Genomic DNA, 56,464 nt, shown 5'->3' on the forward strand with positions numbered 1-56,464 from the left:
ACCGCCGGGAAACCAGGCGGCAAACAGAGAACACCAACTTCGGCCTAAACGGCGGCAAGGACCCGGCTTACTCTCCGACTTCACGCTAGCCTGTCGTGTATGTCTACCGCCACCGACATGCGCGACCTCTACCTCGCCGCCGAGCAGGACCTGCTGCAGCACGGCAAATCCTCTGCCTTCGAGGGGCGCACCCTCACCATGGCCGATCTCACCGAGATCCGCGCCGGGCGCCAGGAGTGGGAGCGTCGCGTCATGGCCGAGCTTGCAAGCACCGCCCACACCCGTGGCGGGCTGAGCGTCAGTGTTGCGAGCTTCGGCAATGGCTAATCTGGTCGATCGCGCCATCGCCACCGTCGCGCCGTCCTGGGCGCTGCGGCGCATTCAAGCCAGGGCTGCTTTGGCTTACTACGAGGCCGCGCGCCCGGATACCTCGCGCAAGCAACGGCGCGACCCCTGTCTGGCTCTGCGGCCGTGCGCCAGGCCGGAACCAGCATCCGCGAGCAAGCCCGTCACCTCGAGCAAAATCACGACCTCACGCGGGGCGTGCTGCGCACCCTGGTCAACAACACCGTCGGCGCCGCGGGCATCACCGTGGAGCCGACGCCGCTCACCCGCGGTGGCGAGGTGCACGAAGACTTTGCCGCAAACATTCTGGCGGTGTGGGAGGAGTGGGGCGAGCGCCCCGAGGTGACGCGCCAATACACATGGCCAGCCGTCCAACGCGTCTTCGCGCGCACCCTGTATCGTGACGGCGAATGTTTGCAGCCGACATTCCGCACGCCAAAGCGTGTAGGAAAGACTTTCTTCTTGCGGATGATCGCTGATTTTCAATGGAATCGCAGTCGCTTTGAACACGATTCATTAACGATTTGCCAGTGATCGTGACTGAAGACCGTTCTTCCACAGTCTTCACCCTAGCGGAAGCTGTTCCCTGACGTCCCCTATCATGGCGTTGTTCGCCAATACTGGGGGGAAGCACACATGGCCATCCACATCGGCACCGGCTCCATGGCCAGTCCACGCCATTACAGCAGCCAGGTTTTCAATCACCTGGGGCTCGTGGCCGGAATGTACGACGAGCTAGGTCTGGGGGAGTTGATCGACCAAGCGCTGGTGCAGGATGAAGACAGCCGCAACGTCTCCCTCGGGCAGGCGGTTAAGGCGATGGTGCTCAACGGCTTGGGCTTTACGCAGCGCGCCCTGTACCTCACCCCGTTGTTCTTCAAGGACAAGCCCGTGGAGCGCCTGCTTGGTCCGGGGATCACCGCGGAGCATCTCAACGACGATGTGCTCGGGCGCGCGCTGGACCGGATTTACGCCTATGGCCCGAGCCGACTGTATGCGCAGCTGGCCGCGCGGGCGGTGCAGCGTTTGGGCTTGGTGTGTCGTTTCGGGCATCTGGACGCGAGCAGCTTCCATGTCGATGGGCAGTACAATAGCGACCTTGAGGAGCCGGCGGGCGCGATTCATATCACCCGGGGCTACAGCCGCGATCACCGTCCGGAGTTGAACCAGGTAGTGCTGCAATTGCTCTGCGAGCGCCAAGCCGGGATTCCCCTGCTGATAGAGGCCTTGAGCGGCAACAGCAGTGACAAAACGGCCTTCCGCGAGACCGTCAGGACCTACATGGAGCAGTTGCAAGGCGCTGTCGGGCTGGAGATCCTCATCGCCGACAGCGCGCTCTACACCCGCGAGACGCTCCAGGAGCTAAGCACCCAGGCGTGGATCTCGCGCGTGCCCGAAACGCTCACGCTCGCCCGCGAGCTCATCCATGCGGTGGCCCCAGCGTTGATGGATGATCCCACGCAAGCGGCGTGGCGTACCCTGGGCACGAGCTATGGCGAAGTACGCCAACGCTGGGTCGTGGTGTATTCCCCGCAGGCGCGTCAACGCGCCCTCAAGCGCGTCGACAAGCACTGTCTCAAGCAGGGTCACGCCGAGCTCAAGGGCTTCGAGCGCCTGTGCAGCACCGACTTCGCCTGCGAGGCCGATGCGCTCAAGGCCCTGGCGCGCTTCGAGCGCACCCTCAAGAGCGCGATGCTCGGGGAGACCCACATCGAGGCGCTGCCCCGCTTCAAGGGCAAGGGGCGCCCGGCCAAGGGACGCGAGCCAGACTTCTTTGTCTATCGCATCGTCGGCGCGCTCGCCTCGCGGGTGCAGGAGCGCCAGCGTCGCCTCGAGCGCAAGAGCTGCTTCATCCTCGCCACCAACCAGCTCGATGCGCAGACCCTCAGCGATGAAGATCTCATCGCCGCCTACAAGGACCAGCAGAAGGTCGAGCGCGGCTTTCGCTTCCTCAAGGATCCGATGTTCATGGCCGCGACGCTCTACCTCAAGAAGCCCGAGCGCATCATGGCCCTGATGATGGTCATGACCCTGTGCCTGTTGGTCTACGCCGCCTTGGAGCAGCGTATCCGCGAGACCCTCAAGGCCGAGCAGGCCACCGTTCCCGACCAGAAGGGCAAGCCCACCACGCATCCCACGGCGCGTTGGGTGTTCCAATATTTCAAAGGCATCCATGTGCTGGTCGTTGAGCACGTCGAGCAGATCGTGCTCAACGTCCAGCAACAGCACAGCGTCATATTGGAACTGCTCGGGCCGCGCTATGTGGCGATATAGTCTGCAAACGGCTGACGGGGTGCGGAATGACGGCTCGACGCACGCGAGCAGGCGGTCGGTGAAGGCGCGCGCGCGGGGTGTGAGGAGTGCGCGGGCGGCCTGCTCGGCCTGCAAGGTGGTGAGGGCCTGAGCGCCGAGCCCCTGGGTCTTGAGCACGGACTGAATGCGTAGGGACTGGCGCATCATCTCGGCATAGACGTGCAGCGCTTCACGGTACTCCAGCAGCCAGGCGAAGCCCTCGAGAAAGCGCTTATATCCGCCGTCGACCTGGCTCCAGAAGCGCGCGTCGAGCGCCGCGAGGGGGAGGTCGCTGTGGGCTTGCAGTGCTTCGCAGAAGTCCTTCTTCTCGGCATAGCGGTGCCCGATCAGGGGGCGCAGCGGCGCGACGCGCGCGGCGCCGAAGCACGCGCGCAGCTGCTCCCAGGCTGGGTAGTTGAGTCCCGTAGGTCGGGTTAGGCGCGCATGCTGAGAGGCTGGCTCTTTGCTGAGTCGCGCGGTGCGCGCCGTAACCCGACGGCAGACCACGGAGCGTCGGTTTCGGCTGCGCTAACGCGCATACAGCCGCTGAGGCCCCCGGACGATGAACGTCGGCGTGTGGAGGGTACGCGGTGCGTACCCTACCCTGCATGCTCAGGGCAATCCGACGTACACGGAAGTGCTTCTCGCAGGCTCTGTGCGCAGGCGCAGCCCCTACGCCATGAGCAACGCGTAGTCCGAATGGTGACAGTCGTGCTTGCCGCCTGCTGAACAGGCAGCCGGGCCGCCCGCGCCCGTGAAGACCAAGCCCTCGCACTTCATGCAGCGCCGCCAGTTCCGCTGCCCGCCAACTCCGGGCGCATAGTGCGTTAGGGTGAAGCGCTGGCTGGTGCCGCCGTCATGGGCGCCGCCGCTCGGACAGGTACCGGGCAGCAGCGCGAGGAAGAGACCTTGGCACTTGCGGCACCAACGCCAATCTCGGTCTCCGCTCGCCACCCCGATGTCGAGCAAGTACTCGGTCCCATAGGTCCAGAGGTGCGTCGCCCCGGCCGGGCAGACGCCGTTTCGCGGCCCTTGACTCCAGAACAGGGTGCGGCAATAGATGCAGCAGCGCCAGTTGCCGAGCATGTCGATGCCTGACAGATGCGGCGGGTGCCGGAAGTGATAGAGATCATCGACGAAGAAGGCCGGCCATCTTCCCTTGTCGACCGAGTTCTGCAGCTCGCCGCCGCTCTGCTCGATGGTGACGATCTTGTCCGGATGATTCGGGTCGTAGGCCTGGATCGAGATCCGGTACGGCTCGCAGCCGATGGCAAGCAAGTGATGCCCCTTGTCCTTGCCGACCAGACAGATCGGCACGGGAAGACCGCGCTGGAGATAGGGCTTGAGCTTCTGGTACTCGGTCGAGGAGTTGACGGCGACGAACGGCCCAACGAGCGGCATCCACTGCGACCCGAACTTGGGCACCGTATTGAGGTGCGCGTCATTCTGTCGACTGAAGATATAGGCGTGCAGGACCGAGCCCTCGGCAGGCGGCTGGGTCGCCTCGGGCACGGCAGCAGTCGCGTGGAAGTAGTCCAGGGCGGCATACACCATGCCGCCGCATAGGGCCTTGCCCGTGATGAAGCCCAGGAAGGGCAGCGGGATGCGCCAACGGATATCGCTGTTGCTGAAATGGAATCCGTGGACCTTCGGGTCGAAGCGAGTCGTGATCATCGAATCCCTCCCGGGGCTACCCTTCGAAACGCGATGACTCACCTACAACACGCAAGGTTTTGCGCTCAATTGGACTATAGTCCCGATTCGAGCCCGCGGTCGGCATCGGGGACGGAAGCGAATCGCGCCGAAGAAGGACGGACGACGCTCAGCCGCCGCTCGCGAGAAAGTCGATCACTAGGGTGGTGACATTGTCCCGCCCGCCGGCGTCGCAGGCGGCGTCGGCCAGGGCCTGCGCGGCGTCTCCGGGATCCGACGCAGCCAGGATGGCGTTGATCCGCTCCGGGCCGAGCTCTTTGGTGAGGCCGTCACTGCACAACAGGTAGCGGTCCCCGTCCGCCAGTGCCGTTCAAAGGACGGCGTCTCTCGAGGCAGGTTTCGTCGGGGGCGGGATTGTAGACCAGGTGTCAGACGGGGAGTGCGGAGGCTCGGCGTGCGTGTCCATCATTCCGAGGTTGGTGCAGACGCGATGGCATGGGATCTTCAAGCCGGAGGAGGTGGCCGTCGATGCCTCTGAATCCGTGTGCTTTCGCCCCACGGATGAACTGACATCGGCGGGGCCTCGCCGTCATTACCGAACAGGTGTGCGCGCGGATCCTGCACTGGCTTGCCCGCCGTGGGCTGAGCGAGGCCGGGCGATGGATGAGCTGCTGGGGCGCAGGCCCAGCACTGAGGCGCGTCTCGTCCTCCCCTTGAGACAGCTGGAAGACACTTGCGCCGTGCTGGTCTGGCGCCGGACCTGCGTTCGGCCGGCGAGGTTCTTGGTGGACCGCCGTGCAATCCGATTGCGGCGCGTGAAGATTGGCAGCAGGCGTGGGGACGGGTCTGCGACAGCCAGGACGCGGAGGTGGAACGACCGGGGGTGACGGCATGGCCCAAGGTATTGGCGCGCGGGTCTGTTGAAGCGGCTCGCCGGCCAGGATCCGGCGCGGGCCGAGTCCCTCCTGTCCGAGGCCCCGAGCGTCTTGCGATGCTTTCCGCAACGGGGCACGACACTGAGCACCCTGGCGGCCGAGTGTCTCGGCGACGCCCAGGGTCTGAATGACGGACAGCCAGAGGCCACCCTGTTGCCAACGCCCATGACCAAGGGAGAGGTCGTTGTTTGGCCTGGATGCCTGTCTAATTCTATCCTGATGGGAGGTCGTGGGCGAACCAGTAGCCGCTGCGGCCTCGGTGCTTTGCCTCATACATGGCGCGATCAGCGTTCTCGATCAGCACCTTGCCGGCTAGACCCTGATCCGGGTAGAGGGCGATACCAATGCTGGCTGTGACGTGGGCCGAGGTCCCCGAGAGTGCGAAGGGTGCCGCGAAGGCATCGACCAGCTTGGCCGCAACCCGTATGGCGCCCTCTTCGGCATGCAGATCGGGCAGGATGAGCATGAATTCGTCACCGCCGGTGCGGGCAAGGATGTCCTGGCCGCGGATCTGAGCACGCATCCGTTGACTCGCCTCGCGCAATAGCTGGTCGCCGGCGTGGTGCCCTAGGGTGTCGTTCACGGCCTTGAACTTGTCGAGATCGAGCATGAACAGCGCCAGCTTGGTGCCGTTCCGTTCGGCTCGGGAGAGTTCGATCCTGAGCTGTTCCTGGAACATTAGACGGTTGGGGAGACCGGTAAGGTCATCATGGTAGGCCATCTGACGCACCTGTTCCTCGGAGCGCTTGCGCTCGGTGATGTCGCGCAAGATGACGAGGGTGGAGCTGAATTCGCCGTCGGTGATATCTTGCAGCTCCGTCATGGTGCGATCGTAGATGCGGCCGTTGGTCGCGCACTGCCACTCGACGCGCTGCGATCTGGCGCGAGGGGTCTCCGTTAGCCTACAGTCGGAGCAGGGCTGCTCCTGGCCGCTCAACAGCTCATGGCAAAGCTGTTGTCCGCCATCGCCCAAGGCCGTCTTGATTGCCGGGTTGCGGTATTGCACATGATGATCGGGGCCGACGATCAGCACGAAGTCGTCCATGGCCTCGAGGATCCGCAGTAGATTGTCCTTCTCGGCCCGCAAGGCGACCTCGACCTGCTGACGCTGGGCGACCTCTTGGTGCAAGCGACGATTGCTCTCGAGCAGTTCGCCGCTGCGCTGCGCGACCAGCTCCTCGAGATGTGCCCGGTGCTGCTGCAACTCGCGCTCACCGATCAGGCGCTCGGCCGTGACGGCCGCCAGACCGGCGATGGCGAGATGGAAATCCAGCTCCTGTCTCGTGAAGGCGGTGGTGCGCTTGGCGCCGATCAGCAGGACGGCAGTGACCTGATTGCCGCGCATCATTGGCAGGAATAGCAGTTCCCACGGGTGGGCCGTGCGTCCATCCTCGGGCATCAGTCGGCGCGATGTGAAGAAGCCACTGTCGCGCACCTCGTCCATGGCAGCCAGGAGCATGGATTGGTGATCATCTCGCAGCCTCTGGTCGGTATCGGCCGCGCACGACCAATGGGCAAGACGTGTCTTGCCACCTGGGTCGCGCTCTCCAACCGCGGCGACCTCGATTCCAAGCAACTGCACTAGTGCATTGGCGATCTCGGGCCAGATGGCCTGATGGGCGCTGATGCCGGCCAGGTACTGAGCGAGCTTCACCAGGCCCTTGTCGGAGGCTGTGCTCATGGTGCGAAGGCTGCTGCGGATTCCGTCTGCGGGCGTAGGTAGAGGTGGGCCATGAAGGCAGTCTCGAAGGCGGGATACTGGGCCAGGTTGATGAGCCTGATGCGGTCGCGCAGTCGCTTGCCCTGTGCGGCGGCGGCCCTGTCGAGCAGGATCTGCTCGCAGCCCAACAGGGCGGCGCCTTCGGCGAAATGACAGCGCGCATCATCGAGCGCGGGCAAGAGTCCTATCGAACGCGCATTCTCCAGGTCCAGCGCGGCCCCGAAGGCACCCGCAATCCAGAGCTGGCGTAGCGACCCGGCCGGCAGCTGCGCCGAGTCGAGCAGCGCCTGGATGCCGGCACCAATGGCGGCCTTGGCGCGTTGGAAGCTATCGACGTCGGCCTTGGTCAGTGTCAGCGGTGATCGGATCGGAGGCGCTGTCATGGCCGCATCGCGTAACTGGAATCCTCGCGCAGGGATGGCGCTCGCGAAGCCTCCGATCGCCGAGAGCTGCCGTCTGCGCAGCAAGAGCGCAATCAGATCCACCAGTCCCGAGCCACAGAGCCCTCGCGGCTCGCCGCCGCCGATCACCTCGAAGGCGAGCCGATCCTCATCACCCGGCCTGACACGGGTGATGGCCCCGCGCTCGGCCGGCCAGCCGCAACTGATGCCGCTGCCCTCGAAGGCCGGACCACCGGCCGCGGCGGTGACATGGAGGTGCTCGCCATCCCAGAGTGCCAGCTCCGAGTTGGTGCCAAAATCGATCAGCAGTGCCGGCGCCGCGTTCGCATCGAGCCGGGCGGCGAGCGCGGCGGCCAGCAGGTCGGAGCCGACGAAGCCGCCAAGGGGCGGCACGAGCTCGATCTCCGTGTCTGGAGCCAATCCCCAAGCGAGTGACCAGGTGTCGGCATCATAGGTCAACGCCGCGCCTGGCTGATCCCAATGCTGCGGTCGAAGCTGCTGCTCGATCCGATTCGACGTCAAGAGGGCCAGCATGGCCGTGTTGCCAACGATTGAAAGGCGTTGGATCCGTGCGAGCGGTACCCTGGTGTGCATCATCATGTCCCAGATACCCGTGCCGATTGCGGCCACGACGCTCTGCGACAGCCGCGCGCGCGCATCGGGGGATTCGACCGCGGATTGCAGTCGGCTCAGGACATCGAGGCCCGAGCTGAGCTGCGGGTTGACGCCAGCACAATCGGCCAGCCGTTCGCCGCTGCCGAGATCGCACAGCGATAGGCGCAGCATGGTGGTTCCCAGGTCGACCGCGATACCAAGCCGGTCGTCCGCCCCTGGGCTGGGTCGGCACGGCCGCTGCATCGACGGGGACGGGTTGTCGTCACGCGTGAGGCTGTGCATTGGCCGCGGCTCGAACGCCCGTGCCGGCGCCAGGATCTCGACCTCGAGATCGGCGTTCGGAAAGATCTGACAGGCGAGCCGCTCGCCGGCGGCCAGGTTGCCAGAGTCCAGGTGCAGCGTCTCGGCCAGGCTGGCTTGTCCGGCATCGCCGCGAATGACCCGAACGCGGCAGAGTCCACAGGCACCGCTGTTGTGGCAGCCGCTGCGAACTGGTAGCCAGGCCGTCTGCAGCAGGGCCATCAAGGATGGTCCGGGCTCGAACGCCAGGCACTGCGGTGCGGATTCCTCGGTGATGACGCTGAGCTTGGGCATGTCAATGAACGTTACTTGAGTCACGTGCCGCCGCGATCATCGCGGCGATCGTCTCGGGTCGTGCCTCGAGCGGGATCTCGCAGCCAGGCGAGAGGATGAATCCGCGCCGCGGGCCAAGGTCCCGCAGCAGCCGTTCGGATGCTGCCCGAATGGTCGCCGGCGTCTCGTTCACGAAGGCCAGTGGTTTGAGATTGCCGTTCAGACAGGTGCGGGGCAGCGTCTGACTGGCCTGATGCAGGTCGGTGCTGAAATCGATGTTGGCCAGGTCCGCCCCCGCTTGCGCGTAGTAGCGCAAGATCGGCAGCGTGTTGCCGGTGACATGGATCCAGGTGAAGGCCGCTCCATGCTGGCGCTGACTGGCCAGGACCTCGCGCACTCGAGGAAGCACGAGCTCGCGATAGAACTGCGGTGGCACCACCTCTGGCGATGCAACGGGGTCGAACAGCATGACCGCATGGGCGCCGGCCTCCAACTGCTTGCGACTGCAGTTCTGGGCAAATCGGGCGGTCACATCCAATAGCTCGGCGAAGCGGGACGCCTGGTCGATGGCCAGGTAGAGTGCGGCCTCGAGGCCCATCAGCTGGGCGGCGAGCGTCATCGGACCGGTCACGCAGCCAATCACCAAGACCGCATCGCCGAGGTCGTGGCGCAGCCGGCGGGTTGCCTTGAGCAGCTCGGGTATGCGGCCGGCGGTGCAGGCCCGATCGAGTGGCAGTTGATCGATCCCTTCGCCATGGGGGTCGAGCGCATACTGCTCCACGGTCGGATAGGTCGAGTCACGATAGCGTAGCCTCGATCCCAGCGCCTCGGTCTCGACCCCGGCATCCATGAGCGCAAAGACGGCCTCCAGCCCATAGTGCCGACAGGCCGCGACCTGGCAGCGGGCCAGCAGCTCGCCATCGCGCAGATAGTCTTTGAGCGCGACGCCAGCGAGCGAGGACGCATGACCGAATACCTGGGCGATCACCGGCACCCGGTCGACGGACTCGAAGGCGATGGCCGCGCGCAGTCGCTCGGCGCCGGTCATGTCCGTGCCCCCGTGATTTGCTCCAGGTAGCCCAGGCCATCGAAGGCGGTCTGAGCCAGGAAGTCGACCTTCAATTGCTCGGCGCTCGCCTGACGCAAGGCCGCGCCACCGGCCAGTACCGGGACCGAGCCGAGTCCGTCGCGCGCGAGTCGGTCCCGGACCTGCAGCACCTGCGGGATCACCGTGGTGATGAGTCCGCTAACGCCGACCGCGATGGGTGTGTGTTGCTTGGCGGAGTCGATCAACCGATCGAGCGAGCAGTCCTTGCCGCCATCGATCACGAAATAGCCGGTCGCCGTGAGCACCACCTTGACGATGTTCTTGCCCAGGTCATGGATGTCGCCCTCCAGGCTGGCCAGGAGAATGGTGCCGCGGCTATGGGGTGGCGGCTGATCGAGCGGGTAGAGCCTTTTGATCAGGGCCGTGATGGCGCGCCCGCAGAGCATGATCTCCAGGAGATTGAACTGCTCCAGGGTACATTTGGCATCGAGTCTGGACATGGCCTCCTCAATGCCTTCAGAGACGATGCGCCTGGGCGTGACCTTGGCCTGCTGCAGGCGTTCGAGCTCGTCGAGCGCCTGCGTCTCGTCGCCGTCGAGTAGTGCCTGAACGAGTGATTCGAGTCGCTGGGTCGACATGCTGCTTGGTGTCTGTTGAGGGCTGATCGCAACAGCCTTGCAGGGTGTTGAATGCCTATCGAGGCCAGGAGCGGGATTGATGAAACATCCTAGCAAAGATATCGATTGTCTCGCCTGCGACTCTTCTCGCATCAGCCCGGGCTTCTATCCTGACAGCGGGGGCAGTCCATCAGCGCACCCTCATCGTCCGAGTGCGCCAGCCGGTTACCCCTGACGTTTGTGTGGTGCGGTGGCCGCTGGCGGGGTGTGGAGGGTCCGTCTGGTCGAGGAGCCGATCAGCGTCACCGCCGTTTCGACATCGAAGGGCTTGGACAGAAAGGCATCCACGCCCGCGTCCCGGGGCGGAATCGGGGTCGTACGAAGATATTTCAGCTGATGGAGGCGCTGATCGTGGCGTTGTGTCGGGCGATGACGGTGCGCCAGGTCGCGCAGCTGCTGGGGGTGAGCGACATGCGCCTGTGGCGGGTGCTGGACTTCTATGTCGAGCGCGCCCGGGCCCAAGAGGACTTCTCTGAGGTCACCTCCGTGGGTCTGGATGAGACCGCCGCGCGGCGCGGACACCATGACATCAGTCTCTTTCATGACCTGGAGGCGCCGCGCCTGCTGTTCGCCACCGAGGGGCGCAAGGCCGAGGTGGTAGCGCAGCTCGCCGATGACCTCGAGGCCCACGGCGCTTGTGCGGAGAACATCCGCGACGTCTGCATCGACATGTCGGCGAGCGACCGCTCAGGCATCGAGGAGCACCTGCCCTGGACCAACATCACCTTCGATGAATTTCACGTCATCCAGCTCGCCAACAAGGCCGTCGATGCGGTCCGCCGCGCGGAGGTAAAGTCCAATCCCGTGCTCAAGCGCAGCCGCTACCTTTGGCTGAAGGACCAACAGGACTGGAGCCAGGGCCAACTCCTGCAGTACACCGACCTGCGCCGCCTCAACCTCAAGACCCATCGCGCCTACCGCATCAAGGAGAGCCTGCGCGAGATCTTCCGTCTCGCCTCCACCCGCGAGGAGGCCGAGGCCCTGCTCGAGCGCTGGTACAGCTGGGCACGTCGCTGTCGCCTCGCGCCCATGAAAGACTTCGCCAAGACCGTCAAAGCTCACTGGGAGGGCATCCTCAACGCCTTCGACTCCAAGCTCACCAACGGGCGTGTCGAGGCGGCGAACGCCCAGATCCAAGCCGCCAAGGCAAAGGCCCGGGGCTTTGGCTCCGTGCGCCATCTCATCACCATCGCCGACCTCGTCGCCGGCAAGCTCAGGCATCTGCCCGCCTGTCCATTCAAGAACCAAAGGCGTGCGCAGGCGGCGCTATGATCCAGCAGGCTCCAAGCCGGTTACCCACACTAGACGTAAGAGAGCCAATCTTCCTACCAGCCTTTCACACTCAGGAGATGAGTGACGGGATGAGGGCAAGACGCTCTCCGCCGGTCATTTTTCCCGCCTAAGCCTCGGGATCGCCCGCAAGCGGGCTCCTACGGCGCCGTCTTCGTAGGAGCCCGCTTGCAGGCGACTGCTACGAGGATGCTAGGAATTCGCCTAGGGTGTTGACGCTCAGGCCGCTGGAGCTGATCGATCAGCTCCAGCGGCCTGTTCGGAAATTGGCGGCCACCAAGGCAGCATCGCCAGCGTGACCATGGCGCGCTGGCCTCCAGCTCGCCCCTGCGTGCGGCGGCCACCGTCAATGAGCCCCAGGAGACAGATGCGTCAAGCATAGGTGTTGAGCTCAGCCCCCACCGACCGAGACGGCCCCGAGCATGCGCTCACCAGCCCGTTATCTCTGGTGCCAGCGCCTCATCGCCTTCGTCACCGAGGCCGCGTCCATCGAGCAGATGCTCAGCCGCATCGGTGAGCCGCCCCGTCCACCCCTGATCGTGCCCGCCCGCGGACCGTCGGCCTGGGAGGACGTGCTTGAGTCGGAGCTCGATCTGCGGATCGCCCCGGCCAGGTGGTCAAGCTGCGATCAGATGTCGGCTCGATGAAGCCGGACGCCGGCTTGGCGCTTCCGCGCACAGCTTATCCACAACTCTGGTCACAGGCCGCGGGGATAACTGCCCGCAGGATCTTGTTGCGTTTCTCGCCAACACTTATTTCATGTCTGTTTGTTAGAAACGAACAGAGATCCCCCCATCTTGACCCTGACCCACAGTGGCAAACCCGCAGAAGCCTTATCCTAGGCGCCCTCGCGGCTCGTTTTCGAAGGTTGGCACAGCAGCTGCTTTATCCCTGGCAAGCGCAACGACAGAGCGCGAATCACTCGAAACAAATACGCACCTGGAGAAACCATCATGCTGACCATCACCGACCTCGCCGTTCGCAACGACCTCGACGCAGCCGCCATGACCACTGTCCGCGGTGGCTTCAGCTTCAGCGACTTCGATTCGCTCTTCGGCATTGTCAATGCCCCGGAGATCGACCTCGGCACGCACCTGCTGTCGCAGAACCAGGCCTTGGCCGTCGACCAGTCCAACAACATCGGCGGACTGAACCTGGTGATCTCGGATCAGACCCAGAACGGCATCGCCGGTCAGGTCGCCTAAGGACCCCAGTCCCATTGAAACGCAAACTGAAACTCACAGGAGAGCAACCATGTTGACCATCAACGACCTGAACGCCGACCGTACCCTCGACAAGGCCGCCATGAGCGGCGTGACCGGCGGCTTCGCCTTCGCCGGGGATACCTTCGGCTCCGTCTTCGGCTACATCAACAGCCCGACGCTCGATCTCGGCGCGCACCTCCTCGCCCAGGAGCAGGCCGTCGCGGTCGATCAGAGCAACTCGATCGGCGGCTTCAACGTCGTCGGCTCCAACCAAGTGCAGAACGGCGTCAGCGGGCAGGTCTCGATCTTCTAAGCCCGAGCCGTCGACTGACTGCAGAGCAAACGGGGGCTTCGGCCCCCGTTCTTGTCGTGGGTTGGGCAAGCCCTTAGGCGATCAGTGGAGTGAGCGCGTCCAAGGACCCTTAGGACAGCCCGGCGAGCCATCGTCCGAGCTCGGATCCCGTTCCTGCCCTCGTGTGACGGTCTTCGTGCGACGGTCCTCCGCAATCCTGGCCCGTCTTGTCCGCTAGGTCCGAGGAGGGGGAGCTCGCGGCCTTCGCCATACGATGGGTTGTCGGTCAAATTCGGGACACTGAAGCTTCTTCGGTCGGATTCCGCAGTCGCGTGGACAACTGACATGCGCTCTGTTCACGAGTTACATTCACTGTCCCGTAGGCCGCTGGTCCGCGCGCGGGTGCGATCCGTGGTGGGGGCGGCGATTCACCGATGTGGTTGAGAATTTGCTCGGTGGACGCGGCATGGGTGACGAAAGCGGCAGGGATTCAAAGAGCCGTGCCAACGGCATGGCCCAGAGACAAGGGACCGGGGAGCATGCAGGGTGATCAAGTCATAGGCGATCGACTGCAACATCGAGCCTTGCCTCTCGCGAGCCCTGGACCCTATTCTGCCGCTTCGAGGGAGACTTGGGCTCGGCGCATGGCAGCAGAGTCGTCACGACTGGCTCCGACGACAGCGACCCTATCGCACGACTGGCGCGCACAATCTCCCTGGACGGGCTCGCGCCGAATCCCGAGCTAAGCCGACAAGCCCTCTGCTTGCAACAGAACAACAATGAGATGGGGGATCCTGAGGATGCGAAATGCCGCCTGGCCGCTCGCCCTGCTTTGGCTCATGGCATCCACTCAAAACGCCAGCGCCCATGGCTGCATCGCGGTGCGCGGCGGCTCCATGTGTCCGCTCACCCTGACCGGCGACGATCGGTACTTGGCGTCGGGCGACACGCGTGTCGCGACCAATTTCCAGTGGTTTCAGTCCGACCGGCATTTCATCGGAGACGACGAATTCACGTTGCCCAACGAGCTGGGCGCCGAGGCCATCAACGAATCCTGGTACATGGACATCAATGTCCAGCATGCCTGGACCGACCGCATCACCCTCTCTGCCGTCATCCCCTGGGTCTACTCGACCCGCTCGACCCTCTATGAGCACGACAACATCAACCGGCATACCACCTCCGCCGGGGGGCTGGGCGACATCCGGATCGCGGCGCATTACTGGCTTCTGGATCCGGCCCAGCGGCCCGACGCAAACCTGACCCTGGGCATGGGGCCCAAGCTGCCCACCGGTCAGTACGATGCCCAGGACACCTTCTACACCAGCCAAGGCCCGGTGAAGGCCGCCGTGGACCAATCGATTCAGCCCGGCGACGGCGGTTTCGGGTGGACACTGGAGCTGAACGGGTTCTATCGCTTCGCGCCAGACCTGGACCTCTATCTGCAAGGCTATTACCTCTTCAACCCGCGCAACACCAACGGCGTCGAGACCACCCCCAACGACCGGCCGCCGAATCCTTATCAAGCGGTCAACTCGGTGCCCGATCAATACATTGCCCGGCTCGGCCTAAACTACGCGGTCAAGCCCGCATGGGGCATGGTGCTGAGCCTCGGGGGCCGTATCGAAGGTGTTCCTGTCCGGGATGTCTTCGGCGCTAGCGAGGGGTTTCGGCGCCCTGGCTATGCGGTCTTCATCGAGCCAGGGATTCACCTGACCAAGCAGGCGTGGAGCTTCGACTTGAGCGTGCCCGTCGCGGTTTACCGCAACCGGCTGCAAAGCCTGGCCGACAAGAAGCTGTCCGACCTGACGGGGCTGGACATTCGCGGCGATGCCGCATTCGCCGACTATGTCATCAGTGCGAATCTATCCTTCCAATTCTGATCTTCAGCCCGTCTGGCTGGCGGTGAGGCCAAGGCCACACCATGCCGCCCCGGGAGCCGGCGCCGCGCGCATCCGAAGCGAGGCGATTGGCACAACCCCAATGATCGGCATTCATGGAGACGCACCGTGACAGAGCGATGTCCAGCCTGCGGCTTTGCGTTCGGTGTCCGAGGCCCGCAACGCCGAGCTCCGGGGTCGGCGCGCCGAGGCCGCGCGTCCCCATATCAGTGTCCCAAGTGCGACGCGCACCTAACGCATGCCCTTTCCAGACCGGAGCGCCTGATCTCGAGCATCGCGGATACACGGCCTTTCTCACCGCCTCTGGCCTCTCGATTTACGAGCGTACGACCCTGTCACAGGTCGTCACTAGAGACGTCATGATCGCCTTGTCCGCCCTGAGCATCGTCGGAATTGGGGTCTCGATCCTGCTGAGTCTGAGATTGCAGCACTATGCCATCCTTCCAGAGCAGGGAGGCTCGGGCGAGGGTGAGCAGCACGGCTCAGACTGAGGTTGGGCAAGCGTGACGGAGGCTGTGCTCGCCCAACCTCGCCCAGGAGCCAGCCCGGCTCGATTCGCCGCCTTGCCCAGAGCCCTCGGCTCTATTCTCGGGCGGAATGGCCCCATGCACGGCCGGTCAGCAAACCTCACCGCGCTTGCCGTGCCTGTTTCAGTGGGTCACCAGCACATGCCGCACGATGGTGTAATCCTCGAGGCCGTACATGGACAAATCCTTTCCGTAGCCGGTCTGCTTCATGCCTCCGTGCGGCATCTCGTTGGGCAGCATGAAATGGGTGTTGATCCAGGTGGCGCCATACTGGAGCCTGGCGGCAACGGCATGCGCCCGCCCGACATCCTTGGTCCAGACCGATGATGCGAGGCCATATTCGCAATCGTTGGCCCACTCGACCGCCTGCGCGATGCTGTTGTCGAACTTGGTGATCGACACGACCGGGCCGAAGGCCTCTTCCTGCACGATCTCGTCCTTTTGCAAGGCGCCCTTGAGAACCGTGGGCTCGTAGAAATAGCCGGCGCCGTCGACCGGCTTGCCTCCGCACAGCACCTCGATATGACCGGTGGCCAGCGCGCGCTGGACGAAGCCATCCACGCGCTCGCGGTGACGTGCGGTGATCAGGGGCGGAATCTCGGCCTCGGGATCGTTGATATCGCCGTATTTGATCGTGCTGACCGCCTCGGCCAGCTTGGCGGAAAACTCATCATAGATTCCTTCGGCGGCATAGACGCGGCAGGCGGCGGTACAGTCCTGTCCGGCGTTGTAGTAGCCGTAGCTGCGGATGGTCTCCACGGCATGGTCAATATCGGCGTCATCGAAGATGATCACTGGGGCCTTGCCGCCAAGCTCGAAGTGGGTGCGTTTCAGGTTCCCGGCCGCCAGACGCAGCACCTCCTTACCTGTGTTGACCGAGCCCGTGACCGAGATCATGCGCACCCGGGGGTGCTTGGCCAGCTCGGCCCCGACCTCCGGCCCGTTTCCGGCAACGATGTTGAAGACGCCCGCCGGAAGGAGCTCGGCAAAGAAGGGCGCCAGCTCGAGCATGGTCAGGGGCGTGTTCTCGGAGGGCTTGAAGATCACGCAGTTCCCGGCCGCCAGTGAGGGTGCAATCTTCCAGGCGGCCATCATCAGCGGGTAATTCCAGGGCGAGATCTGGGCGACCACGCCAACGGGATCGCGCCGGATCATGCTGGTCATGCCCTCGAAGTATTCGCCCGCAGCCGATCCGGTCATCAGCCGGCAGGCCGAGGCATAGAAGCGAAAACAGTCGACAATGGCCGGGATCTCATCCTCGAGCATGCGCTGATAGGGCTTGCCGGTATCCAGGGATTCCAGCCGGGACAGCGCTTCGGCACGCGACTCAATGATGTCGGCGACCTTGGCGAGCAGGGCGCTGCGCTCGGAGGGCGTGACCCGCGACCAGGTCTCGAAGGCCTTTTCAGCCGCCATGACCGCATCATCGACCTGGGCTGGACTCGCGCCTGGAATCTGAGCAATGGTTTCCCCGTTCTCGGGGTTGACGATGTTTTCGATGCCTCCGTGTCCGGCAACGAGCACACCGTTTATAAGTAGTTTGTCCTGCATACTGTTCCCCCAATTGATCAACTGGAATGATTGGCCGCCGTCACGAGCTGGGATCTAAATAAGCCCCTCGGCTTTCAGCTCCTCTGTCGCTCGCTCAATACCCTGGGCCATGATGGAGACCAGCTCGTCAATGCCTTTCTTATCGATCACCAGGGGCGGGGAGAGAATCAAGAGGGCCTCGTAGGGCCGGACGATGAGACCGGCCTCGTCGCAGTATTTGTCCACCGTGCGTGCGGCGGTAATATCCTTGGCCTCGGCCGCAACCGGGTTGCCGCTGATGTTGCATTCGACACAGGCCATGAGGTGATTGCCCCGAGTCTCACCGACGATCTCGTACTGTTCCAGGGTTTTCAGCCTTTCGAGGAAGTAGGGGCCGATCTCGCGCACATGCTCGCAGAGCCTGTCCCGCTTGATGATCTCGATATTCTTCAAGGCGGCGGCACAGGTAATCGGGTGACCGGAATAGGTGTAACCATTGGTGAAGTAGGCGGCCTCAGGTGCATTGTCGCCGGAAATGCGGTCGAAGAGGCGATCGGAGATGAGCACCGCGCCCATGGGCTGGTAGCCGCTGGTGATGCCCTTGGCACAGGTGATCAGATCCGGCGTGATCCCCCAAACCGGCTCTGCCGAGAAGAAATGCCCGAGGCGGCCAAAACCCGTGACCACCTCATCGAGGATATAGAGGATGTCGTACTTCTCGCAGAGTGCCTTCATCCCCTTGTGATAACCAGGTGGAGGAACGAGCACGCCGCCCGAGCCCATGATCGGCTCGGCGAGGAAGCAGGCGATGCTCTCCGCCCCCAGCTCCCGGATCTTGGCCTCGAATTCATCCAGGAGCTGCTGGCAATACGCCTCTAGCGAGAGACCAGGCTCGCGCCGATAGGGATTGGGCCCGGAAATATGATGGATGATGTCATCCATATAATGGAAGTAGGTGCGGTCGACCTGCTTGCCGGAGAGAGATGCCGTAAGATACGAGCTGCCGTGGTAGCTCTCCAGGCGCGAGATGATATGTTTCTTTTCCGGCTTGCCAATGGCATTGAAATAGAAGTGGACGAAACGGATCGCCGAATCGACTGCCCCTGAGCCACTGGTGGTGAATTGCACGCGATTCAAATCACCGGGGGCCATTTCCGCAAGAACACGGGCCAGCTCTGCGGAAAGCGGATTGGTCATGGCACCAAAGGGCGTGTAGTAGGCGAGCTCTCGAGCCTGTTTGGCCATGGCCTCGGCAATTTCCGAGCTGCCATAGCCGATGTTGACGCACCACATGCCGGCGATACCGTCTATGTAGCGTTTTCCATCGCTATCGTAGACGTGATACCCCTCTCCCTTGCTGATCACCAGGTCGCCGGTCGTGGGCGCAGTCGCCAAGTCTGCCCAGGGATGGAGGGTGTGGCGTTTGTCGGTTTGGCTGATCTGCTCCGTTGTTGCTGCCGGATAGGCGGCAGCGGCCTTTACCTGTGTCGTCATAGCCGCCTTCTCATGCACAGTCCATTGTGACGATTTCGCTGGAGTCGCGACCCAGGGCTTCGAGCTGCTCGCTGATGACGCGTAACCCCTCCGCGTTCACCATTTCCTTGCGGCCGGTGATCCAGAAACGACAGTTAGGCGTGCCGCAGAGACATGGAAACTGCTTGAAGAGAACATCTTCGGTGGAGGCGTAATCCATGGTCAGGGCCTGTCCCACCTCAATGTCGCGCAGGGCCCAAATCTCGAACTCGGTCATATCGAGAAAGATATTGGGCGCACAGGAATGGAGTAGATAACCAGTAAAATAGGGGTCGTGGAGATGGGTGGTCGGCGTCATCTGCAGGGTGTGCTGAGCGATATTGGGAACGATGTTCCCAGTGATGCGGGCGACGAACTCACCGCGCTTGAGGCTCTTTTTGGCATAGACTCCGGCTCCTTTACCATCTTCCTGGCGGGTGACGAGGAAATCCTTATTCTGAGGATAGCCGTCGTTGGGGTTGAGCCTGTATTCATCGGGGTAGATCAGCATATCGTTTCTCCAGTGTATGTGATGATTTTTGATGAGATCTGTCTTCTTCGTCGGTCTCGTCGAGGCGTTCTATTTGCGCAGCTCAATACCGTCGAGCAGAAGGCATTCCAAATACTCTCCCCGCATGCAGTGGTTCGAGCTCATCGAAGTGGTGTAGGCGCCGGCATTGATAAGCGCCAACAGGCTTCCTTCTTCGACTGCGGGGAAGGGAAGGTCGTCATACATGACGTCGAGTGCCTCGTTGATATTGCCGACGAAGGTTGTCGGCCGCATGTTTTCCGGGGCAAAGGTCTTTTTCTGGGAATCCGGAAGCCGGCACATAACAGGCTCGGCGGGAAGCTGGTAATGGACCGGCTCCATGGTCAGGTTGAACCCGTTATTGACGCCGACAAAGAGCTTGCCGGATTTGGTTTCCACGGTGTTCGCCTCGAGAATGAGCAGGCCGGCGTCCTTGGCAATATAGGTTCCAGGCTCGACATGGATCTCATACCCGGTCGTGCCGAAAACGCGCCTGATGACCCCTGCCCACTGGCCGAGATCGAGCTCGCTGTCATGGCGGGTGAGCGGTACGCCGAGTCCGCCTCCCAGGTTGACTGCACTGAGGCTAGGGATCTTGCGGATCATCGCCAGGCTGGTTTTGAGAACCTCTTCCCATGACTCCAGCTGGTCGTTGAGATAACCGCAACCCGTGTGGAAGTGGATCCTGGTGATGGTCAGGTCATATTGAGCGGCAAGCTCTATGGCCTCGTCGAGCTCCGAGGCGTATATACCGAATTTGGTCGGCTTTTCGCCACTGTATCGGAGCAGCTCGTTGGAGCCGTAGCCCGTGCCCATGGCTGGATTGATGCGCAAGCCTATCTCGCGACCAGGGGCTCGCTCGCCCACACGTCTGATCATGCTTAGGCCGTCACAGTTGAGTTTGAGACCATGGATTCCAGTCAGGAAATCAAGATCGGCATTGGAGACGGATGTGCCGGTATAGGAGATATCAGAGGGGGCGAATCCGCAGCTCAGGGCATGACGGACTTCGGCAGGGGCGCAGGCATCGATACCACAACCGGTCGCTGCCTTGATAAAGGTCAGCAGAGGGGCAAAGCGGTTGGCTTTGAGTGCGTAAAAAACTCTGCTTTCCAGCCCCGTGCTCTGCAGGGCCTGCTCTACTCGAGTGATATTGGAAAGAATGCGTGCTGCACTGTGAACGAAAAGCGGTGTGCCGAGCTGCCGGGCAAACTGCTCTATGTTTTGGTTGGCAAAGACGAGCTCGTTGTTGTCGTTGTAGTACAAATCATCTCTTTCCCACCATAGTTCAGTTTTCATGGACTGCTCCAGAAATCAGTCGTTCGGTTGATAGAGGGCGAGCGGTAGCCTAGATTCTCGGTCTGACCGCGAGGCGCGAATATATATTGTAAATCGATGCTGTCTTGACTCTGATGCAATTATTGTCAAGCCGCACTGGCCCGTTACGAATAGCGCGCGCTTCTTGGCCGATGCAAGGAGATATCCATATCAACCTTGAGGCTCGTTCAGCTTGATCTTTTCAATACGCACCTTGCGCTCGGCAAGAGCAGATGCGTGGCGGGCAGGAAAGAGGACTGAAATCGGTCTTCCGAAGCTTACAACCATGCAGTGTCCCGGCAAGAAAAACCAGTGATACTGGAACCTTCTATTTCGAAGGGTAAGGGTTTTTTAATCGGAGCGCGGGACGAGGCGGCGAGCGGATTGCCTGTGCTCAGGAAGCTGATTCCTGATTGATGCAAGAGGCGGGAAAATAATGCTCGTTTACCAGTTCGACCTTGTTAGGCTAGTGGACTTGGTTATCTTCAACGAGGGCGCGTAAAAAACTTAATTCAGAATAGAGTGAATGACGATGAAGTCGTGGAAACGTTTCCACCTCCTGCCCGCGGGCTGATCTTTGGTATCCTTCAGCGGCACTCAATGCCAATCTGGAGCTCTCTTCACGATATTGCCGCTCTTGTATACCTGACGAATGCGGAATTGCGGCTCTCAATGACCGATAACCTGCAAGTTCTCAGTCAGAAGTGTGCGTAGTTGCGGCGAATCCCTTTCGAGCTCCGCAAAGAACGCTTTGCAGGCTGTTCGAAATTCGGTAAACCGCTCGTAATAGCGGTTGTAAAGCACGCGCTTCTTGAAAGGATTTCCAGAAGCGCTCGATCAGGTTGAGGTTGGGGCTATAAGGCGGTAATGGCTCAAGTTGAATGCGGGAGGTTTCTAAAGTAGGGCCTCGATCATCGTTCGGTCCACCTGGCCGCCGGGAGCAAGGCGCCCCTGCGTAAGGCACTGAATTTCCTAACCAAGATCGCAGCGATCCTTACGCTTGCACTGGGTTTTGGACCAGACGATGATCAAGGCCTAAAGTAGTCCGCAACGCTCTTGCCTTTGTAGTAGCGGGCGTTATCGCAAATCACGATGATCCGCGGAGCGGTTGGGTGAGCATTCTCCAACTGCTTGAGCAAGGCGGTCGTCGAGACCGCGTCGATGGTACCGTCCACAAGGTAGGTAAGCTCCAACGTCCATGGCTCTGAAGGTCACCAAGAGTGCACCAGCGTAGCCCTCTGATTCGATGCAGCTGCCCGCGCCAGGATCTGGCAAACGTCGTCGGTATGCGCAAGAGCGATAATCATAAGCCCCTGATTATGAACGTTGTATTTTTGCACCTTTAAAGCCTTGCTGCAACGTCTCGATGTTGATCGCACCTTTAGATGTTCAGCGCCCCGTCCGGTATTGCTCTGGATCTCGTCGCGGTTCCCGAGCTTGATTCCGCCGCAACCGAGCACCGGATGGTGCTGCGGGTGAACCGTGTCCATGAAGACGACGACATCTTCTTCGGACTTCTTATCCTTTAGATTCTGGTACTTGGAGACGAATGCCTCTTGGGTCTCGACCGGCGGATGCTTGCCTGGCAGCAGCGAGGGCTCTTTGTAGGCCTAGCCGAGACGATGCAGCAGCGCGGTCATGCCGCTGGGCGTGTAGCGCACGCCCCAGGTCTGCTCGACGTAGCGCGCCACGTCCGCAGCGGTGGGATACACTGTGCTCTGCAGGCGCGCATCCAGCGCGCGCAACTGAGTGCTATCGAGCAAGTCCTCGCTGCCTATATCGCTCATGCGCAGCAGGTCGTCGAGGCCACCTTTCTTGTGACGCTTGAAATCGCTGCGCACCGTCTCGGGATCCAGGAGCAGGGCATCAGCAACGTCTCTCGCCCAACGACCCGGACCGAGCAGAATGACCGCATTGATGCGGTGCGCCTCGCCGATCTCGCGCACCCGGTGGTGGGCAGCACGCAGCTCAGCCAGCTCTGCGTGGCTCAGTCGGTAGTCGTTCATTAGCAGCAGCTTAACATGGGGGCAGATCCTTCACGAGAGACCTCTGCCGAAAACCCATGTGGGACAGGTAGTCGTGCGGCGACAGCTCCGCCCTGGGGGCGCATGCGCCGCTGCGTCCCCTCGCACGGGCCGGCCGCAGCCGTGGCAGAAGAGCTATGCCGCGCGGGCGAACAGCAGCTCCAGGTGGTCGTTCTGCTCGGTCATGGTCCCGACCGTGGAGCGCGAGGTCCGTACCGGATTGGTCTGGTCGATGGCGATGGCCGGCGGGATGCCCTCCATGCGGTCCGCGGCCGGGCGGTCCATGCGGTCGAGGAACTGGCGCGCATAGGGCGAGAAGGTCTCGACGTAGCGCCGCTGGCCTTCGGCATAGAGGGTGTCGAAGGCGAGCGACGACTTGCCCGAGCCGGAGACGCCCGTGACAACGATCAGCTCGCCGAGCGGCAGATCCAGGTCGAGGTTCTTGAGGTTGTTCTGACGGAGGCCGCGCAGGCGGATGAGGTCCTTCAAGTGGACGGGGCTCTTGCGGCTGCTCTCGTTGGGGGCGGGATTGTAGCCAGGCCCTGGAAAGGCAGCGCGGGAGCCGAGTATTTCGGGTGCGGGAAAGCGAGCTGGAAATGGATGAGCCCGAATAGAGCAGTTGAGCCCGTCGGCCCCGTGTTGCGCGAGACTGCGCGCATACACAATCTGCTTGACAGAGGGACTGACCTGCTACCCTGGTGCCGGCAGCGGCCCGGGCGGCTGCAACTGACGCCCGTGGTGGTACTTCGCCATGGTGCGCGAGAGCGACCCAGGCGGCCTCGGCGTGCGGACGACTGATGCGGAGTGACGCTGGCGTCCGTGCGTGATCTGGCGGGCCGGGGCCTGCGGCAAGCGCGGGCGGCTGGTGATGGCCTAGGTATGCTTGTCGGGCTCGGCCAGGCGTACGAAGATGCTCCACCAGTCGTAGACGAGCGCGGCGATGGTGAGGATCTCCTCCTCGAGCGAGGTGACCAGGACGGCGTGCTCATCGATGCGCACGTCCCGCTCGAGACTACGACGCGGCGGGCGCGACTCCAGCCCGACAGGCGCAGGGAGGCCTCCGCCCCTTGCCAGCCCTGACCGGCCTCGCTCCAGTTGGCATCACGCAGCAGCCGTTCGACCAGCCGCTTGGTGCCTTTGGTCAAGCGCTGCTTGAATAGGTAGGGCAAGCCCTCCTGCTCGGCGCGGGCCGTATTGGCCTCGGTGCCCCAGTCACGGTCGCCGCGGATGAACGCCGGCCAGCGCGCCCGCCCCAAGCGCTCGAGCAGCGCCCACAAGCTCGGGGCGCTGTGCTTGGGGCTCGATTGATTCCCGGCTTGGACCTCGACGTCCAGGACCAGGCGCAAGTCGGCCACGAAGTCGGTGTGGTAGGTGTGCGAGGGGCGTCCCGGCTTGTGCGGGTGGTAGCCGAGCACAGCGCCTTCCTGACGGCCGCTTCGCTATCGAGGATCCAGGGCTCATCGAGCAGCGGCTCGGTAACCGCTTGCAGGTGCTGTTGCTGCCAAGCGACCCCCGCGGTTTCGTCGAGCTTGCCCATGCCACAACGCATCGCATTCTTGCTGAGCACTTTCTCCATGCCCGGCAGCGGGGCATTGGGACTGCTCCAGCGGATCGGACACTGCTCGACCCAGGCATCGAACAGCCCGCTGACCTGCAGGTCGTCGCTAAGGCTTGAGTCAACGCAGCTCGGCGCCGAAAAAGGGCCCCTCGCCCGAGGGGGAAGAAGGCATCCGGGAGGGGGAAGGGGCAAGGTTGGCGAGGGAGAGGGCTACCGATGCAAGGCGTCGGTGGCTCTCAGGCGGCGTCGATCAGCCCCATTTCGGGTCGCCTTGTCGATGGTTTGAGTCGCAACGTCTTTCATTCAACTTCTCCGTAAGCATGCAGAAGTCGGGGATACTGGCTCCCAATGGGCGAGCCCCAGGGAGCAGTGTCATCATCCTTCGACGCCGGCTAGAGGAATGCACCAATGTAAACCTATCGTGAGCAGGATCGGCAAAGATGTTGGAGTGCAGAGGTGTCTGACTCCGGCCGAGGGGCCCTTTCCCGGTGCTTGGGGCAAGCAGAGGCGCCCGGCGGCTACCGAGCAGGGCGCCCCGTCTGAGCTAGAACCGGCTGCGGATGTACTTGAGTGCGCGGCTGATCGGCAGCTCGATGTTGGAGGGGCCGTTGCGGATGATGAAGAGCTCGCGCTTCTTGTCGTCGCGCAGGATCACCGGGGTGTCGGAGCGCTCGCATTCGATGGCGCCGATGCGGCGGTCGTCGAGGTCGAGGATGAAGAAGCGCACCAGCCGGGCGTACTCGGGGCCGAGGTGCTGGCTCAGCAGATTCTTGAAGTGGAGCTGGCACTTGTCCTCGTTCTCGAACTTGTCGGCGTCCAGTCCGAGCGTGGTGCCGTCGTCGGCGACGCCGAGCAGCAGGATGCCGCCCTCGGTGTTGAGGAAGGCCGCGACCCCCTTGAGCCAGGCCAGCTCGATCTCCTTGCCGGGCGTCTTGGCGTGTAGGTTCATGCGCATCGTGGACTTGAATTCCAGATGCGGTCCCTCGCCGGAGCCGATCAGATAGCGCAAGTCCTGCTCCGGCTGATTGCGGTCGATGCTCAGCTTGGGCAAGTCCTTGAGCTGGTGGCTGTACTTGCGGACTACGATGAAGGCGAGCCCCAGGCTGGCGCCGAGGATGCCCAGGGTGGTGACCAGGATGATGTGCCAGCGGCTCTGCAGGATGGCGAGCGTCGCGGAGACGGGCATGGCGACCGCGATCCAGACCGCGTCCGGGTCCTCGGTCAGCGGCCGGAAGCCGCCCCACCAGTCTTGTCCGCCGCTGTGGAAGCGGATCAGATCGCCGCTGATCTTGCCATTGGCTTTCCAGGCGGCGACGGCGTCGATCTGCAGCGGGCCGCCGAGCTGGCTGTCGGCCGAGAAGAAGGCGCTCGCGCGCGGGTCGGGCGTGCCCGTCTGGGCCGCATTGGGTGGTGGCACGAAGACACCTCCGGCGCCGCTGAACAGAAAACCCTGGCCCGCCGCGCCGATGTCGAGGCGGTCGATGGCGCCGAGGATGGTCTCCAGGGTGACGTCTAGCCCGGTGACGCGGGTCTCGCCCTGATCTTGCCAGGCGATGGAGGCGGTGATTCCAGGCACCCCGAGGGACGCGAAGATGTAGGGCTCGCTCCACACCAGCTTGTCGGGCTCCGCCACCGCATCGACGAACCAGGGGCGCTCGCGCGGATCGTAGTCGAGCTGCAGCGTCTGGCTGCCGATGGGCTCCAGGGTCGCGCTCCAGCGGTTGGCGCGGAAGCCAGGCGGGCTCCCAGGGGTGCGCAGGCGGGTCACCCAGTCTTCGCCGTCGCGTCGCAGGAAGTACTCGCGGCCGTCCCCGGTGGCGTCGATGGCTCCGGCGATCTGCTCGATGTGCGCCAGGGTCGGAATGAGCCGCAGGTTGAGGGCGTCTTCGTCCTTGGGCGCGATGTGCGCGGACTCCAGGCCGTCGCGGATGATGAGGAGCTGCTGCTGGACCGGCAGCAGGAGGTTGCGGACCTCGTCGCGCACCATGGCGGTGGCCGCGTCGATGCGGTTGCCGGCCAGATCCTGCTTGATCTCGTCGATCAGCAGGACGTTGATCATCGCCAGGAGGCCGACGGTGAAGGCGACCAGGAGGATGAGATCGCGCAGCAGGCGGGTGCGGATCGGGCCGGGTGTCAGGCTCAGGAGTGCGCTTTGCTTCATGGTGCCGGATTATAGCTGTGGGCCTGGTCTCGGGTCGTGGCTGCCGCGGCGAGCGGCGGGTGGTCAAGCGGGCGGCGCGCCCGCCTGGGCTGAGGTTAGGGCGGTCGGGCCGCTTGCTGCTAGTATCCCCTGGTCGTCCAGCGGCGTCCTGCGGGCGACGGTCGTTCGGCCTCGAGACCCTCTGCTGTTGGATTTTGTGTAGTCAGCTCAAGGAGTCATCGTTCGATGTCCAATACACTCTACGAAGCACATCCGTCGGTGCTGCGCATGCGCCCCTTCGGTGTCCTCTTCGCGCTCGTCCTGATCGCCGGCGGTATTCTGGTGGCGGTCCTCGGCGACCAGCTCTTGCCGCCGCAGTTTACCGGACAGGTCGACGGCAGGATTCTGCAGATGATCGGCATCGGCGTCTTCGCGCTCGCCACCCTGCAGCTCCTCGGCTGGTGGGTGTCCGCGCGCGCCGATCGGCTGGTGATCACCGAGGACGAGCTGATCTGGACGCACGGCCTGCTCAGCAAGGAGTACACCGAGATCAACATGGCCTCGGTTCGCACCGTCCGGGTATCCCAGAGTCTCTTTCAGCGCATCATGAATGCTGGTGACGTGACCGTCTTCACCGCCGGCGACAATCCCGAGCTCTTCGTCCGCGGCTTGCCCGATCCCACCGCGGTTCGCGAGCTGGTCAAGGCCCAGCCCCAAGCCGGCGGCTGATCGGCATGGGCGAGCGCAATCGGGGCGACCTGAAACTGCTGGCGATCGCCATCCTGGTGGCCGTGCTGGTTCTGGTGGCGGTCATCGCCGTCTTCCTGCCGGCCGCCACGCCCGCGCTCGCGGCCCTGAGCGAGGGGATGAGCATCAAGGAGGCCGTGCCCTGGGGCTTCGGCGTGACGGTCGCGCTCTTCGTCGTCTTGGCCGTTGCGGCGGGCGACGGGCTGATCGGTGAGCTTCAGTTCATGCTGGGGTCGTTCTTCTCCTTCTTCCTCATCCTGACGCTGCTCATTGCGTGGGTGTTTTGATGCCTGACGCCGTGCATCTGGATCTGCCCGACGGCCGCGGGATCGATTTCAAGATTCGCAGGTCCGGTCGGGCCAAGTCGGTCTGGCTCCGGGTGACGCCGCGCGACGGCCTCGTCGTCACCGTGCCCAAAGGCGTGACCCGGCGCGAGGTGCTGAGGCTGGTGGCACGCAAGTCGGACTGGGTGGCGCGGCATTTGGACGCCTTCGAGGCCGCGCGGCTCGAGCGTTCCACGACCGTTGCGAGCCGTCCGAGTCGGATCGACCTGCTCGCAATCGATGAGTCCTGGGGCGTCGACTATCGCCAAACCCAGTCCGTGAGCTTGAGTGCGCGTGCGGAGGGTGAGGGGAGCCTGCTGGTCTCGGGCGCGATCGACCAGGTCGACGCCTGCCACGCCGCCTTGCGCCGCTGGCTGATGCGCTACGCCAAGGTCAGGCTGGAGGACATGCTGGACGCGGTGGCCCGGGAGACCCGGCTGCGCTATACGGCTCTGACGATCAGGAATCAGCGCAGCCGCTGGGGCAGCTGCACCCACGACTGCAGGATCAGCCTGAACGCCAAGCTCCTCTTCCTGCCGCCCAGGCTGGTCCGCTACGTCATGGTGCACGAGCTCTGCCATACTCTCGAGCACAACCACTCGCCGCGCTTCTGGTCCGCCGTCCGGCGCTTCGAGCCGGACCCCGATCAAGTCCACGCCGAGATGCGCGGCGTCTGGCGACTGATTCCAGACTGGGCTCACCACGTCTAGCCCGGATATCTCACCGGGGGATTGGAAAAGGGCCGCACTCTCAGGCGTAGCGGATGTGCAATCAGCCAGTTATGCGCGCACGAGAGGACGACCCTTCGATGACGGAGTGTAATGAGGCTCAGCTGCAATTTCACGGCTTGGGACGCCGTGAGGTGATTGGTCAGTTCAACGGTGGGGCGATCAGCTCCGATGGCGGTGGGCTCCCCTTCGCGTCTTTTCGGAGAACCGGTCTGGAGCTCGTGCTCCAAAGAATACTTGAGTGCGAGGTCGATCGACCCAGCTTGGCAGGCCAGCCTGTGACATGCCCCCGCCCGATGCCGATTGACGATCGATGCGTTTGAGTACGCTCTCCCTTAGTCGCTTGCAGCTCCCGGGGCTGGTCCTCTTGGGGATCATCGCCTCGGTTAGCAGCGCCGTGCTCGTCTGGCTGCAGCTTGTGGATCATCGGCGCAGTGAGCTCCTGTGGGCTGCGCAGGACCATCGGAAAGCGCTTAACAAGGGCATCGATGACACGCTCGACGCGGTCCAGACGATCGCGGACCTGATGAGCCTGAGCCCGGATATCGACCGTGCCAGCTTCGCGCTGTTTGCGGAATCCTTACGTTCGCGTCATCCAGGCCTGGATAGCTTGGTTTGGCGATCTCCGCGCACGGCTGCCGACGATGCCAGCGCTCGAGGGTCGGCTCCGCGCGACCTATTCCCAATCCGCTACCGCGACCCTCCGCTCGCCGAGGACCCATCGGTTCCGGGTGATCTGACCGAGAAAACCGATCCCCATGCAAGGGAGGCGTTTCAGTCATTGGTGCGGCCGCTGATCGAGCGCGCGCTGGCAACCGGCGAAACAGCCGTTAGCGGACGGATCCCACTAGAGGAACGTGCGGCTCGGTATGGTGTCATGGTCGTGACTCCAGTGTCGGGGGCCCGGCCTGCCGCGCCGGGCGATCGCGCCAAGACGAGGTCGCCAGAAGGTGTGGTCGTCGCCATGCTCGACCTGGCGGCGGTCGTGGATGCGGCGATTCACGTGCTGGAGCCGCGGGGCGTCGAGATCCTGTTGCGGGACCTGTCTGCCCCGCCGGAGGAGGCCTTCCTCGATTTCTATGCGAGCCGACTGGGTCCCGGGCCACGCGTCCAGGGCGGAGTCTGGCAGGGCTGGAGCCTCGTCGATGCACAGCGAATCGAGGAGGTGGTCCGGGTCGCCGACCGATACTGGTCGGTGACCTGTGCACCCACACCACAGTACCGTAGCGCCGCTGGTTTGCTGCGCGAGCCCTGGATCATGCTTGGCGGTGGTCTCGCGATGACCTTGATTGCGGCGCTGTTCATGCGCTCTTTGCGCAGCCAGGTCGGCGTGCGGGAGCGGATCGAGCAGGAGCTGCGGAGCTCGGAGCAGAAGCTGCGGGTCCTCTTCAGCCAGTCACCCGACATCATCATGAGCGTGAGCCCGCGAGGGCGCATCACTATGGTCAACCGGCCCTGGCCGAAGGCGCCCGAGGAGAGTGCCGTTGGCCGCAATTCGTCCAAGATCCTCCCCAAGGGGCTGCGCAAGTGGTATCGCAAGGCGCTCGCGCAGGTGTTCGCATCGGGTGAAGCGCAGCAATTTCAGTACTCTGAGGCTGACTCGAGCTATTGGGATGTACGGATCGTGCCGTTGCGCGGTGCGAGCGCTGTGGATACCGCCATGGTCATCGCCACCGATGTCACGGAGCGCCGGCTGCTCGCGGCCCAGGCGATCCGCAGTGCTCGCTTGGCCACGCTGGGCGTGCTGGCGGCCAGTGTCGCCCACGAGATCAACAACCCGAACAACGCCATCCAGTTCAACGCCGCGATCCTGCAGCGCAGCTGCGCGGACATCCTCCCGATCCTGCGGCGGGAGCACGCGGAGCACGGGGATTTTCTGATCGGTGGTCTGCCGATCGCTCAGGCGATCGATGGTCTGCCACAGATGCTGACCGCCTTGCAGCGCAATTCTCAGCGCATCCAGAGCATCGTCGGGAGCCTGAAGCAGATGGCCCGCCATGACCCAGGCGAGTACGGCGCCAACGTCAGCCTGCCGAAGGTGCTGCAGTCGGCCTATTCGGTCCTGCAGCACGAGATCCAGAAGCACACGGACCGCTGCGAGCTGCGGGTGCCCGAGAGGCTGCGGCTGGTGAGGGGCAATGCCCAGCAGCTCGAACAGGTCTTTATCAACCTCTTGTTGAATGCACTGCAGGCGCTGCCCGATCGGATGGCCCGAGTCTGGGTCGAGGCCGATGTCGTCGACGAGGGCGATCAGGCACGGGTGGCGGTCGTCGATCAGGGCAGCGGCATCGCCGACGGGGATCTGGCGAAGATCTTCGACCCCTTCTTCACGACCCGGACCGATCAAGGCGGCACGGGACTGGGGCTGTCCATCTGCCGGCGTGTGATCCAGAACCACGGCGGCACCATCGCGATCGGCTCGGTACGCGGCATCGGGACCGAGGTCGTGGTGCAACTGCCGATCGCGGAGCCCGATCGCGCTGTCGCTCAGGGTCCCGAAGGCGCGTGCCCGGCGATCGATCGCCGTTCGGCGCGGCAGGCACCGCAGGAGCCGCCCCCACCTTAGGTACTGCCGTGATCGGATTGGCGGCGAGGCTTGTGGGCGAGACCAGGGGCCAGCGCATCGCCCGCAGGAGGACATGAGATGACCCAGAAGGCACTACCCGTCGTGCTCGTCGATGACGAGGCCGATTTGCTGCTCGCGACCAGCATGCTGCTCGGATCCCATGGTGTCGGACCGGTCGTGACATTGCGGGACGCGCAGACGTTGCTGCCTTATTTGGAGGAGAGCCGGGCCGGGGTGATCCTGCTCGACCTCTATATGCCGAACATCGGCGGGCTGGAGCTGCTGCCGCAGCTGGTGCAGGACCATCCCGAGGTTCCCGTGGTCGTGATGACCGCGGCCCAGGACGTGGAGACCGCTGTCGCTTGCATGCGCGAGGGGGCCTTCGACTACCTCGTCAAGCCGGTTGAGGAGAGCCGTCTGGTCTCGGCCGTGCGCCGGGCCTTGGAGGTGTGCTCGTTGCGCGACCAACTGGGCACGCTACGCGCCTCGCTGCTGACGCGGCGGCTGCGGAATCCAGACGCCTTCGCCGACATCGTGACCGGCAATCGACGCATGGAGGCCATCTTTCAGTACATGGATGCAATCGCGGACTCGCCCGAACCGGTGCTGATCACGGGCGAGACCGGCACTGGGAAGGAGTTGATCGCGAGCGCGATCCACCGGCTCAGCGGGCGTGCTGGCGAGCTCATTGCGATCAATGTCGCGGGGCTCGATGATCATCTGTTCGCCGACACGCTGTTCGGACATGTCCGCGGCGCCTTCACCGGTGCCGAGCGTGAGCGCCAGGGCGCCATCGCCTCGGCCGCCGGCGGGACGCTCCTCCTAGACGAGGTCGGGGACTTGGCGAAGGCATCCCAGGTGAAGCTGCTCCGGCTCCTCCAAGAGCAGAGGTACTATCCCCTCGGCTCGGATCTGCAGCGCGTCAGCGATGCGCGGATTGTTGCCGCCACGAACCGGCCGCTGCACAAGCGTCTGGGAAACGGCAAGTTCCGTCAGGATCTCTACTTCCGACTCTCCAGCCACCCCATCGAGATTCCGCCGCTACGCCAGCGCAGGGATGACATCCCCTTGCTGGTGCCGCATTTCATCGAAGAGGCCGCAACCTCGCTCGGCCGCCAGGCGCCGGCGCCGCCGGAGGAGCTGATCACGCTCTTGTCGGTCTACGAGTTCCCGGGCAACGTCCGCGAGCTGCGGGCAATGATCTACAACGCCGTGGCCATGCATCGCAGCGGTCCGGTGCTCTCGATGGAGGGTTTTCGCACGCTGATCGAGCGAGGCCGGCGTGAGGGTGTGGACGACGGACTTCCCCCTCACGACGGGCCGCCGCTGGCCATCAACAGCCGTTTCCCAACGCTGAAGGATGCCGAGACCTACCTGATCGACGAGGCCATGCGCCGCGCGAAGAGCAACCAAGGAATCGCCGCGACGCTACTCGGCATCACCCGCCAGTCACTGAACCGCAGGCTGCTTAACCGACAGCGGTCCTGAGCGGCGGACGCAGCATGCGCGCGGGCGGAGAGGGGTGCAGCAATCGCTGCACCGCAAGAATTCGCTGCATCATATTAAGTGACTGATTCGATTGCTTTAACCCCTATCAGAACGCGTTTCGCGGCGCGAAAGGCTGCACCCCCGGCAGGACCTGGCAACGCTGGTGCGCGACGAGCAGGTGCTCTATTTCAATCGCTTAGCGGGTGCGCTGAGTCTTGGCACCAGAACTGCTGAAGCTCTTGGTGAAAGGTGCCCTGGTCCGCAAGTCCGTTCGGGGGCCCTGGAGTTTTCGTCGAACCAAGGAGCCACCCTCGTCGTGTCCATGCCTACGCCCAACCCCGCCATCGCTGTCGCTGCTCTCGCCCCCGCGAGGCATGGAGAGCGCAGCGCAGCCGAGCGGCCCCGGGTAGGTGTGGGCGCGGGCGTAGCGCCGCAGTGCCGAGGGCTGTGCCCGAGGCGCGGAGGCGATATGCAGAGCGCATCCCGCACACCGTTGAGTCATTCGTCGCAGGGGAGTGGCGCAGGCGCGCAGAGCCGTAGCCAGCCCCCGGAGCGGGACGAGCCCGGGCTAAAAGGCTGTCTTGTCGCGAGGGCGTTGGGGCGACTGGGAGTCCCGCAACGCATCCTGAGCGGCGACGACACCCCGGTACATCCTTAAAGGCCACGAAGCGCTTGCTGGTGGACCGTTCGGCGAATTGCTCTGGATCGTTATCGGTCTTGGCCTAGCCGCGTTGGTGTGCGCGGTCGCTGTTGCCAGGCAGGCCGGTTGGTCGCCCAGCACCTGGCGTGGACACCGCTGAGCCTCTGTCGTGGCCGCCAGACGGTCTTTCGGCGCTCGGCGCGACTCAGCCCGGCAAAATAGCCTCCTCACCGTCAAGGCAAGACAGTGTCGGCAGGCCCGAACCTCAGGTATAGCCCCCTATGATATCGAACACAATCAGACCATCCCGGCGACTCCTCGTCGCCATCTCCGGGTATCTGCTGATCGGCTTCATCGCGCTTGAGGTGCAGCCAGGATCTTGGGCCATGCCCGTCGCGGCCATGCTCCTCGCGCTCTACGCGCTGCTGGCACTGCGAGCGGCCGCTCCGGGCTTGCTGCAGCCCAAGCGGAGCAAGCACAAGACCCATCCGGTCGAATCCGGCAAGGCACGCCTGAACAAGCGCGAGCGCGCCGCAATGCTCGACAGTGTTTGAAGGCAGGGTGCGCTCAGTTGCTGCTCTGCGCGCCGGGAGCATGCTTGCGCAATCGCTCGCCGCAGCCGAGACCGGCATGATCGACGACTCGGACAGACCGGGATTTCCCGCATGAAGACTTCCAAGCTCGCGCTTTTCTCCAAGACCAAGACGATGGAAGGCCTGATCGACGATTTTCTCGATCAGGTTTCGAATGGCGGTATGAAGTTCGAGCAGGGCATTGCGACCTATATCGATTCGGGCGCGGAGGGGCACTGCAAAGACTTGGTGCTGCAGCTGCGGCGAATCGAGGGCGAAGGAAATCGCTTGCGCCGGACGATCGAGGTACAGCTCCACACCGAGATGCTGATCCCGGATCTGCGCGGCGACGTCTTGAGTCTGATGGAGGACCTCAATCACCTGCTCGGTCTCGCCGAGGACATCTTTCTTGCCGTCACGGTCGAATGCCCGGCGGTGGAGGAGCCGTATCAGGCCGACTTCAAACTGATGACCTCGCACGCGGTGAAGACGCTCGAAGCAGCCGTGCTCGGCGCGCGCGCCTTCTTCCGCAACCTTTCCGCGGTTCATGACCACCTCAACAAGGTCGGCTTCCATGAAGAGGAGGTCGACCAGATTGCGACCCGCCTGAAGCGCGCCATCTTCGCCTCTGACCTGGGACTGGCGGATAAGATGCACCTGCGCTACTTCGTCGACAAGATCGACAGTCTCGCGGACGAGGCAGAGGACGTCGGTGACTGGCTGGCGATCTACTCGATCAAACGCTCGATGTGATCGGGCCGCGAGCCGTCGCTGGGCGAGCCATCCATTGGCGACCCGAGCCCCGTCGTTGCGCGCTTCCCGAGCACGGCAGAAGAGACCCTTGGCCAAAGCGGACGAGGCGCGTGCGTGGCTCGATCTCAAGGCTCCCATTTCAACGGGCTGCGACACGGAGCGACGCGATCCGCTGCCGCTGCTTGGCCTAGACATCTCCGAGGGGAACCCCACCGGTGGAAATCACGCTCCTGATCTTCTTGTCCAGCGGCTTGTTCCTAGGGTGGTCTCTGGGCGCCAACGACGCATCCAATGTCTTTGGCACGGCGGTCGCGAGCCGCATGATCAAGTTCACTACCGCGGCGATCATTTGCTCCGTGTTCGTGGTTCTGGGCGCCGTGATCAGTGGCGCCGGCGCCGCCCACGGGCTGGGGAAGCTCGGTCAGCTCAATGCATTGGGCGGTGCCTTCATGGCAGCTCTCTCGGCAGCGCTCACCGTCTACGCGATGACCCGGGCCAGCCTCCCGGTGTCGACCACGCAGGCGGTCGTCGGCGCCATCATCGGCTGGAACTGGTTCAGCGGCTCGATCACGGATACCGCGGCACTGACGAAGATCCTCGCGACCTGGGTCGCCTGTCCGCTGCTGGGAGCACTGTTCGGGGCCGTGATCTACAAGACCATGACCTACGTGATCGATCGCACCCGCGTTCACGTGCTGAGCCTAGACAGCTACACCAGGTTGGGACTGATTCTTGCGGGCGCCTTCGGCTCGTATAGCTTGGGCGCGAACAATATCGGCAACGTCATGGGCGTCTTCGTTCCCTCGTCGCCGTTCACCGAGGTGTCGATCGGCGGCTGGGTTACGTTGACCTCCGTGCAGCAGCTCTTCTTCTTTGGCGCCCTGGCCATCTGCGTCGGCGTCTTCACCTACTCCAAGCGCGTCATGATGACGGTCGGCAGCGGCGTCGTGCCCCTAAATCCCGTGGGAGCCTGGGTCGTCGTCATCTCGCACTCCATCGTGCTGTTCCTCTTCTCGTCCTTGACCTTGGAGCACTTCCTCGCCTCGAAGGGGCTGCCGACGATTCCCCTGATCCCGGTCTCCAGCTCGCAAGCCGTGATCGGCGCCGTCATCGGCATCGGGCTTCTCAAAGGCGGCAAGGCGATCCGCTGGCGCGCCCTCGGCAGCATTGCCTCGGGCTGGGTCACGACCCCGATCGTGGCATCGCTGATCTGCTTCGTGATGCTTTTCGTTCTGCAGAACGTCTTCAATCAGGTGGTGTACCACAAGGTCTACTACGAGCTCAGCGAGCCGGCGATCGCGTACCTGCGCGAAGGCGGCATGCCGCCCGCCGGTCTCGCGTCCGTCGCCGGCGAGCGCATCGAAGGGGGCGTGGCCTTTCGCGACCGATTGCGAGCCCAAACCGAGCTGCCTCGAGCGCTCGAGGACAAGGTGATCGAGACGGCACGGCTGTTTCCGATGCGCATCACCCAGGAGGGTGTCGCTCAGGTAGACGCGGCCTACATCGCGCCGGCGCAATTGGAAGCAGTCAAGGCGCTGATCGGCAAGACCTTCCATTATCGCTGGCAGCTTCAGGAGGCGCTGGCCGCACTGGAGCCGGAATGGAAACTGCTGCCCAACACCAAGGTCAACAAGTCGCTGAACAAGCACCTGAAGGAGCAGCTGGAGTACATCTGCTCGGTGTTTCACGTCGAGCAGGCCGACCCTGAGGCTCCTCCGATGAGCATTCGCCGCTAGCCCGGATATCTCACCGGGGGATTGAAAAAGGGCCGCACTCTCAGGCTTGACGGATGCGCAATCAGGCAGTGATGCGCGCACGAGAGGGCGACCCTTCGATGACGGAGTGTCATGAGGCTCAGCTGGAATTTCACGGCCTGGGACGCCGTGAGGTGATTGGTCAGTCCAACGGTGGGGCGATCAGCTCCGATGGCGGTGGGCTGTTGTTGGTGGAGGTCGAGGCGCACACCGGCAGCATTGCCCGTCTGGCCGAGCAGTTTGTTGACCACCGCAATCCGGATCTGATCGAGCTGAGGGTGAAATCACACTGCAAGCGCACCCGAAATGACTACACCACCGGCTGATTCGGCGCAGGTGTCCTGTCATTCTCCCTGGGGCCCCCAAATGCGGCTCCTTCCCCGCGCTGTGCCCCGCGGTTCGCGCCCGGCTGGCCAACTGGTGAGCGATCCGGGCTAGTTGAGCACGCCACTGCGCTCCAGCAGCAGCTGGGTGAGCAGGGCGACTGGCCGGCCGGTTCCACCCTTCTCCTTGCCGCTGTTCCAGGCGATGCCCGCGATGTCGAGGTGTGCCCAGCGGTATTTCTTGGCGAAGCGTGACAGGAAGCAGGCGGCCGTGACGGCACCCGCGTCGCGCCCGCCGATGTTGGCGATGTCGGCGAAGTTGCTGTCGAGCTGGGACTGGTAGTCGTCCCAGAGCGGCATACGCCAGGCGCGGTCGGCGGCGGCCTCGCCGGCCTGGGTGATCTCCTCCGCGAGCTTGTCGTCCGCGGTGAAGAGCCCGGCGGGGTGCTTGCCCAGGGCGACCACGCAGGCGCCGGTCAGGGTCGCCATGTCGATGACGACGGCGGGGTCGAAGCGCTCGCAGTAGGTGAGGGCGTCGCAGAGGATGAGGCGGCCCTCGGCGTCGGTGTTGAGGATCTCGATGGTCTGACCCGACATGCTGGTGACGATGTCGCCGGGCTTGTTGGCGGCGCCGTCGGGCAGGTTCTCGGAGGCTGGCACCACGCCGATCAGGTTGATCGGCAGGTCGAGCTGGCAGGCCGCGAGCATGCTCCCGAAGACGCTGGCGCCGCCGCACATGTCGTACTTCATCTCGTCCATGTCGGCTGCGGGCTTGAGCGAGATGCCGCCGGCGTCGAAGGTGAGCCCCTTGCCGACCAGGACGACGGGCTTGGCGTCCGACTTTCCGCCCCTGTGGTGCATGACGATCAGCTTCGCGGGCTCACGGCTGCCGCGCGAGACCGAGAGCAGGGCGCCCATGCCCAGGTCGGCCATCTTGTCTTCGTCGAGGATCTCGACCTTGAGGGGCTTGAAGTCCTTGCCGAGCTTGTGCGCCTGGTCGGCGAGATAGGACGGCGTACAGATGTTCCCGGGCAGGTTGCCGAGCTCCTTGGCGAGTGCGATGCCGGACGCCATGGCGCTGCCATGCGCGGCGGCACGCTCGGCCTCCTTGGTCTCTTCCTTGGAGCCGACCCAGAGCGTCAGGCGCTTGAGCGGGGTCTTGGGGGCCTTCTTGTCCTCCTTGGTTTCCGCGTAGCGATAGACGCGGTCTTCCGTGGCGACGACCAGGTCACGCAGGCCGGCGTAGAGGTCCGCGTCGCTCGGCAGGGGGCCGTACAGCGCGAGCGTCGCATCGCCGCAGCGCGCCTTCTGCAGCACGTCCGTGGCCGCGGCGATGGCCTTGCGCGCGACGGCTCGGGTGAAGTCCTTCTTCTTGCCCAGGCCCACCAGCAGGACGCGCTCGGCGGCCAGGCCCGGCAGGTCGTAGAGTATCAGGGTCTGCCCCGTCTCGCCGTCGAGGTCGCCCTTCTTGAGCAAGGCGCCGATGCGTCCGTTGGTGGCCGCGTCCACGTCCTCGGAGGGTCCGATGAGCTTGCGGCGATCGAACACTCCCAGGACGAGGCAGGGCGTCTTGTGATTGGCGATCTCACCGGTCTTGATCTTGAATTCCATCGCGTGGCTCCTGGCGATACTTGAGAGGGCGGGGCGGCCTGGGCTGGCCCGCTGTAACTGGTGTTAGGATGCTGGGATTAAAGTCTACAGAATGACGGGCCCGGGCCGAAGTGAGAATCCTTGACCGTTATGTCGCCTGGTCGGTGATCGAGGGCACCCTGCTGACGCTGGGCGCGCTGGTCCCGCTCATGGGCGTCTTCATCCTCGCCGACGAGGTCGAGTCCATCGGCGTCGAGCACTATGGGCTCCTGGATGCCGTCCTCTTCATGCTGCTGAGCCTGCCCCGCTATCTCTATCAGGTGTTCCCCATCGCGACGCTGATCGGCGCGCTTATCGGTCTCGGGGCGCTGGCGAGCCGCTCCGAGCTGGTCGCCGTGCGGGCGGCCGGGATCTCCGTGTCTCAGATCGTGCGCGCGGCGCTTGCGGGCGGGGCCTTGCTTGCGATCCTGGCTGTGCTGCTCGGTGAGGTGGTGGCGCCCGCGGCCGAGCAGCGCGGCGTGGAGCTGCGGCGTCAGGCGCTCTCGGGCGACGTGGCCCAGCGCACGCGCTTCGGCTTCTGGGCGATCGATGATGGCTCCTATGTGAACATTCGCGAGATCCGCTCGGGCGCGCACTTGAGCGACATCTACATCTACCGCGTCGACAGCGGCGCCGGCTCGCTGGTCGCCACGCACGCGGGTGCCGCGCGCTATTCGGAGGGTCACTGGGTTCTGGAGGAGATCGCGCGCAGTCGTGTCGACGCCGATGGTGTCGAGGTCGAGCGCATCGACCGGGCCGAATGGGATTCCATGCTCGACCCCGAGCTGCTCAAGGTGGTGGTGGCGGATCCCCAGTCGTTGCCGGTCTGGGGGCTCTACAAGTACATCCGCTTCATGACGATCAACGAGCAGGACGCCGGGGCCTACGAGGTCGCCTTCTGGGGCAAGGTCCTGCATCCGGTGCTGACCCTGTCCATGATCTTCGTCGCCATTCCGCTGCTGCTCGGCTCTTCCCGGAGCACCGGGATGGCACGGCGGATCTTCGCCGGGATCCTGGTCGGGATTCTCTATTACCTGCTGAGCCGGACCTTCGCCTATATGGCGCTGCTGTTCGGGATGAGCCCGCTGCTCGCCGCCATCGCGCCGCCCGCGCTCTTCGTGACGGCGGCGCTCTTGCTTCTGCGTCGCCTGGGCTGAGCCCTTGCGTCAGCTCGGTAGCGGCTGCCTCGGCTGGAAGGCGGCCGCGTCCGTGGCTGGACGCGGCCTGGCTCGCCCTCGATTCTAGGACCCCGCCGATCTCGGCGGGGGCGCCGAGGTTGGCGCCCAGCCGGGGCGAGGAGGGCAGTCGCCGCTCGCTCAGGCGGCCTTCTGGGTCAGCACGAGGCGGGTCCCGGACCTGCTATCGTGCAAGGCGAGTCCCTCGCGATTGAAGAGGCTCAGCCAGAGTCCGAGCCCGGCGGGAACGAAGCTGACGATCGACCAGACGAAGCGCTTGAGGGCCGTGCCCATGCCGATGTCGTGGCCGTCGTTGTCGACGACGCGCAGGCGCCAGGCCCGCATGCCTAGGGTCTGGCCGCCGTGGGTCCAGAAATAGACATAGAAGCCCGCGATCACGGCGAGCAGATAGAGGCGCATCAGGGTCAGTGGGAGGAAACTCTCGTAGACGGGGTGTCCGGTGACGACCTCATAGGGGATGACGACGATGGCGTTGGCCAGCATGAGCACGCCGAGCAGCACAACGACGTCGTAGAGCAGGGCCCCGAGGCGTCTCAGGACGGAAGGTTTCTGGGCTTGTGACAGATCGAGTTGCATCTTCTTTCAGTTGTCGAAACAGGGTTGTCGGGAAGTCGCTCCTAACAAGAAGCCACCATTGTGATTCGAATTTCTATTAAACCACTTCTGTTCAGGCTTTTGCGACGGGTTCCGATGCCGTGGATCGCGATCGTCATCGGGCTGGTCGCAGGTCTCGTCATCTGGACGACGCTCGATCAGGTGCAGAGCCGCCAGGTCGACAAGATCTTCGGACAGGAGCTCGAGGTGCAGCTCGAGCTGCGGGCGCGCGAGAGCCTGATCCGCTTCGACCGCTACCTCTCGAGCTATGCCGCGACCACGCGTCTGCTCGCCAATCACCGTAAGCTCTCCGAATACCTGGAGCCGCTCTTCTGGTCGCCGGAGGAGACCGTGGATCCGGTGATCTACAAGGACTTCCGCCCGACTTGGCTGCCCGATTTCTTCGAGCGCGACGCCCTGAGTCCGCCCAGTCATGTCTTGCTGACGGACCCGAGCGGTCAGGTGCGGGAGATCTTTCAGCCGGGGCCGACGCAGGCTCCCGCGGAGGTTGCGTCCTCAGTGCCGACGCAGTTCCTCGACGAGCGCGAGGTAAGAACGGTGATCGAGCGCCTGGGCAATCGTCTATACCTGCTCGCGAGCGATGCCGTCGAGGATGCCGGTGGCTACGACATGGGCTATCTGGTGGTGCTGGTGCCTGTCGACGACGCCTTCCTGGCGGCATCGCAGCGCGGTCTCAACGTCGTCCGCGCGGCGGTGGCCCTGGTCGACAGCGACGACCAGAAGATCGTCGCCAGCCTGGATTCGCAGGCGCTCATCCCGGAGACGACGCTCGGCGATTGGGAGGACACCTATGTCATTACCTCGCAAGCCCTGCCGGAGTACGAGGGGGCCAACTCCAATCTGCTGTTCGCCACCTTCGTGCCCCATGCCAGCGTGGAGAAGATGTCCAGGCACGTGCGCATCTTCGAGCGGCGTCAGCGCTTCATCGCGGCGGCGGTCTACATCCTTGTCTTCACCGCGGTGATCTACCTGGTCTCCTCGCGCCTCAACAAGGTGCTCAAGCGGATGACGCGCTTCTCGCAGCGCGCGCTCGGCATCGCCGAGCCCGGCTTCGATCGCGGCGGCAATCAGCTGGTTCTGCTCGAGGATTGGATCCAGCACTTCACCCAGCTGGTGCTGACGGCCCGCGAGGAGATGAGCCGCAAGCATCAGGCCGAGATGCGTGAGAGCGAGGCGCTCAAGGCCGCCATGATGGAGGCCTCGCTGGACGCCATCGTGACCCTGAACCATGGCGGGCGGGTGATCGAGTACAATCCCTCGGCCGAGCGCCTATTCGGCATGACCCGCTCCGCCGCCATCGGAGTCGTCTTCACCGAGCGTTTCATGCCTGAGGTGACGCGCGCGGCCTTCAAGCGCCTCTTGGACCGCTCTCAGCACCTGGGGCGGGAGCCGCTTGGCCGGGGCGAGCTGATCGTCGCGAGGGCCGACGGCTCCGAGGTGCCTGTCGAGATCTCCATCGCCCCCATCGCGCTGGTCGACGAGCGCGTCTACACCCTCTACATCCATGACATCAGCAGCCGCAAGCAGGCGGAGCAGGAGATCAAGAGCCTCGCCCGGTTCGCGAGCGAGAGCCCCAATCCTATCCTGCGGGTGACAGACGCGGGCCTGATTGTCTACGCGAACAGCGCGAGCCGCCCCTTGCTGCGGGCCTGGGAGGCCGAGCCTGGAGAGGGCTTGCCCGCCGACTGGGCCGCTGCGGTCTCCGTGGCGGCGCGCACGGGCCGGCCCCTGGAGCGCGAGCTGGAGATTTCGGGGCAGGTCTACTCGCTCCTGTTTGCGCCCATCCGCGATCTCGGCTATGTGAACATTTACGCGCGCGACATCACGGCCGTCCGGCGTGCCGAGCAAGAGTCGCGCCAGCATCAGGCGGAGCTGGTCCATGTCTGTCGCTTGAGCACCATGGGCGAGGTCGCGACGGGAATGGCCCACGAGCTGAATCAGCCCCTGTCGGCCATCGTCAACTACGCCAATGGCTGCACGCGACGCCTGCAGAGCGGTGTCGGCCAGCCGCAGGAGCTGGTTGGCGCCATGGACCAGATCACCGCGCAGGCGAAGCGCGCGAGCGAGATCATTCGGCGCTTGCGCGCGCTGGTCGGCAAGCAGCCGCCGACACGCACCCATGCCGACCTCAATCATCTCGTCCGCGAGGTCTGCTCCTTCCTCGAGTTCGAGACCACGCGGCTTGGCGTGCGGATCCTGCTCGATCTCAGCGAGGAGGCGATCCCTATCTGCGTCGATCTGGTTCAGATCGAGCAGGTGCTGCTCAACCTGGTCGGCAATGCGCTCGATGCGCTCGAGATGCGGCCCGAGGGGCGGCGCCAGCTCCGGATTCGCTCCGACGTCGACTCCGGGAAGGCGCACGTGAGCGTGGCGGACAGTGGCCCCGGGATCGCGCCCGAGCGGATCGCGACCCTGTTCGACGCCTTCGTGACGACCAAGGAGAAGGGGATGGGCATGGGGCTGGCGATCAGCCAGACCATCGTCGAGAATCACGAGGGTCGGATCTGGGCCGAGTCCGATGTCGGTGTGGGATCGACCTTTCACCTGAATCTGCCGCTGGCCGAGCGGCCCGCCGACGAGACTAGAGACGTGATCGAATCGCTGGAAACCCTAGGATGACTCTTGACGCAACCGTATTCGTGGTCGACGACGATCAGGCCATGCGCACCTCGCTCCAATGGCTGATCGAGGCGACTGGCATGACCGTGAAGACCTATGATTCCGCCGCCGCCTTTCTTAAAGACTATTACCCGGGCCGCGCCGGCTGCCTGCTGCTGGATGTGCGGATGCCGGGCATGAGCGGGCTCGAGCTGCAGGCGCATCTGGCCACGGAGGGGCATCGTCTGCCCGTCATCATGATCACCGGCCACGGTGACGTGGCCATGGCGGTGCGCGCCATGAAGGCCGGTGCCGTCGATTTCATCGAGAAGCCCTTTCACGACGAGGATCTGCTGCGCAGCATCCGCAATGCCCTGGAGTTCGATGAGAAGACGCGCGCCAGCCGCCTGGCGAAGGCGGAGATCGTCAGGCGTCTTGCGGAGCTGACGCCGCGCGAGCATGAGGTGATGGGCATGGTCACGGACGGCAGATCGAACAAGGAGATCGCGGCGGCGCTCGGGGTGAGCGCCAAGACCGTCGAGGCCCACCGCGCGCGCGTCATGGAGAAGATGCGGGCCGACTCGCTGGCGGATCTCGTCCGCATGGCGCTGATCGCGGCACCCGAAGGTCCGCTGTAAGGCGATTTCCGAGCATCCTCATGCCAATCGCCCGCTACGCGCTCTTCTCGGTAGGAGCCCGCTACGCGCTCTTCTCGGTAGGAGCCCGCTTGCGGGCGATGCCTCCGGGAGACGCGGGATCGATGAGCCATCAGGGGCGCCGCGCTCTCATCCCCCCATGCGTTTGCGCAGCATCATGGGCTTCCCGAGTGCCATGGGTTGTTGGTACGGCAATTTTGAGAAATCGCCTCAGTGCACGAAGCGACCTAGCCGGGCCGCTCTCCTTTGCGCCCGACGAAGACGTAGTAGGGGACCCTGAGGCCCGGCAGATAGGGCACTGGGGCGCGACGCTCCAGTAGCTCGTGCCGGGGAAGCCGCCGGATGAGCTGGCGCAGATGCTCCGGGCTCGGGTGGACGCCGTCGTGTCCGAACCAGCGCGGCCAAAAGTGTCTGCCGAAGGCGCCGTGGCGCGCGCTGCCGGGACCGCCCTTGGCGTCCGAGACATAGAAATCCACCACCCCGAGCACTCCGCCGGGCTTGAGCATCGCAATGGCATTTGCCATGGCCGCGTCCCAGCTCGGAATCATCGTCAGCGCGTAGGAGAAGAAGACCGCGTCGGGCGGCACGTCGGGACGGTAGGTGGTCGCGTCCGCCTCGATCGCCCGCACGTTGCCCATGGCGCGCGTGCGCTCGCGTGCCTGCTCCAAGAGCGCCGGACAGAGGTCGACGAGCGTGACGGTCTTGAAGCTGGCGAGCCGCTCGCCGAAGTGGGCTAGGTTGCTTCCTGTCCCGGCGCCGAGCTCGACGACATGGGCGCCCGCTGGAACCTCCATGAGCCGCACCAGCGCATCGCGTCCGTGCAGCAGGCGCTCGCGGAAGCGGTCGTAGTCCCTGGCTTGAGGGGCGTAGAAGGCCTGGAGCCGCTCGGCGTGAGAGCCCCGCCGGGGCTGGCCGAGCAGTAGGCGCAGCAGGACGCGTGCGTCCGTGGCGATCATGTCAGGACGTCCGCGATGTGGAAGCCGGCGTAGGTGTGGACGCGGTCCATGAGACTCAGGCGTCGAGCCAGCTCGGGGTGGAAACGCAGCTGGTCCCGCAGCGGACGGCGCTCCGCGCCCAGCTCGATGCGGTCCAGGTAGGTGGGCGCGGCATGGGCGCTGCGGAAGATGATGCGCGCATCCGGCGCGGCGCGGTCGAGGATGGCTTGCCACTCTTGGGCCAGCGCCTCCGGCTGATAGGAGCTCATCCAGTCCATGTGGTCTAGGAGCACGAGCTTGGAGATGCGCTCCTCCGTCGAGCGGAGGAATTCCGTGACTGTCGAGGTATGGAGGACGACGCGCTCGGCGAGTCCGCCCTTCAAGGTCTCGAAGCCCTCGCGCTTCAGGTATTCGGGGCAGCAATCCTGGGCGTAGCGGCCGCGCAGATAGACCGACCAAAAGTAGTTGGTCGAGATGGGCAGCTGGCGGAAGACGTACTCGATGGCGTCCTGTACGAAGCCGGCGACCCCCTTCAAGTGCTGCGCCTGCACCTCTTTGCGCTGCGGGTGCGGGACGCCCAGCATGCTCATCGTCAACTGGCGCGACAGGGTCCATTTGACGCTGGGCGTCCAGATCAAGGGCTTGACGCGGGTGTCGTAGACGTGCCGCTGATCGTCGAGGGATTCGCTCTCGAAGAGAGCGCGGACGCTGGCGGCGAGCTTGGGGCGGACGCGCAGATAGGTGTGGAAGACCCGCGCGACGATGCCGGAGAGCCCGTGGAAGTAGAAGCTGCCGTTCGGGCTGCCGAACCAGGCGGCGCGGCGGTCCCAGAAGTCCCGCGCGAATGGCGAGAGCTCCTGGCGCAGCTCGCCGAGGTAGAGATCGCGGAACCCAGGGTGGTAGCCGTGTCCGAAGACCGCGAAGAAGTCCTCGTAGTCGAGCCGGCGGATGCCGGCGAGCTTGAGCTCCAGCAGGGCGTTCTGGCGGGGGTTGGCATCGACGGCGTGGATGCGCTCGGGTCCGGTCAGCGCGTAGTCGAGCACATTGCATCCGGCGCTGGTGATGACCAGCAGGCGGTCTTCCGGCTTGAGCTCCAACGCCAGGCGGTCGACGGCAGGGTCTTCCCAGCAGGTGTTGTAGACCAGTGCACGGGAATAGATGCTGTTGAAGACCTGCTGATCGAAGCGATCGGACAGGGTCGGCTTGGAGCGCATGGGCTGTGTGCTTAGGGCTGAAGTGCTCGGGGCTGAAGTGCTCAGGGTCAAGCTCCCGGCGATGCGCCGATCCGGCCGATCGCCATCGATGTGGTGGAAATCCGGGCAGGATAGGCGCTGAAGGTGAACGCCTCATGGCGGCTAGGAGACGGGGGCGTGGCGGTTGGGTGACCGTAATGTTGCGCTGCGGCAATTGGATGGCAGGGGTGCGTTGCCCTCGCGATCCCTAGGGGCCACAATCGCGGGCTACGCGTCGCGGATGGCAGAGCCTTTTGGGTCCTTTCCGGCGAAGTCGAGCCGCCTCAGGCCGAGCTCGAATCCCGGGGCGATCCAAGCTGCTCGCGGCGGTCGATTCAATGCACGCCCACGGAGAACGTTCGATGTCAGACAAGGCCCCCTGGATCACCTTCAGACCAGAGCTCAAAGTGCTCGATTGCACCGTCAGGGACGGGGGGCTCGTGAACGCCCATCAATTCACGGACGAATTCGTGAAAGCCGTCTACCAAGCCTGTCTCGATGCCGGGATCGACTATATGGAGATCGGCTACAAGAACTCGCCCAAGACCTTCCCCAAGGAGAAGTTCGGTCCCTGGCGCCACTGTGACGAGGCGGATCTCCAGCGGGTCGTGGGAGATCACGATGCGGAGAAGACCGGGCTCAAGCTCGCCGCCATGGCGGATGCGGGCAAGAGCGATTGGGAGACCCAGATCGTCCCGGCCTCCGAGAGTCCGCTCTCGATGATCCGCGTCGCCTTCTATGCCCATCAGGTCTCTGAGGCGGTCGACATGATTCGCCACGCGGACGCACTCGGCTACGAGACCACGGCCAACCTCATGGCGGTGTCGAACATCACCGAGGAAGAGATCGACACCGTGCTCGAGGCGGTCGCAGGCACGCCCGCAAGCACCATGGTGATCGTCGACAGCTTCGGCTATCTCTACCGCGAGCAGATCGACCGCCTCTACAGGAAGTACACGTCCGCGCTGGAGGGAACCGGGAAGGAGATCGGCATCCACGCCCACAACAACCTGCAGCTCGCCTTCGCCAACACCATCGAGGCCATCATCCTCGGCTGCAACCGGGTCGACGCGACGCTCTTCGGCTTCGGCCGCGGCGCCGGCAACTGCCACACCGAGCTGCTGCTGGGCTTCCTGCGCAATCCCAAGTTCGAGATGCGCCCCATCATCGACGTGATCCAGAACTACATCCTACCGCTACGCAAGGAGCTGGATTGGGGGCCGTCCATCCCCTACAACATCACCGGGCAGCTCAACCAGCATCCGCGCAGTGCCATCGAGTGGCGTGAAGGGGCGACCCCTGACGACTTCTTGGGCTTCTACGACAAGGTCGTCGCGGAAATCTAGCGCAAGGGAAGGGCCGGCCGCGCATGGCGCGGCACCAGCGGTAGAGCGCCTTCGGCTCGAGTGGCTTCGCTTGGTGCTTTCCGCTGGGCGAATGAGAACGGGCGAAGCATCCTGGCAGGCGATGTCCTGGCGATTGTCGCCGCGCTCCGGCGGCAACTGCCGGCGGGCTGGATCCGGGGCTCGATGCGCTGCCTAGGGGCTGGGCTCACTGGATCGCCTGCCGCAGGGCCGCCTCCACCGCGCTCGGATCGACCGGAAAGGGGATGGCCGCGAAGATCGGAAATCTGCTCATCAAGCCGTCCAGCTTTTGCCGATATTCCGCCTGGTAGAAGCAGATCACCTTGACGTGAGGGTGTCTCTGTAGTCCCGCCATGAGCGTCTCGAGGTTGCTGGTCCTGTCCCGAAAATCCGACTGAAAGTTGTATTCGGCAAGGATGACGTCCGGGATCCGGCGTTTGAGCGCGGCTTGCGCCTTGCGCTGAGAGGCCACCACCTCGACCTCGAAGCCCAGCGTGCGATAGAGCGGCACCAGGTTCGGATAGCCTCCAAGCTCGACGATGGCGAGCAGGGTCGGGGCTGCCTCGGTTTGGGCTTCGCTCACGCGAAGATCACCCAGGTGGTGGCGATGTATTTCGCGCCTTCCCGCACCTCGACGGCGCGATGCTCGTGCGTCCAGAAGGGCGGGAAGAGCACCAGCTTGCCGCATTCGGGGCGGACGCTGATTCCCTGGTGCAGGAACTCCGTCTCGCCGCCCGGTCCGGGCACGTCATTGAGGTACCAGAGCGCCACGAGCTGACGCTGGCTCAGCTCGTGGCTGCCGCTGTCGATGTGCCAGTGGTAATACTCGCCCGCTCGGTAGCGCTGGACTTGATAGCCTTCGTCCTTGAAGGGCCCCTTGAAATAGGGAAAGGCCTCGCGAAACTCCTTGACCGCCGCCGCGAGCGAGGCGAAGAACATCTGATCGATGTCCTTCCAGTCTGGCTTGTTGCTGACCACCAGATCCGTGGTGCGCTTGATGCTGTGGTTCTCCGCGCGCAGCTGGCCGATCCGACCCGCGTACTGGTGCTCCGGGCTGGCCTCGAAGCGCTCGATCACCGCCTCGCAGAAGGCTGGCGGAAGCGCCAGGGGGCGCTCGAAGATGAAGGTTCCGGGCTCGACCTCTCGGATGGTCTTGAGGGTGGGCAAGTTGCGCTCCGTGATTCCAGATCTCGCGGGTTGGTCGTTCTGCTCGGCCTATTCTCGGGAGGCCGACCGCAGCAGGTCAACCGAGACCGCGCCAACCGCGGCCTGGGCACGGATCTTCACAGCGGCCTGGTCTGAACGAGGTCCCGGATTGCCTGATCGAGCGCTGCGCCCTGCTCGCGATGGATCTCGAGCATGGCTTGGGCGAGGCTCAGCCAGTGCGCCCGTCCTCTGGCGGCAACCTCATCGAAGCCCTCCAAGCCTCCGTCATGCCTCCAGCTCGCGTAGGCGTCCTGCAGGCCGGGAAAGATCTCCTTGCGCATATTGGTCAGCTGACCGACGAAGAAATGGATCGACGCGGCCTGCGCCTTAGCGGCCAGGTGTGGGATGGTCACCAGACAGTCGGCGAGATGGTCGCGCACGGCGCGCGCCATGATCTCGGCCGGGGTGCCGGCGAGATCCAGGATCAGTCGTCCCCAGGCATCGCCGAGCTGCTCCCCAGCCAGGGTCTCCCCTTGCTCGTGAAGGAGCAGGGTGTGCGCCTCGCGGTCCGCCATGGCGTCGAGCGAGGCATCGAGCGCGTTGTCGAAGTCGTAGCAGGCGAAGGCGCGCCCCAGGGCGTTGTCCGGTCGGCTCCAACGCCAGCTCTCGAGCTTCTCCCAGAGCATGCGTCTGAGCGACTCGCGACGCACGAAGATGCTCTGTCCTAGGGTCATGGCCGGCGGTGCGGATAGATCCCGCGCGTACTCGTCCGCGACGATGAAGACGGACCGATCGCCATGGCGCCGATGCTGCTCCAAGTCGCCTAGGACGAAGTGGGGCTTGCCATGGGTGCCGAGCCCGCCACTGTAGACCAGTCCCTGAGGAGCCAGCGCTCGGTTGATGGCATCCGCGTCGAAGGGATCGTAGCATTGCTCGTCGATCTCGATCGGGAGCAGGTCGGCGTGCTCGAGCTGCTCCCAGAGCTCCTCGCGCGCCTGCAGCCATTCGCCGACTTGCTGGCGCTCCAGCGGCGCGCCGAAGGGCAATCTGCGCTCCCAGCGGAAGTACTCGCGCATCTTCATCAGGTAGATGCAGAGCGAGTCGTCCGCGCCATGGCGAGCATCCGAGACATTGCAGTTGTATTGCACGGTCTCGGCCAGATGATTGAGGGCGGAATGCGTCATCGAGTCACCTCGTATGCCGGTTGCGTCGCTTGGGGCTCCAGGCTCGTTTCCGCGCCTTGGTGCCTCGCGCGCTAGCTGCGCCGCGGCAGCACGCGCCCTTTGTGACATGGGAGATTTGTGACATGGGAGAATAGTGTGGCCTTACGTATCAAAAGCCATTGGAAGGATGAGGATCGGGAGCGGTCGCTGCCCCAGGTCGCCAGTGCGCTCGCCTATATCGCCTGGCGCGTCGCCATGGACAAGGCGATCAACCTGCATTGCGAGCGGTTCGTCTACCGTGACGACGCTCAGCGCTTGGCGGTGATCCAGGAGTATCTGGTCTTCCTGATCCAGATCGCGGACCGGCTGGCGCATGGCGACTTGGACGACGACAGTCGCCAGGTGCTCATCACCGAGCTGGCGAAGAAGCTCTTCGCGCACGTTCAGGACAACAGCCAGGATCTGCTCGGCCCCGGCGACTACGGCGGCCCCTTCATCGGTCTGCTGAACGCCCGGTCGGACGAGTACGCCGAATACCAGCTCGCCGACGATGGGCCGAGCTATGCCTTTCTGCGTCACCTCGGTTACGAGGTTCAGACGCTCATGGGTGCGAAGGACGAGAACCGCTGGGTCATCGACCAGGTGATGGACAAGGACGGCTGGGATGCCTACAAGATGTTCGCCAAGGCCTACCGCGACCTCTTCGAATGAGGCGATCGTGGCTTCTTAGCGCCGAAGCTGCTCGAGCTGGCTGACCAGGATGCCGCAGAGGATGAGCCCCAGCGCATAGAGATGATTCGGCTCGGGCCGCTCGTGCAGAAAGAGGATGCCGCTGCCGACGGCCCATAGCGGGATCAGGTAGTTGAGCTGCGAGACGAAGGCGGGGCCGGCGATGGTTACCAGCTTGAAGTAGAGGATGGCGGCCAGCGCGGTCGAGAAGACGCCGAGCAGGATGACCGCGATCAGCTCTGAGCGAGCGATCTGCAGCGGCACGCTCGGGTCGATCTGAGACAGTGCCGAGGGCGCCATCAGGAGGGCGGCGAGCGAAACGGTTGCCGCAGCCGTGAATAGGGCGTCACTGCGCGGGCGCAGTCGGGCGAGCACCGAGGAGACCGCGTAGCTGAAGGCGCCCCCGAGCACCGCGAGCATCGGCAGGAGCCGCGTCTCGCCGTCTAGGAGCGCTTGCCAGGCCGAGGGGCCCATCAGCACAGCCACGCCCGAGAAGCCCAGCACGAAGCCACTGATGCGGTAGCTGGTGATGCGCTCGCCTGGGATCAGCCAGTGCGCCAGGCCGAGCGTCGCGAGCGGCATCACCGCCATGAGGATACCGGCGACGCCACTGTCGATGAAGCGCTGCCCCCAGGAGACGAGCGAGAAGGGCAGGGCGTAGCCGAAGCAGGCAATGAGGGCCATGAAGCCCCAGAGCCTAGGGGCGGCTCTCGGCCGATGCCCGAGCGCGAGGGCAAGGGGAATGAGCAGGATGGCGGCGACGCCGAGCCTCCCCGCGACGACCAAGTCCGCCGGCAGGGCAGTGACCGCGATCTTGGTCAAGGTGAAGGCGGAGCCCCAGAGGGCGGTCAGCGCGAGCAGCATGGACCACTCCAGGGGGCCATGTCTGTGGCTCACCTGGCGTCAGGCCCGTCGGCGGGCGCGCTCGAGAGACCCGACTGACAGCTCGGGCACCAATAGGTCGAGCGTGGAGTGCGCCCGAGCATCTGTCTGACGACCGGCGCTCCGCAGCGCAGGCAGGGGAGTCCTGCGCGTTTGTAGACCCAGAGACGGCCGCGGCCGTCCTGGCTCCTGCGCGTGACGCGCGGGCCGTCCGAGAGGTTGCTTGCGAGCAGCTCCGCCGCCGTTTCGTAGAGCCGCAGGACGCGCGGGAGCGGGACCTCGCGAAGCCTCACGTCCGGTGGCACCCCCTCCAGGAAGAGGGTCTCCGACTTGTAGACGTTCCCGATGCCGGATGCGATCCGCTGGTCCAGCAGCAGGTCGGCCATGAGCGCATCCGGGCGGGCGATGCGTGCCAGCCGCTCCGCGAGCAGGTCTGGTGACGGGGGATGGCGTGCGAGATCTGGGCCCAGGCGATGACGCTGGTCCCGGTCGTGAAACCCGTCTGCCGCTATGATCTCGACCTCCTTGGCGCTGAAGCAGACGTAGACGCGCTTCGCGAGCCTGAGCACCAAGCTGGCCTGTCGCTCGGGCTTCTGCCAGGGCTCCCGAGGGCGGTAGCGGTGCCAGGAGCCGTAGAGACCCAGATGCGTGCGGATACGCATGGCATCGTCGAGCATGATGTAGAGGTGCTTGCCCTGGCTGGTCACCTGGGTGATTCGCCGGCCAGCCGCCGGCGGGTCTGGCCGGCGGCGGATCCAAAGGCGCTCGACGCGCTCGCCGCAGAGCTCGGGCGCAAGCGCGGCCGCGAGCTTGAAAATGGTGTCACCTTCGGGCATTCGAGACTCCAAGAGCGCCAATCGCGAATCCCTGGGTGCGATTAGCGTCGATGACTGCACATCCGCAGCGCGCTAGTCTTGCAATTCAGGCGCTCGAGCGCCATGATTTGCGCACCGCCGCAAGTCTCGTAACTGCGCCCCTCCGCTTCCAGAGACACCTCTGCGACGTCGTCTCTCATAGAGGCGTTAGCGCCCTCATTTCATGATCCGTCTCGGTGCCCATGCTGCGCGCGTGGCGCGCGACCGCACCGAGTACTTGGAGAACGTCAAGTATGGTCCTAAAGATAGGCGGCGATACGCTTGCGCTGGATGTCGAAATCCGTCGCCAAATCGAGTCAGAAGCTCAGAAGCTCGCGGATCGGTTCCCGGGCGAGCGTATCGAAGCCCAAGTCAACGTCCAAGAAGAGTTCGACCAGCTCCACGGCCATCGCATTCGCTGCGAGCTGAGCGCGAAGCTGGCATCCGGCCACCAAGTCTTGGTGCGCGAGGCTTGCAAAACGGCCAAGGAGGCCATCGGCGAGGTCTTCTTGTCGGCACGGCGCAGTATGCGACGCTTGCGCCGTCAGAGCATGATGGAGGTCGCTCCCACCGCTCCGCCGGCAGGACGCCAGGCTCAGGCCGTCACTCGCTGACATTGTTGACTCGGCCCGAGGGCGGTCGTCCCTCCAGACAATGAGCCGCATGGCGCGCTCGATCTGTCTACAGACCGTCCCCATCTCCCTGAGCAATGGCTCGCGCGAGGCCTATCGCTCCACCCTGGTGCGATAACCGCCGACTTCGTCGGCCTCCGAGGATGCGCGCTCGACCATGGCCGCGCACCGCGCCAAGGTGTCGCTAGAGCACTGGACCCAGCGGTTCGTCTCGACCGCTTTGCGTGGCTGCGGGGCTGGGCATGGATGGTTGCGTGAGTCCCTTCATGCACCCTTCCGGCGCGCTCTCTCTACTCTGGTCTCGACTATTACTCAATCCGTTTCAGGTACTCAATCCGTTTCAGGAGGCACCCATGAAGGTTGCGATCATCGGCGGTACCGGGTTCGTCGGCGCTAACATCACGCAGCGCTTGGTGACGGCTGGGCACGTCCCGCGTTTGCTGGTGCGGCCTGGCAGTGAGAGCAAGGTTCCGCAGCCGGAATCCTGCGAGATCGTGCATGGCGACGTTGGCGATCTCAGCGCGCTGGAGAATTGTCTGACCGGGGTCGATGCGGCCATCTATCTGATCGGCATCCTGCGCGAGTTTCCGGCGCAGGGCATCACCTTCGAGGCGCTGCAGCATCAAGGCGTCCTCGATACCATCGTGGCGGCGCAAAAGCTCGGGGTCGATCGCTTCCTGCTCATGAGCGCCAATGGTGTGCATGCAGAGGGAACCGCCTATCAGCGCACGAAATACCAAGCGGAGCAGGCACTCAAGGCTTCGTCGCTGCGCTGGACGATCTTCCGGCCCTCGGTGATCTTCGGCGATCCGGAAGGGCGGATGGAATTCTGCTCCCAGCTCAAAAAGGACATCATCGACAGCCCCATGCCTGCCCCTTTGTTCTACGCAGGTATCTTGCCAACCGACGCGGGGGGCTTCGAGCTTGCGCCCGTCAGCGTCTCCGATGTCGCCGATGCCTTCGTGCTGGCGTTGAGCGAGCCGAGAACCGAATCACAGACCTACAGCCTCTGCGGGCCGGAGCGTCTGAGCTGGAAGGCGATCCTGACGACCATCGCGGCCGCGGCCGGAAAGACCAAGCTGATGCTCCCGGCTCCGGTCGCCGCCATCCGGGCGACGGCGGCAGTGCTGGATCGCTTTTCGTGGTTCCCCATCTCGCGCGATCAGATCAAGATGCTGATGGAAGGCAACGTCTGCTCCGAGAACGACAGCTTCGCCCGCCTTGGGCTGACGCCGACCCGGTTCGGCGTCGATCAGCTGGACTATCTCTGACAGAGCCTCTCCAGGCGCTCGAGCTCCTCCGCGTCGAACCCGGCGCGGCGTCGGTCGGTGAGATTCAGGGGGCCGCGGATGTCGCCTGTCATGTAGTCGTCGAGCAGGCGAAAGAAGTGCGAGCTGGGCTCGAGTCCCCGCTCCTGGCAAAGCGTGCGGAGCCAGCGCGATCCGGCGGCAACATGTCCGACCTCGTCGCGCAGGATGATCCCCAGGCGGGCGGCCGTCTCGCTGTCGTCCGCCGCCTGGAAGCGCTCGATCATGCCGGGCGTGACGTCGAGCCCCCTGGCTTCGAGCACACGGGGCACTAACGCCATACGCGTGAGCGGGTCGTGCGCCGTGCGCTGTGCCATCTCCCAGAGTCCGTTGTGCGCAGGGAAGTCGCCATAGTCGTAACCGAGGTCGCGCAGCCGCTCGCCCATCAAGCCGAAGTGCTCCGCCTCTTCCGCGGCGACCCGGATCCAATCCGAATAGAAGGCCGGCGGCAGGTCGCGAAAGCGCTGCACGGCGTCGCAGGCCAGATTGATGGCGTTGAATTCGATGTGGGCGACGGCGTGGATCATGGCCGCGCGCCCGTCGCGGCTGCTCAGCTTGCGCGCGACGAGCTGGCGCGGCGGCACGAGCGCGAGCCTGGCTGGCAGCCCCGCGCTTTGGGTGACGGGCTCGGCTCGCTCTGCATCGGCCGAGAGTCGGCCGGCTTGCCAGTTCGTCGCGAGCTGCTGTGCGAGCGTGCGCTTGCGCTCCGGATCGGTCTCGGTGAGACAGCGGGCTGCCGCGGTAAAGAGATTGTCGGTCGATAGGTCGCTCACGTCTTGAGCCCCAGAAGGATGTCAGTCACATTGGTGCCAGTCGGGCCGGTCCGGATGAGATCCCCGCCGGCCTCGAGGAAGGTGCCTGCATCCGCCCGCTCCAGTGCCTCCCGCGCACTCAGGCCCGCCAGCTCGGCGCGCTCCAGTGTGCCGGCGTCGACCAGGGCGCCCGCGTCCTCGGTCGGTCCGTCCGTGCCGTCGCTGCCGATGCTGAGGAGGAAGTGGCCATGATGGCCGGCGAGCTGGGTCGCGGCGGCGAGCGCCAGGTGCTGACTCCTTCCGCCGCGTCCCGGATTCCTGGGCAGTCGGACTGTCGGCTCGCCGCCCCAGAGATGCAGGCCGCGCTCGCCGCCAAGGAGCGTCCGTGCGAGCTGCTTCCCCAATCTTTCCGCGTCGCCGCTGAGGCGCTCCGGGTGCAAGAAGGTGGTCAGCCCGCGCTGCCGCGCCTCCGTTGCGATCGCTGCCTTTGCCTGCGATAGCGTGGCAAGGATCTCTACCCGCGCGCGTCCCGTCTCAGGTGAGCCGCGCTCACGGATGCCGCGCTCGACCCAGGTGGAGAGCCATTCGGGAAGCTCCAGCTGTGCGACCCCTTGGGCCAGGTCGGGCTCAGGTGTCAGCGGACCCGAGCCGATGACCTGGGGCAGGTCCTGGGGGACGTCGGAGATCGCCAGGGCACGCAGGGGTCTGTCTTCGAGGTGACCGAGCAGTCCGCCAGCCTTGATGCGGGATAGCGACTTGCGCACCAGGTTCATGGCGGTGATCGGCAATCCGCTTGCGAGCAGCCAGGCGTTGATCCGCCGCAGCTCGGGGAGGTCGATGCCTCGAATGGGTACCTCGACGAGGCTGGATGCCCCTCCGGAGAGCAGGAAGAGGACCTCGCGATCCGCTGGCAAGGCTTGGAGCATTCTCTGCAGGTCCCGGCCTGCCTCCAGGCTGCCTTCGATCGGCAGCGGATGCCCTCCGAAGCGTGTCTCTATGCCGTATCCCGCCAGCGCGAGCGGATCTGCATGGCCCTGCTTGGTGATGACGAGTCCGGTGTCGAGCCGATCCCCCATGGCCTCCTTGGCGCCGAGCGCCATCGCCTCGGCGGCCTTGCCGACGGCGCACAGCCAGACAGGCCGCCGGGGAGTGCTGCCATTCAGTGCATTGCGCACAGCGCGGCGCCCATCGACCGCCTTCAGGCCTGTCATCATGAGCTCGAGCATCAACCGACGTGAGTCCGAGGGGATATCGGGGCCGGCGCGAGACGGGCTGGACATTACCGGCGGCTTACGAGGCTGCTGATGTGTGAGTGCTCCAATTCGGAGCGCGGAGTCCTCGACCTGTGCCGGATTTTGGTGCGTTGATTTGCCATTGAATAATTAAATAGCAATAATTTCAAAAAGAGGCGCTCATCGGCCGATCACCCGGCTCACTGAGTGCTCCGTCTCTTGCGAGAGCAGCTGTTCGAGGGCTCGCCCTCAAGACTCGAGGAGAGTACAGACATGAAACTCTGTCCGAAATGTAGCCAGTCACGCTGGCCCTTCGTCGTGGCGCTCGCCGTTGCCGCCTTCGTCGCCGGCATGACCTGGCTGATGCTCGGGCTGGCGGCCATGGACGCTTGGCAGCGCGCGCTCATTGCAGTCACGGTCTTCTCGGGTGTTTGCGTTACGCTGGTCCATTATGTCCTGAGCTGCTTGCGGCGACATTGCCGGCACGGGCATGCGACGTCGCCAAGCGTCAAGCGCGCCCTGAACGGCCAGGCGCGTGCCGGCTCGGGCTGAGGCTCGACGGCCTGTCGCTAAGGGTCTCGCCTAAGGGCATTGGCGTGAGATCGTCGATTGGCCCGGTCTCCCGTTGACAGCCGGACAAGCGCGGCGCAGTCCGCCAACAGCACGGGATTCGGTGGACTTCGCTCTCGAAACTGTGAGAGTAATCCAAGCGCACCGCAAGATCGCAGATTGCTGTAGGTTGGGCCGACGCAGGAGGCCCAACAATCAAAGCGTTAGGCTAGCCGCCATGTTGGGCTTCGTACCTCAGCCCAACCTACGCAGAATTTCTTCACAGTCTCTCTCGCTCGCCCACCCTACCGGTCCACCTGACGCTCAAGGCCTGGACGTTGGGACGGATGGCTGTGCGGATGGGTGCGGGGACCGCGATCGTCACTGGCCTCTAGGCGGTGCGCGTGACCCGATCGCGCAGGTAGACGGGAATGGCGCGCTCCGCAGGCAGCTGGCGGCCGGCGCGAAGCTCGGCGACGGCCAAGGTGGCGATGTCATGGGCCTCGCAGACTGCCTCCGGCCGCGTCGCTTGCACGGCGTCCCCTAGACGCGCCCGCAGGATCTCTCGGTAAGCCGACCATCCAGGGCCGATACCCATCCAAGCGTCCCCGCTCGGCGGGGCTGGGACCCGATTCGGGGGGCTGACGCACTCTTCGCCCTGAATCCTGGCGAGATCCTCGGCCCCGATCTCATAGCATCCCCAGTAGACCTCGTCCATACGCGCATCCAAGGCCGCAAGCAGTCGGCGCTCGCCGGTGCGTCTGAACTGGCCTTGGGCCATGGCGGCCAAGGTGGAGATGGGCACGACCGGAAGCTCCGCCGCGAAGGCCGCGCCTTGAGTCACGGATGCCGCAATGCGCACTCCGGTGAAGGAGCCCGGTCCGCGCCCGAAGGCGATGGCGTCCAGATCTTGAAGCTGCAGCCCTGCCTCGTCGAGCAGCTCCTGCATCATTGATAGGATCAGCTCGCCGTGGCGTCTCGGGGCGATCTGCAGTCTTTGCCGAATCGCCTCGTC

At 64.4% G+C, this 56,464-nt stretch carries 53 protein-coding genes and 2 pseudogenes (1 of these 55 cut by a window edge); 28 read left to right on the forward strand and 27 right to left on the reverse strand.

All coding sequences use genetic code 11. The features are described from left to right. Positions 1-99: 99 nt before the first annotated feature. The 3 genes from G3446_RS00635 (at position 100) to G3446_RS00645 (ending at position 2,619) form a co-directional block, all read left to right on the forward strand. Complete coding sequence (locus G3446_RS00635) at positions 100-327, forward strand: hypothetical protein (protein WP_167757056.1); 228 nt, start codon at positions 100-102, stop codon at positions 325-327. A 36-nt stretch (positions 328-363) separates the two neighbouring features. Then, entirely contained in the window at positions 364-879 is a 516-nt protein-coding gene (locus G3446_RS00640) for a phage portal protein (RefSeq protein WP_280818755.1), read from the forward strand. A gap of 102 nt (positions 880-981) precedes the next feature. After that, entirely contained in the window at positions 982-2,619 is a 1,638-nt protein-coding gene (locus G3446_RS00645; protein WP_245232225.1) for an IS1634 family transposase, read from the forward strand. A gap of 690 nt (positions 2,620-3,309) precedes the next feature. Here G3446_RS00645 and G3446_RS00650 read toward each other — a convergent pair. Together G3446_RS00650 and G3446_RS00655 are read right to left on the reverse strand one after the other, a co-directional pair. After that, the gene (locus G3446_RS00650) at positions 3,310-4,311 is read right to left on the reverse strand and encodes a hypothetical protein (RefSeq protein WP_164450461.1); all 1,002 of its coding nucleotides are present in this window, start codon (positions 4,309-4,311) and stop codon (positions 3,310-3,312) included. Between the two features lie 148 nt (positions 4,312-4,459). Then, positions 4,460-4,630, reverse strand: coding sequence for a hypothetical protein (locus G3446_RS00655; protein WP_164450462.1), 171 nt, complete (start codon positions 4,628-4,630; stop codon positions 4,460-4,462). Between the two features lie 577 nt (positions 4,631-5,207). Between G3446_RS00655 and G3446_RS27885 the strand changes: the two are divergent. After that, a pseudogene (locus G3446_RS27885) lies at positions 5,208-5,369 on the forward strand (TIGR02679 domain-containing protein); the annotation flags it as partial. Between the two features lie 67 nt (positions 5,370-5,436). Here the strand turns inward: G3446_RS27885 and G3446_RS27890 are convergent. The 4 genes from G3446_RS27890 to G3446_RS00680 are packed head-to-tail and all read right to left on the reverse strand — an operon-like array spanning position 5,437 to position 10,220. Then, positions 5,437-6,906: a diguanylate cyclase domain-containing protein gene (locus tag G3446_RS27890; RefSeq protein WP_164450463.1), complete on the reverse strand. Its 1,470-nt coding sequence runs from the start codon at positions 6,904-6,906 to the stop codon at positions 5,437-5,439. Further along, on the reverse strand, positions 6,903-8,579 hold the full coding sequence (locus tag G3446_RS00670; RefSeq protein ID WP_164450464.1) for an ASKHA domain-containing protein: 1,677 nt from the start codon (positions 8,577-8,579) through the stop codon (positions 6,903-6,905). Before G3446_RS00670 ends, G3446_RS27890 begins: the two co-directional genes overlap by 4 nt. Then, positions 8,557-9,582 (reverse strand): uroporphyrinogen decarboxylase family protein, encoded by a 1,026-nt coding sequence (locus tag G3446_RS00675; RefSeq protein ID WP_164450465.1) that lies wholly within the window; start codon positions 9,580-9,582, stop codon positions 8,557-8,559. The genes G3446_RS00670 and G3446_RS00675 overlap by 23 nt, the downstream gene beginning before the upstream one ends. Further along, positions 9,579-10,220 (reverse strand): cobalamin B12-binding domain-containing protein, encoded by a 642-nt coding sequence (locus tag G3446_RS00680; protein ID WP_164450466.1) that lies wholly within the window; start codon positions 10,218-10,220, stop codon positions 9,579-9,581. Before G3446_RS00680 ends, G3446_RS00675 begins: the two co-directional genes overlap by 4 nt. 246 nt (positions 10,221-10,466) lie before the next feature. Between G3446_RS00680 and G3446_RS00685 the strand changes: the two genes are divergently transcribed. The 6 genes from G3446_RS00685 to G3446_RS28570 all read left to right on the forward strand — a co-directional run bounded on the left by G3446_RS00685 (position 10,467) and on the right by G3446_RS28570 (position 15,438). Then, positions 10,467-11,531 (forward strand): ISL3 family transposase, encoded by a 1,065-nt coding sequence (locus tag G3446_RS00685; protein ID WP_342449999.1) that lies wholly within the window; start codon positions 10,467-10,469, stop codon positions 11,529-11,531. Between the two features lie 440 nt (positions 11,532-11,971). Beyond that, a complete protein-coding gene (locus G3446_RS00690; RefSeq protein ID WP_164450467.1) occupies positions 11,972-12,196 on the forward strand; it encodes a hypothetical protein in 225 nt (74 codons plus the stop codon). 306 nt (positions 12,197-12,502) lie between these two features. Continuing rightward, positions 12,503-12,754 (forward strand): hypothetical protein, encoded by a 252-nt coding sequence (locus G3446_RS00695; protein WP_164450468.1) that lies wholly within the window; start codon positions 12,503-12,505, stop codon positions 12,752-12,754. 49 nt (positions 12,755-12,803) lie between these two features. Beyond that, positions 12,804-13,067, forward strand: a complete 264-nt coding sequence (locus G3446_RS00700) for a hypothetical protein (RefSeq protein ID WP_164450469.1) — start codon at positions 12,804-12,806, stop codon at positions 13,065-13,067. Between the two features lie 779 nt (positions 13,068-13,846). After that, positions 13,847-14,929 (forward strand): transporter, encoded by a 1,083-nt coding sequence (locus G3446_RS00705; RefSeq protein ID WP_164450470.1) that lies wholly within the window; start codon positions 13,847-13,849, stop codon positions 14,927-14,929. Between the two features lie 377 nt (positions 14,930-15,306). Then, positions 15,307-15,438, forward strand: coding sequence for a hypothetical protein (locus G3446_RS28570; protein WP_280818751.1), 132 nt, complete (start codon positions 15,307-15,309; stop codon positions 15,436-15,438). A gap of 159 nt (positions 15,439-15,597) precedes the next feature. Here the strand turns inward: G3446_RS28570 and G3446_RS00710 are convergent, their stop codons facing one another. The 5 genes from G3446_RS00710 to G3446_RS28905 form a co-directional block, all read right to left on the reverse strand. Continuing rightward, positions 15,598-17,025 (reverse strand): gamma-aminobutyraldehyde dehydrogenase, encoded by a 1,428-nt coding sequence (locus G3446_RS00710; RefSeq protein WP_164450471.1) that lies wholly within the window; start codon positions 17,023-17,025, stop codon positions 15,598-15,600. Between the two features lie 54 nt (positions 17,026-17,079). Further along, positions 17,080-18,498 carry an aminotransferase gene (locus G3446_RS00715; RefSeq protein WP_164450472.1) on the reverse strand — a complete coding sequence of 473 codons (1,419 nt, stop codon included), beginning with the start codon at positions 18,496-18,498 and terminating at the stop codon, positions 17,080-17,082. 10 nt (positions 18,499-18,508) lie between these two features. Continuing rightward, a complete protein-coding gene (locus G3446_RS00720) occupies positions 18,509-19,027 on the reverse strand; it encodes an SET domain-containing protein-lysine N-methyltransferase (protein WP_164450473.1) in 519 nt (172 codons plus the stop codon). 69 nt (positions 19,028-19,096) lie between these two features. Beyond that, positions 19,097-20,344: a type III PLP-dependent enzyme domain-containing protein gene (locus G3446_RS00725; RefSeq protein ID WP_164450474.1), complete on the reverse strand. Its 1,248-nt coding sequence runs from the start codon at positions 20,342-20,344 to the stop codon at positions 19,097-19,099. Between the two features lie 712 nt (positions 20,345-21,056). After that, a complete protein-coding gene (locus G3446_RS28905; RefSeq protein WP_342450000.1) occupies positions 21,057-21,326 on the reverse strand; it encodes a transposase in 270 nt (89 codons plus the stop codon). A gap of 421 nt (positions 21,327-21,747) precedes the next feature. Here G3446_RS28905 and G3446_RS00730 point away from each other — a divergent pair, with 421 nt between their 5' ends. Beyond that, on the forward strand, positions 21,748-21,891 hold the full coding sequence (locus G3446_RS00730; protein ID WP_164450475.1) for a hypothetical protein: 144 nt from the start codon (positions 21,748-21,750) through the stop codon (positions 21,889-21,891). 81 nt (positions 21,892-21,972) lie between these two features. Here the strand turns inward: G3446_RS00730 and G3446_RS00735 are convergent, their stop codons facing one another. The 4 genes and pseudogenes from G3446_RS00735 to G3446_RS00745 all read right to left on the reverse strand — a co-directional run bounded on the left by G3446_RS00735 (position 21,973) and on the right by G3446_RS00745 (position 26,105). Continuing rightward, on the reverse strand, positions 21,973-22,368 hold the full coding sequence (locus G3446_RS00735; protein ID WP_164450476.1) for a winged helix-turn-helix domain-containing protein: 396 nt from the start codon (positions 22,366-22,368) through the stop codon (positions 21,973-21,975). 156 nt (positions 22,369-22,524) lie between these two features. Next, positions 22,525-22,875 (reverse strand): annotated as a pseudogene (locus G3446_RS00740) (hypothetical protein); the annotation flags it as partial. 384 nt (positions 22,876-23,259) lie between these two features. Further along, positions 23,260-23,385 carry a hypothetical protein gene (locus G3446_RS28575; protein ID WP_280818752.1) on the reverse strand — a complete coding sequence of 42 codons (126 nt, stop codon included), beginning with the start codon at positions 23,383-23,385 and terminating at the stop codon, positions 23,260-23,262. A gap of 1,103 nt (positions 23,386-24,488) precedes the next feature. Next, complete coding sequence (locus G3446_RS00745; protein ID WP_164450477.1) at positions 24,489-26,105, reverse strand: RNA-binding domain-containing protein; 1,617 nt, start codon at positions 26,103-26,105, stop codon at positions 24,489-24,491. A gap of 225 nt (positions 26,106-26,330) precedes the next feature. Between G3446_RS00745 and G3446_RS00750 the strand changes: the two genes are divergently transcribed. The 9 genes from G3446_RS00750 to G3446_RS00790 all read left to right on the forward strand — a co-directional run bounded on the left by G3446_RS00750 (position 26,331) and on the right by G3446_RS00790 (position 35,981). Then, a complete protein-coding gene (locus G3446_RS00750; RefSeq protein ID WP_164450478.1) occupies positions 26,331-26,813 on the forward strand; it encodes a PH domain-containing protein in 483 nt (160 codons plus the stop codon). Positions 26,814-26,818: 5 nt separating this feature from the next. Further along, positions 26,819-27,118, forward strand: a complete 300-nt coding sequence (locus tag G3446_RS00755) for a hypothetical protein (protein WP_164450479.1) — start codon at positions 26,819-26,821, stop codon at positions 27,116-27,118. Beyond that, on the forward strand, positions 27,118-27,864 hold the full coding sequence (locus tag G3446_RS00760) for a M48 family metallopeptidase (RefSeq protein WP_164450480.1): 747 nt from the start codon (positions 27,118-27,120) through the stop codon (positions 27,862-27,864). The genes G3446_RS00755 and G3446_RS00760 overlap by 1 nt, the downstream gene beginning before the upstream one ends. 337 nt (positions 27,865-28,201) lie before the next feature. Then, positions 28,202-30,448, forward strand: coding sequence for an ATP-binding protein (locus G3446_RS00765; RefSeq protein ID WP_164450481.1), 2,247 nt, complete (start codon positions 28,202-28,204; stop codon positions 30,446-30,448). A gap of 78 nt (positions 30,449-30,526) precedes the next feature. Then, a complete protein-coding gene (locus G3446_RS00770; RefSeq protein WP_164450482.1) occupies positions 30,527-31,936 on the forward strand; it encodes a sigma-54-dependent transcriptional regulator in 1,410 nt (469 codons plus the stop codon). Between the two features lie 921 nt (positions 31,937-32,857). After that, positions 32,858-33,130: a hypothetical protein gene (locus tag G3446_RS00775; RefSeq protein WP_164450483.1), complete on the forward strand. Its 273-nt coding sequence runs from the start codon at positions 32,858-32,860 to the stop codon at positions 33,128-33,130. A gap of 111 nt (positions 33,131-33,241) precedes the next feature. Beyond that, entirely contained in the window at positions 33,242-33,901 is a 660-nt protein-coding gene (locus G3446_RS00780; protein ID WP_164450484.1) for a DUF47 domain-containing protein, read from the forward strand. 215 nt (positions 33,902-34,116) lie between these two features. Next, positions 34,117-35,637: an inorganic phosphate transporter gene (locus G3446_RS00785; RefSeq protein ID WP_164450485.1), complete on the forward strand. Its 1,521-nt coding sequence runs from the start codon at positions 34,117-34,119 to the stop codon at positions 35,635-35,637. 53 nt (positions 35,638-35,690) lie between these two features. Further along, positions 35,691-35,981, forward strand: coding sequence for a transposase (locus tag G3446_RS00790; protein ID WP_164450486.1), 291 nt, complete (start codon positions 35,691-35,693; stop codon positions 35,979-35,981). A 108-nt stretch (positions 35,982-36,089) separates the two neighbouring features. Here the strand turns inward: G3446_RS00790 and G3446_RS00795 are convergent, their stop codons facing one another. Beyond that, the gene (locus G3446_RS00795) at positions 36,090-37,589 is read right to left on the reverse strand and encodes a leucyl aminopeptidase (protein ID WP_164450487.1); all 1,500 of its coding nucleotides are present in this window, start codon (positions 37,587-37,589) and stop codon (positions 36,090-36,092) included. Positions 37,590-37,699: 110 nt separating this feature from the next. On the opposite strand from G3446_RS00795, the gene lptG reads away from it, so the two are divergent. Then, a complete protein-coding gene (gene lptG / locus G3446_RS00800) occupies positions 37,700-38,764 on the forward strand; it encodes an LPS export ABC transporter permease LptG (RefSeq protein ID WP_164450488.1) in 1,065 nt (354 codons plus the stop codon). 159 nt (positions 38,765-38,923) lie between these two features. Here lptG and G3446_RS00805 read toward each other — a convergent pair whose 3' ends face one another. Then, complete coding sequence (locus tag G3446_RS00805; protein WP_164450489.1) at positions 38,924-39,379, reverse strand: RDD family protein; 456 nt, start codon at positions 39,377-39,379, stop codon at positions 38,924-38,926. Positions 39,380-39,493: 114 nt separating this feature from the next. Between G3446_RS00805 and G3446_RS00810 the strand changes: the two genes are divergently transcribed. Together G3446_RS00810 and G3446_RS00815 are read left to right on the forward strand one after the other, a co-directional pair. After that, complete coding sequence (locus tag G3446_RS00810) at positions 39,494-42,037, forward strand: PAS domain-containing sensor histidine kinase (protein ID WP_164450490.1); 2,544 nt, start codon at positions 39,494-39,496, stop codon at positions 42,035-42,037. Continuing rightward, complete coding sequence (locus G3446_RS00815; RefSeq protein ID WP_164450491.1) at positions 42,034-42,654, forward strand: response regulator transcription factor; 621 nt, start codon at positions 42,034-42,036, stop codon at positions 42,652-42,654. Before G3446_RS00810 ends, G3446_RS00815 begins: the two co-directional genes overlap by 4 nt. A gap of 245 nt (positions 42,655-42,899) precedes the next feature. Here the strand turns inward: G3446_RS00815 and G3446_RS00820 are convergent, their stop codons facing one another. Together G3446_RS00820 and G3446_RS00825 are read right to left on the reverse strand one after the other, a co-directional pair. Then, a complete protein-coding gene (locus tag G3446_RS00820) occupies positions 42,900-43,628 on the reverse strand; it encodes a class I SAM-dependent methyltransferase (protein WP_164450492.1) in 729 nt (242 codons plus the stop codon). Further along, positions 43,625-44,821 (reverse strand): BtaA family protein, encoded by a 1,197-nt coding sequence (locus G3446_RS00825; RefSeq protein ID WP_164450493.1) that lies wholly within the window; start codon positions 44,819-44,821, stop codon positions 43,625-43,627. Before G3446_RS00825 ends, G3446_RS00820 begins: the two co-directional genes overlap by 4 nt. A 380-nt stretch (positions 44,822-45,201) precedes the next feature. Between G3446_RS00825 and G3446_RS00830 the strand changes: the two genes are divergently transcribed. Then, positions 45,202-46,185 carry an aldolase catalytic domain-containing protein gene (locus G3446_RS00830; protein ID WP_164450494.1) on the forward strand — a complete coding sequence of 328 codons (984 nt, stop codon included), beginning with the start codon at positions 45,202-45,204 and terminating at the stop codon, positions 46,183-46,185. 205 nt (positions 46,186-46,390) lie between these two features. Here G3446_RS00830 and G3446_RS00835 read toward each other — a convergent pair whose 3' ends face one another. The 3 genes from G3446_RS00835 to G3446_RS00845 form a co-directional block, all read right to left on the reverse strand. Continuing rightward, a complete protein-coding gene (locus tag G3446_RS00835) occupies positions 46,391-46,786 on the reverse strand; it encodes a DNA-binding transcriptional response regulator (protein WP_164450495.1) in 396 nt (131 codons plus the stop codon). Next, on the reverse strand, positions 46,783-47,370 hold the full coding sequence (locus tag G3446_RS00840) for a 2OG-Fe(II) oxygenase family protein (RefSeq protein WP_209262200.1): 588 nt from the start codon (positions 47,368-47,370) through the stop codon (positions 46,783-46,785). The genes G3446_RS00835 and G3446_RS00840 overlap by 4 nt, the downstream gene beginning before the upstream one ends. A gap of 116 nt (positions 47,371-47,486) precedes the next feature. After that, positions 47,487-48,533 carry an Sfum_1244 family protein gene (locus G3446_RS00845; RefSeq protein ID WP_164450496.1) on the reverse strand — a complete coding sequence of 349 codons (1,047 nt, stop codon included), beginning with the start codon at positions 48,531-48,533 and terminating at the stop codon, positions 47,487-47,489. A 135-nt stretch (positions 48,534-48,668) separates the two neighbouring features. Between G3446_RS00845 and G3446_RS00850 the strand changes: the two genes are divergently transcribed. After that, on the forward strand, positions 48,669-49,223 hold the full coding sequence (locus G3446_RS00850; protein WP_164450497.1) for a hypothetical protein: 555 nt from the start codon (positions 48,669-48,671) through the stop codon (positions 49,221-49,223). A 15-nt stretch (positions 49,224-49,238) separates the two neighbouring features. Here G3446_RS00850 and G3446_RS00855 read toward each other — a convergent pair whose 3' ends face one another. Both G3446_RS00855 and G3446_RS00860 read right to left on the reverse strand, forming a co-directional pair. Next, positions 49,239-50,105: a DMT family transporter gene (locus G3446_RS00855; protein WP_164450498.1), complete on the reverse strand. Its 867-nt coding sequence runs from the start codon at positions 50,103-50,105 to the stop codon at positions 49,239-49,241. Between the two features lie 29 nt (positions 50,106-50,134). Beyond that, positions 50,135-50,959, reverse strand: a complete 825-nt coding sequence (locus G3446_RS00860; protein ID WP_164450499.1) for a DNA-formamidopyrimidine glycosylase family protein — start codon at positions 50,957-50,959, stop codon at positions 50,135-50,137. A 272-nt stretch (positions 50,960-51,231) separates the two neighbouring features. Between G3446_RS00860 and G3446_RS00865 the strand changes: the two genes are divergently transcribed. Together G3446_RS00865 and G3446_RS00870 are read left to right on the forward strand one after the other, a co-directional pair. Next, on the forward strand, positions 51,232-51,591 hold the full coding sequence (locus G3446_RS00865) for an HPF/RaiA family ribosome-associated protein (RefSeq protein WP_164450500.1): 360 nt from the start codon (positions 51,232-51,234) through the stop codon (positions 51,589-51,591). A gap of 371 nt (positions 51,592-51,962) precedes the next feature. Continuing rightward, entirely contained in the window at positions 51,963-52,880 is a 918-nt protein-coding gene (locus tag G3446_RS00870; protein ID WP_164450501.1) for an SDR family oxidoreductase, read from the forward strand. On the opposite strand, the gene G3446_RS00875 is transcribed toward G3446_RS00870, so the two are convergent. Further along, positions 52,871-53,689 (reverse strand): DUF455 family protein, encoded by an 819-nt coding sequence (locus G3446_RS00875; RefSeq protein WP_164450502.1) that lies wholly within the window; start codon positions 53,687-53,689, stop codon positions 52,871-52,873. The genes G3446_RS00870 and G3446_RS00875 overlap by 10 nt on opposite strands. Then, complete coding sequence (locus tag G3446_RS00880; RefSeq protein ID WP_245232226.1) at positions 53,686-54,882, reverse strand: glycerate kinase type-2 family protein; 1,197 nt, start codon at positions 54,880-54,882, stop codon at positions 53,686-53,688. Before G3446_RS00880 ends, G3446_RS00875 begins: the two co-directional genes overlap by 4 nt. 291 nt (positions 54,883-55,173) lie before the next feature. On the opposite strand from G3446_RS00880, the gene G3446_RS00885 reads away from it, so the two are divergent. Continuing rightward, entirely contained in the window at positions 55,174-55,452 is a 279-nt protein-coding gene (locus G3446_RS00885; RefSeq protein WP_164450504.1) for a hypothetical protein, read from the forward strand. Positions 55,453-55,840: 388 nt separating this feature from the next. Here G3446_RS00885 and tsaB read toward each other — a convergent pair whose 3' ends face one another. Beyond that, positions 55,841-56,464 carry the 3' portion of a tRNA (adenosine(37)-N6)-threonylcarbamoyltransferase complex dimerization subunit type 1 TsaB gene (gene tsaB / locus G3446_RS00890; protein ID WP_164450505.1) on the reverse strand. It continues 57 nt past the right edge of the window, so the window shows 624 of its 681 coding nt (coding positions 58-681); its start codon lies off the right edge, out of view; its stop codon occupies positions 55,841-55,843.

It is taken from the genome of Thiorhodococcus minor (assembly GCF_010820565.1).
In the GTDB taxonomy this organism is placed as follows: Bacteria; Pseudomonadota; Gammaproteobacteria; order Chromatiales; family Chromatiaceae; genus Thiorhodococcus; species Thiorhodococcus minor.

Coding starts and splice junctions, on each gene's coding strand:
- G3446_RS00885 (WP_164450504.1), top strand. CDS start 55,174: ATGAAACTCTGTCCGAAATGTAGCCAGTCACGCTGGCCCTTCGTCGTG.
- G3446_RS00770 (WP_164450482.1), top strand. CDS start 30,527: ATGACCCAGAAGGCACTACCCGTCGTGCTCGTCGATGACGAGGCCGAT.
- G3446_RS27890 (WP_164450463.1), bottom strand. CDS start 6,906: ATGAGCACAGCCTCCGACAAGGGCCTGGTGAAGCTCGCTCAGTACCTG.
- G3446_RS00705 (WP_164450470.1), top strand. CDS start 13,847: ATGCGAAATGCCGCCTGGCCGCTCGCCCTGCTTTGGCTCATGGCATCC.
- G3446_RS00750 (WP_164450478.1), top strand. CDS start 26,331: ATGTCCAATACACTCTACGAAGCACATCCGTCGGTGCTGCGCATGCGC.
- G3446_RS00725 (WP_164450474.1), bottom strand. CDS start 20,344: ATGAAAACTGAACTATGGTGGGAAAGAGATGATTTGTACTACAACGAC.
- G3446_RS00865 (WP_164450500.1), top strand. CDS start 51,232: ATGGTCCTAAAGATAGGCGGCGATACGCTTGCGCTGGATGTCGAAATC.
- G3446_RS00675 (WP_164450465.1), bottom strand. CDS start 9,582: ATGACCGGCGCCGAGCGACTGCGCGCGGCCATCGCCTTCGAGTCCGTC.
- G3446_RS00870 (WP_164450501.1), top strand. CDS start 51,963: ATGAAGGTTGCGATCATCGGCGGTACCGGGTTCGTCGGCGCTAACATC.
- G3446_RS00780 (WP_164450484.1), top strand. CDS start 33,242: ATGAAGACTTCCAAGCTCGCGCTTTTCTCCAAGACCAAGACGATGGAA.
- G3446_RS00760 (WP_164450480.1), top strand. CDS start 27,118: ATGCCTGACGCCGTGCATCTGGATCTGCCCGACGGCCGCGGGATCGAT.
- G3446_RS00855 (WP_164450498.1), bottom strand. CDS start 50,105: ATGCTGCTCGCGCTGACCGCCCTCTGGGGCTCCGCCTTCACCTTGACC.
- G3446_RS00650 (WP_164450461.1), bottom strand. CDS start 4,311: ATGATCACGACTCGCTTCGACCCGAAGGTCCACGGATTCCATTTCAGC.
- G3446_RS00690 (WP_164450467.1), top strand. CDS start 11,972: ATGCGCTCACCAGCCCGTTATCTCTGGTGCCAGCGCCTCATCGCCTTC.
- G3446_RS00720 (WP_164450473.1), bottom strand. CDS start 19,027: ATGCTGATCTACCCCGATGAATACAGGCTCAACCCCAACGACGGCTAT.
- G3446_RS00645 (WP_245232225.1), top strand. CDS start 982: ATGGCCATCCACATCGGCACCGGCTCCATGGCCAGTCCACGCCATTAC.
- G3446_RS00880 (WP_245232226.1), bottom strand. CDS start 54,882: ATGATGACAGGCCTGAAGGCGGTCGATGGGCGCCGCGCTGTGCGCAAT.
- G3446_RS00680 (WP_164450466.1), bottom strand. CDS start 10,220: ATGTCGACCCAGCGACTCGAATCACTCGTTCAGGCACTACTCGACGGC.
- G3446_RS00775 (WP_164450483.1), top strand. CDS start 32,858: ATGATATCGAACACAATCAGACCATCCCGGCGACTCCTCGTCGCCATC.
- G3446_RS00795 (WP_164450487.1), bottom strand. CDS start 37,589: ATGGAATTCAAGATCAAGACCGGTGAGATCGCCAATCACAAGACGCCC.
- G3446_RS00825 (WP_164450493.1), bottom strand. CDS start 44,821: ATGCGCTCCAAGCCGACCCTGTCCGATCGCTTCGATCAGCAGGTCTTC.
- G3446_RS00755 (WP_164450479.1), top strand. CDS start 26,819: ATGGGCGAGCGCAATCGGGGCGACCTGAAACTGCTGGCGATCGCCATC.
- G3446_RS00715 (WP_164450472.1), bottom strand. CDS start 18,498: ATGACGACACAGGTAAAGGCCGCTGCCGCCTATCCGGCAGCAACAACG.
- G3446_RS00860 (WP_164450499.1), bottom strand. CDS start 50,959: ATGCCCGAAGGTGACACCATTTTCAAGCTCGCGGCCGCGCTTGCGCCC.
- G3446_RS00810 (WP_164450490.1), top strand. CDS start 39,494: ATGCCGTGGATCGCGATCGTCATCGGGCTGGTCGCAGGTCTCGTCATC.
- G3446_RS00805 (WP_164450489.1), bottom strand. CDS start 39,379: ATGCAACTCGATCTGTCACAAGCCCAGAAACCTTCCGTCCTGAGACGC.
- G3446_RS00815 (WP_164450491.1), top strand. CDS start 42,034: ATGACTCTTGACGCAACCGTATTCGTGGTCGACGACGATCAGGCCATG.
- G3446_RS00695 (WP_164450468.1), top strand. CDS start 12,503: ATGCTGACCATCACCGACCTCGCCGTTCGCAACGACCTCGACGCAGCC.
- G3446_RS00820 (WP_164450492.1), bottom strand. CDS start 43,628: ATGATCGCCACGGACGCACGCGTCCTGCTGCGCCTACTGCTCGGCCAG.
- G3446_RS28570 (WP_280818751.1), top strand. CDS start 15,307: ATGATCGCCTTGTCCGCCCTGAGCATCGTCGGAATTGGGGTCTCGATC.
- G3446_RS00830 (WP_164450494.1), top strand. CDS start 45,202: ATGTCAGACAAGGCCCCCTGGATCACCTTCAGACCAGAGCTCAAAGTG.
- G3446_RS00710 (WP_164450471.1), bottom strand. CDS start 17,025: ATGCAGGACAAACTACTTATAAACGGTGTGCTCGTTGCCGGACACGGA.
- G3446_RS00700 (WP_164450469.1), top strand. CDS start 12,804: ATGTTGACCATCAACGACCTGAACGCCGACCGTACCCTCGACAAGGCC.
- G3446_RS00745 (WP_164450477.1), bottom strand. CDS start 26,105: ATGAAGCAAAGCGCACTCCTGAGCCTGACACCCGGCCCGATCCGCACC.
- G3446_RS00635 (WP_167757056.1), top strand. CDS start 100: ATGTCTACCGCCACCGACATGCGCGACCTCTACCTCGCCGCCGAGCAG.
- G3446_RS00790 (WP_164450486.1), top strand. CDS start 35,691: ATGCGCAATCAGGCAGTGATGCGCGCACGAGAGGGCGACCCTTCGATG.
- G3446_RS00730 (WP_164450475.1), top strand. CDS start 21,748: ATGTTCAGCGCCCCGTCCGGTATTGCTCTGGATCTCGTCGCGGTTCCC.
- G3446_RS00845 (WP_164450496.1), bottom strand. CDS start 48,533: ATGACGCATTCCGCCCTCAATCATCTGGCCGAGACCGTGCAATACAAC.
- G3446_RS00735 (WP_164450476.1), bottom strand. CDS start 22,368: ATGAACGACTACCGACTGAGCCACGCAGAGCTGGCTGAGCTGCGTGCT.